40 protein-coding genes and 2 pseudogenes (1 of these 42 cut by a window edge) are annotated in these 57,671 nt (G+C 67.1%); 15 read left to right on the forward strand and 27 right to left on the reverse strand.

Annotated features, from left to right (window positions below; genetic code table 11):
• On the reverse strand, positions 1-14 hold the 5' portion of the coding sequence (locus KY572_RS18580; RefSeq protein ID WP_224244179.1) for an alpha/beta hydrolase. It extends 556 nt beyond the left edge of the window; 14 of the gene's 570 nt are visible here — the first part of the coding sequence; its start codon is at positions 12-14; the stop codon falls past the left edge of the window.
• Positions 15-179: 165 nt separating this feature from the next.
• Positions 180-5,372: a beta strand repeat-containing protein gene (locus KY572_RS18585; RefSeq protein WP_224244180.1), complete on the reverse strand. Its 5,193-nt coding sequence runs from the start codon at positions 5,370-5,372 to the stop codon at positions 180-182.
• Positions 5,373-5,546: 174 nt separating this feature from the next.
• Here KY572_RS18585 and KY572_RS18590 point away from each other — a divergent pair, with 174 nt between their 5' ends.
• Both KY572_RS18590 and KY572_RS18595 read left to right on the forward strand, forming a co-directional pair.
• Positions 5,547-7,046, forward strand: coding sequence for an Ig-like domain-containing protein (locus tag KY572_RS18590; protein ID WP_224244182.1), 1,500 nt, complete (start codon positions 5,547-5,549; stop codon positions 7,044-7,046).
• 128 nt (positions 7,047-7,174) lie between these two features.
• Positions 7,175-7,537, forward strand: coding sequence for a hypothetical protein (locus KY572_RS18595; protein ID WP_224244184.1), 363 nt, complete (start codon positions 7,175-7,177; stop codon positions 7,535-7,537).
• A 15-nt stretch (positions 7,538-7,552) separates the two neighbouring features.
• Here KY572_RS18595 and KY572_RS18600 read toward each other — a convergent pair whose 3' ends face one another.
• From KY572_RS18600 to KY572_RS18610, 3 genes and pseudogenes are all read right to left on the reverse strand, one after another.
• Positions 7,553-7,939 carry a DUF1304 domain-containing protein gene (locus KY572_RS18600; RefSeq protein ID WP_263451776.1) on the reverse strand — a complete coding sequence of 129 codons (387 nt, stop codon included), beginning with the start codon at positions 7,937-7,939 and terminating at the stop codon, positions 7,553-7,555.
• 123 nt (positions 7,940-8,062) lie between these two features.
• A pseudogene (locus KY572_RS18605) lies at positions 8,063-8,427 on the reverse strand (tyrosine-type recombinase/integrase); the annotation flags it as partial.
• Between the two features lie 233 nt (positions 8,428-8,660).
• On the reverse strand, positions 8,661-9,731 hold the full coding sequence (locus KY572_RS18610) for a hypothetical protein (RefSeq protein WP_224244185.1): 1,071 nt from the start codon (positions 9,729-9,731) through the stop codon (positions 8,661-8,663).
• Positions 9,732-10,283: 552 nt separating this feature from the next.
• Here KY572_RS18610 and KY572_RS18615 point away from each other — a divergent pair.
• Together KY572_RS18615 and KY572_RS18620 are read left to right on the forward strand one after the other, a co-directional pair.
• A complete protein-coding gene (locus KY572_RS18615; protein WP_224244187.1) occupies positions 10,284-10,913 on the forward strand; it encodes a hypothetical protein in 630 nt (209 codons plus the stop codon).
• A 2-nt stretch (positions 10,914-10,915) separates the two neighbouring features.
• Entirely contained in the window at positions 10,916-11,389 is a 474-nt protein-coding gene (locus KY572_RS18620; RefSeq protein WP_224244188.1) for an SMI1/KNR4 family protein, read from the forward strand.
• Between the two features lie 289 nt (positions 11,390-11,678).
• Here KY572_RS18620 and KY572_RS18625 read toward each other — a convergent pair whose 3' ends face one another.
• Positions 11,679-11,852, reverse strand: coding sequence for a hypothetical protein (locus KY572_RS18625; protein ID WP_224244190.1), 174 nt, complete (start codon positions 11,850-11,852; stop codon positions 11,679-11,681).
• Between the two features lie 236 nt (positions 11,853-12,088).
• On the opposite strand from KY572_RS18625, the gene KY572_RS18630 reads away from it, so the two are divergent.
• Positions 12,089-12,742: a glutathione S-transferase family protein gene (locus KY572_RS18630; RefSeq protein WP_224244192.1), complete on the forward strand. Its 654-nt coding sequence runs from the start codon at positions 12,089-12,091 to the stop codon at positions 12,740-12,742.
• Positions 12,743-12,754: 12 nt separating this feature from the next.
• Here the strand turns inward: KY572_RS18630 and KY572_RS18635 are convergent, their stop codons facing one another.
• From KY572_RS18635 to KY572_RS18660, 6 genes are all read right to left on the reverse strand, one after another.
• Positions 12,755-12,952 carry a hypothetical protein gene (locus KY572_RS18635; RefSeq protein WP_224244194.1) on the reverse strand — a complete coding sequence of 66 codons (198 nt, stop codon included), beginning with the start codon at positions 12,950-12,952 and terminating at the stop codon, positions 12,755-12,757.
• Positions 12,953-13,120: 168 nt separating this feature from the next.
• Positions 13,121-13,705 (reverse strand): DUF642 domain-containing protein, encoded by a 585-nt coding sequence (locus KY572_RS18640; protein WP_224244196.1) that lies wholly within the window; start codon positions 13,703-13,705, stop codon positions 13,121-13,123.
• Positions 13,706-13,860: 155 nt separating this feature from the next.
• A complete protein-coding gene (locus tag KY572_RS47815; protein ID WP_224244198.1) occupies positions 13,861-15,342 on the reverse strand; it encodes a S41 family peptidase in 1,482 nt (493 codons plus the stop codon).
• Between the two features lie 84 nt (positions 15,343-15,426).
• Complete coding sequence (locus tag KY572_RS18650) at positions 15,427-17,730, reverse strand: AAA family ATPase (RefSeq protein WP_224244199.1); 2,304 nt, start codon at positions 17,728-17,730, stop codon at positions 15,427-15,429.
• Positions 17,731-17,734: 4 nt separating this feature from the next.
• Positions 17,735-21,196, reverse strand: a complete 3,462-nt coding sequence (locus tag KY572_RS18655; protein ID WP_224244201.1) for an AAA family ATPase — start codon at positions 21,194-21,196, stop codon at positions 17,735-17,737.
• Positions 21,193-24,543, reverse strand: a complete 3,351-nt coding sequence (locus KY572_RS18660; RefSeq protein WP_224244203.1) for an AAA family ATPase — start codon at positions 24,541-24,543, stop codon at positions 21,193-21,195. The genes KY572_RS18655 and KY572_RS18660 overlap by 4 nt, the downstream gene beginning before the upstream one ends.
• Positions 24,544-25,123: 580 nt before the next feature.
• Here KY572_RS18660 and KY572_RS18665 point away from each other — a divergent pair.
• The 5 genes and pseudogenes from KY572_RS18665 to sitI6 all read left to right on the forward strand — a co-directional run bounded on the left by KY572_RS18665 (position 25,124) and on the right by sitI6 (position 31,100).
• Positions 25,124-25,501: a hypothetical protein gene (locus KY572_RS18665; protein ID WP_224244363.1), complete on the forward strand. Its 378-nt coding sequence runs from the start codon at positions 25,124-25,126 to the stop codon at positions 25,499-25,501.
• A 456-nt stretch (positions 25,502-25,957) separates the two neighbouring features.
• Complete coding sequence (locus tag KY572_RS18670; protein ID WP_224244205.1) at positions 25,958-28,351, forward strand: hybrid sensor histidine kinase/response regulator; 2,394 nt, start codon at positions 25,958-25,960, stop codon at positions 28,349-28,351.
• A 113-nt stretch (positions 28,352-28,464) separates the two neighbouring features.
• Positions 28,465-29,622: an MFS transporter gene (locus KY572_RS18675; protein ID WP_224244364.1), complete on the forward strand. Its 1,158-nt coding sequence runs from the start codon at positions 28,465-28,467 to the stop codon at positions 29,620-29,622.
• Positions 29,623-29,752: 130 nt separating this feature from the next.
• Positions 29,753-30,353, forward strand: a pseudogene (gene sitA6, locus KY572_RS18680) (SitA6 family polymorphic toxin lipoprotein).
• A 93-nt stretch (positions 30,354-30,446) separates the two neighbouring features.
• The gene (gene sitI6, locus KY572_RS18685) at positions 30,447-31,100 is read left to right on the forward strand and encodes a SitI6 family double-CXXCG motif immunity protein (protein ID WP_317987867.1); all 654 of its coding nucleotides are present in this window, start codon (positions 30,447-30,449) and stop codon (positions 31,098-31,100) included.
• 127 nt (positions 31,101-31,227) lie between these two features.
• On the opposite strand, the gene KY572_RS18690 is transcribed toward sitI6, so the two are convergent.
• The 5 genes from KY572_RS18690 to KY572_RS18710 form a co-directional block, all read right to left on the reverse strand.
• A complete protein-coding gene (locus KY572_RS18690) occupies positions 31,228-32,217 on the reverse strand; it encodes a HupE/UreJ family protein (protein WP_224244206.1) in 990 nt (329 codons plus the stop codon).
• The gene (locus KY572_RS18695; protein ID WP_224244208.1) at positions 32,214-33,164 is read right to left on the reverse strand and encodes a peptidylprolyl isomerase; all 951 of its coding nucleotides are present in this window, start codon (positions 33,162-33,164) and stop codon (positions 32,214-32,216) included. The genes KY572_RS18690 and KY572_RS18695 overlap by 4 nt, the downstream gene beginning before the upstream one ends.
• The gene (locus KY572_RS18700) at positions 33,165-35,459 is read right to left on the reverse strand and encodes a DUF3604 domain-containing protein (protein WP_224244210.1); all 2,295 of its coding nucleotides are present in this window, start codon (positions 35,457-35,459) and stop codon (positions 33,165-33,167) included.
• 249 nt (positions 35,460-35,708) lie between these two features.
• Entirely contained in the window at positions 35,709-36,227 is a 519-nt protein-coding gene (locus KY572_RS18705) for an RDD family protein (protein ID WP_224244211.1), read from the reverse strand.
• Positions 36,228-36,400: 173 nt separating this feature from the next.
• Entirely contained in the window at positions 36,401-37,108 is a 708-nt protein-coding gene (locus KY572_RS18710; protein ID WP_224244213.1) for a hypothetical protein, read from the reverse strand.
• Between the two features lie 104 nt (positions 37,109-37,212).
• On the opposite strand from KY572_RS18710, the gene KY572_RS18715 reads away from it, so the two are divergent.
• The gene (locus tag KY572_RS18715; protein WP_224244215.1) at positions 37,213-37,854 is read left to right on the forward strand and encodes a hypothetical protein; all 642 of its coding nucleotides are present in this window, start codon (positions 37,213-37,215) and stop codon (positions 37,852-37,854) included.
• A 47-nt stretch (positions 37,855-37,901) separates the two neighbouring features.
• Here KY572_RS18715 and KY572_RS18720 read toward each other — a convergent pair whose 3' ends face one another.
• The 6 genes from KY572_RS18720 to KY572_RS18745 all read right to left on the reverse strand — a co-directional run bounded on the left by KY572_RS18720 (position 37,902) and on the right by KY572_RS18745 (position 43,529).
• Complete coding sequence (locus KY572_RS18720; RefSeq protein ID WP_224244216.1) at positions 37,902-38,675, reverse strand: alpha/beta hydrolase family protein; 774 nt, start codon at positions 38,673-38,675, stop codon at positions 37,902-37,904.
• 228 nt (positions 38,676-38,903) lie between these two features.
• Entirely contained in the window at positions 38,904-39,701 is a 798-nt protein-coding gene (locus tag KY572_RS18725) for an IS5 family transposase (RefSeq protein ID WP_224244218.1), read from the reverse strand.
• A 277-nt stretch (positions 39,702-39,978) separates the two neighbouring features.
• Positions 39,979-40,221 (reverse strand): phage antirepressor KilAC domain-containing protein, encoded by a 243-nt coding sequence (locus KY572_RS18730; RefSeq protein WP_224244365.1) that lies wholly within the window; start codon positions 40,219-40,221, stop codon positions 39,979-39,981.
• Positions 40,222-40,268: 47 nt separating this feature from the next.
• On the reverse strand, positions 40,269-40,769 hold the full coding sequence (locus tag KY572_RS18735; RefSeq protein WP_224244219.1) for a hypothetical protein: 501 nt from the start codon (positions 40,767-40,769) through the stop codon (positions 40,269-40,271).
• 10 nt (positions 40,770-40,779) lie between these two features.
• A complete protein-coding gene (locus KY572_RS18740) occupies positions 40,780-41,916 on the reverse strand; it encodes a helix-turn-helix domain-containing protein (RefSeq protein ID WP_224244221.1) in 1,137 nt (378 codons plus the stop codon).
• Positions 41,917-42,242: 326 nt separating this feature from the next.
• Positions 42,243-43,529: a serine/threonine-protein kinase gene (locus tag KY572_RS18745; protein ID WP_224244222.1), complete on the reverse strand. Its 1,287-nt coding sequence runs from the start codon at positions 43,527-43,529 to the stop codon at positions 42,243-42,245.
• 292 nt (positions 43,530-43,821) lie between these two features.
• Here KY572_RS18745 and KY572_RS18750 point away from each other — a divergent pair, with 292 nt between their 5' ends.
• The 3 genes from KY572_RS18750 to KY572_RS18760 all read left to right on the forward strand — a co-directional run bounded on the left by KY572_RS18750 (position 43,822) and on the right by KY572_RS18760 (position 48,603).
• Complete coding sequence (locus KY572_RS18750; protein ID WP_224244223.1) at positions 43,822-46,161, forward strand: peroxidase family protein; 2,340 nt, start codon at positions 43,822-43,824, stop codon at positions 46,159-46,161.
• 81 nt (positions 46,162-46,242) lie between these two features.
• Positions 46,243-47,760, forward strand: coding sequence for a lipoxygenase family protein (locus tag KY572_RS18755; protein WP_224244224.1), 1,518 nt, complete (start codon positions 46,243-46,245; stop codon positions 47,758-47,760).
• Positions 47,761-47,790: 30 nt separating this feature from the next.
• Positions 47,791-48,603, forward strand: a complete 813-nt coding sequence (locus KY572_RS18760) for a fatty acid desaturase (protein WP_224244225.1) — start codon at positions 47,791-47,793, stop codon at positions 48,601-48,603.
• Here KY572_RS18760 and KY572_RS18765 read toward each other — a convergent pair.
• From KY572_RS18765 to KY572_RS18775, 3 genes are all read right to left on the reverse strand, one after another.
• A complete protein-coding gene (locus tag KY572_RS18765; RefSeq protein ID WP_224244226.1) occupies positions 48,600-54,005 on the reverse strand; it encodes a trifunctional serine/threonine-protein kinase/ATP-binding protein/sensor histidine kinase in 5,406 nt (1,801 codons plus the stop codon). The two genes, KY572_RS18760 and KY572_RS18765, sit on opposite strands and share 4 nt — an antisense overlap.
• A gap of 331 nt (positions 54,006-54,336) precedes the next feature.
• Positions 54,337-54,687 carry an NAD(P)-dependent oxidoreductase gene (locus KY572_RS18770; RefSeq protein WP_263451778.1) on the reverse strand — a complete coding sequence of 117 codons (351 nt, stop codon included), beginning with the start codon at positions 54,685-54,687 and terminating at the stop codon, positions 54,337-54,339.
• Positions 54,688-55,019: 332 nt separating this feature from the next.
• A complete protein-coding gene (locus tag KY572_RS18775; protein ID WP_224244229.1) occupies positions 55,020-55,727 on the reverse strand; it encodes an SDR family oxidoreductase in 708 nt (235 codons plus the stop codon).
• A 104-nt stretch (positions 55,728-55,831) separates the two neighbouring features.
• Here KY572_RS18775 and KY572_RS18780 point away from each other — a divergent pair, with 104 nt between their 5' ends.
• On the forward strand, positions 55,832-56,725 hold the full coding sequence (locus KY572_RS18780) for a LysR family transcriptional regulator (RefSeq protein ID WP_224244231.1): 894 nt from the start codon (positions 55,832-55,834) through the stop codon (positions 56,723-56,725).
• A 262-nt stretch (positions 56,726-56,987) separates the two neighbouring features.
• Here KY572_RS18780 and KY572_RS18785 read toward each other — a convergent pair whose 3' ends face one another.
• Positions 56,988-57,281: a hypothetical protein gene (locus tag KY572_RS18785; protein WP_224244233.1), complete on the reverse strand. Its 294-nt coding sequence runs from the start codon at positions 57,279-57,281 to the stop codon at positions 56,988-56,990.
• Positions 57,282-57,671: the final 390 nt, after the last annotated feature.

The following is a 57,671-nucleotide window of genomic DNA, read 5'->3' on the forward strand; positions in this document are numbered from 1 at the left end:
AGGATTTCCTTCAACGGGGGCCTCTGGTAGCGAGCTGCAACCAGTTGCGATGGTGGACCAGCTGGTCCTGTGCTGCAACCAGTTTTTGGCAGACCGGCCCCATGCAGGACGAATCCCGCTCCGGTTACCCCATCAACCTGGAGTGAGGGGCCCGCGCGAGGCGAGGCCCTGTTCGAGGCTCAGGCCCGCTCGCGCCGAGCCCCGAGGCGCCCGAGGAGCGCCAGCAGCAACAGGCTGAAGAGCGAGGCGCCAGGCCCCGAGCCGCTGCAGCCGCACCCGCTGTCCTCCTCAGGGACAGAGGGGCCGTCGTCCACGCACACTCCATTCTCGCAAGACTGGCCGCCACCGCACTCCGGCGTCGCGGCGCAGAAGGTGTCGGCGTGGTTGGGGTCCGTCTCGCCCGAGTCGACCTTGCCGTTGTGGTTGGCGTCCTCCTCGCCGTCCTTGCGCCCGTCCTTGTCCGTGTCCGGCAGGAGCGGAGCCGTGCTCGTCGCCGGATCGGCATCCGCGATGAAGGAGCCGTTGGAGGTGTCGGTGTTGGCGTGGGACGCGAAGACCGCCATCTCCGTGCCGTCGAACAGGCGATCGTCGTCACTGTCCGGGTCGAGAGCGTTCGCCCGGCCGTCATTGTCCGTGTCCTCGGAGGGACTCTGCTCGTTGCCGTCGAGCACGCCGTCGTCGTCCGTGTCCGCATCGCGTGGATTCGTCCCTGTCTGGAACTCGGACAGGTTGGACAACCTGTCGGCATCCGGATCGAGCGCGCCGTCGCCCGGCTGGGTCGGGTCGAGCCCGTGAGCGACCTCCCAGTCGTCGGCCAGGCCATCGCCGTCGGAGTCCGTGGCGACGGTCACGGAGGTGGTGGTGCTCGAGCCGCCCAGGGTGACCTTGACGGTGTGGGTGAAGGTCCCGCTCTTGGTGCCAGCGGTGAAGACACCCGAGGCATCGATGCTGCCTCCCCCATTCACCACCTCCCAGGTGGCGGGGAGCGCGGGGAGCTCGTTGTCGAAGGCGTCGAAGGCCTTGGCGCTGAACGTGACCTTCCCATTCACGGCAACGGTGGGGTTGAGCGGAGAGAGCGCCACGCGCTGGATGCCACCCACGGTCACGGTGACGGACGTGGTGCCGGTCACTCCGTTGGCCGTGGCCACCACGCTGTCCGGATAGGTGCCAGGCACCTGCGTCGCGGTGAAGACGCCGTCCTGGGTGATGCTGCCGGCTCCATTCACCACCGACCAGACGGGAGTGATGGGCACCACGTTGCCGTCCGCGTCCTGGCCCTGGGCGCTGAACTGGCGCACGCTCCGGGGCTCCACGGTGAGAGCGGCGGGAGACACGATGATGCGTGCCAGCGCGCTGGCGGAGATCGTCACGTCGGCCGAGCCGCTCACGCCGCTCAGCGTCGCCGTCACCGCGGACAGGTAGGAGCCCGAGGCGTTGCCGGCCGTGAAGAAGCCCGTCGCATCGATGGTGCCCGCGGTAGCAGGGAGGACCGCCCACGTCGGCGTGCCGGAGACGGTGTTGCCCCACGCGTCGGTCGCGGTGACGGTGAACTGGCGCGTGCCGCGAACCGGCAGCGTCACGGACGCGGGGGTCACCGCCACGTTCTGGACCGGGCCCGGGTTCACCGTGACGGAGGCCGTCGCGGACAGAGAGCCGCTCGTGGCCTTGACCGTCTGCGCGAAGGTTCCGGCCACGGTACTCGCGGTGAACAGGCCGGTGGCGTCGATGGAGCCTCCACCGTTGGCGACGCTCCAGGTGACAGCGGCAGGCACGACGTTGCCGGCCGAGTCCCTGCCCGTGGCCGTGAACTGCTGGGTGCCCTTGATCGCGAGCGTCGCGCTGCCGGGCGTCAGCTCGAGGCTGGCCAGGGCGCCCGGCTGGACGGTGACGCTGGCGAGGCCCGAGACGCCGCCGCTGGAGGCCTTGATGGTGTTGGTGAAGGTGCCCGGCGTGGTGCCCGCGGTGAACAGGCCGCTCGCGTCGATGGCTCCGCCGCCATTGACGACGCTCCACGTGATGGCGGCGGACACGGTGTTGCCGGCCGAGTCCCTGCCCGTGGCGGTGAACTGCTGCTCGCCGCTGATCGGCAGGGTGGCGGTGTTGGGTGTCACCGTGATGCTGGCCAGGGCGCCGGGCTGCACCGTGACGGTGGCGAAGCCGGAGATGCCATTGCTGGTGGCCTTGATGGTGCTGGCATAGGTGCCAGGCGTGGTGCCCGCGGTGAAGAGGCCCGTGGCGTTGATCGTTCCGCCGCCGTTGACGACGCTCCAGGTGACGGAGACGGACACGGTGTTGCCCGCCGAGTCCTTCCCGGTCGCGGTGAGCTGCTGCGTCCCGTGGATGGGCAGGGTGACCGAGGAGGGGGCTACCTCGACGCTGGCCAGGGCGCCGGGCTGAACGGTGACGGTGGCGAAGCCGGAGACGGTGCCACTGGTGGCCTTGATGGTGTTGGTGAACGTGCCAGTCGTGGCGCCCGCGGTGAACAGGCCCGTCGAGCTGATGGAGCCACCGCCATTGGCGACGCTCCAGGTGACGGAGACAGGCACGGTGTTGCCCGCCGAGTCCTTACCCGTCGCCGTGAACTGCTGCGAGCCGTTGACGCCCAGCGTCGTGGTGTCGGGCGTCACCTCGATGCTGGCCAGGGCGCCGGGCTGAACGGTGACGCTGGCGAAGCCCGAGAGCGTGCCACTGGAGGCGCGCACGGTGTTCACGAAGGTCCCCGGCGCCGTCCCCGCGGTGAACAGGCCCGTCGAGTTGATGGAGCCGCCGCCATTGGCGACGCTCCAGGTGACGGAGACAGGCACGGTGTTGCCCGCCGAGTCCTTGCCCGTCGCCGTGAACTGCTGCGTGCCGTTGATGGACAGGGTGGCGTCGCTGGGCGTCACCTCGATGCTGGCCAGGGCACCCGGCTGAACGGTGACGGTGACGAAGGCGGAGATGGCGCCACTGGTGGCCTTGAGGGTGTTGGTGAAGGTGCCCGGAGTGGTGCCCGCGGTGAACAGGCCGCTCGCGTCAATCGCTCCGCCGCCATTGACGACGCTCCAGGTGACGGAGACAGGCACGGTGTTGCCAGCCGAGTCCTTGCCCGTGGCGGTGAACTGCTGCGTGCCGTTGATGGACAGGGTGGCGGGGGAGGGGGTCACCTGGATGCTGGCCAGCGGGCTGGTGACGGTGACGGACGCGGTCCCGGACAGCGTGCCGCTGAAGGCCCGGACGGTGTTGGGGAAGGTGCCCGGAGTGGAGCCCGCGGTGAACAGACCGCTGGCGTTGATGGTGCCACCGCCGGTGGTCACGACCCAGCTGACGGGCGCGGTGGGCAGGGGGTTGTTGCAGGCATCGGTGACGTTGGCGGTGAACTGCTGGGTGCCATTGGTCTGCACGGTGGCGTTGGAGGGCGAGACCGTGACCGCCGAGGCCGCGCCCGGCGTGAGCGTCACATCCGCCGAGGCTGACTTTCCGTCAGAGGTCGCCGTCACCGCGGCCGTGTACGTACCGGGTGTGCAGCTCGCGGTGAACAGGCCGTTCGAGTCGATGGAGCCCGCCGCGCTGGTCGCGGACCAGGTGATCGGGAACGGGAGCGGGTTGTTGGAGGCGTCATATGCCGTGGCGCTGAACTGCCGCGTGCCCTGGACGGCCAGGCTGGCAGGCGACGGAGTCACGACGACGTACGCGACGCGCACCGGAGCGTAGGGGAACGCGCCCAGGTCCGTTCCGTCGGAGGCGATGTTCCGGCACGGCGAGGTCGCCTGGAGATTGAAGTTGGTACTGGAGACGAAGAGGGGGTCGGCGGAGATACTGCCCGTGCCCGCGGTGACACCGCTGTAGTTGGAGGCGGAGTGGTTCCAGACGTCGTTGTGGTGGACGGCGCGCGTGGGATTGGTGGAATTGTAGAAGGAGAGGCCGTACCGGTCGTTGGAGGTGATGATGTTGTCGTAGATGTTGACGGCGCCGCCGAAGCCGTAGACCCGGATGGCACCTTCGCTGTTGTTGGCGAAGGTGTTGTGGATGAGGTTGGTGGGCGCGAGCAGGTCCAGCGCGAAGTTGCCTTGGGTGCGGTTACCGTTGTTGCGCACCAGGCTGTAGAGGACGTTGGTGGAACCGCCCATCGTCATGAGCGCCGTGGTGCAGCCCTGGATGGTGCCGTGGGTGAAGGAGAGGGTCCCACTGGTGACGCTCAGGCACAGGGAGCCGCCATTGAGGGTGGTGTAGTTGAAGCTGGCCGAGCCGTGGATGGCGGTACCCATGCCGCCGGTGGCGGTGATGGTGACCGGGGTGGTGCTGGTGCCCTCGGCGTTCAGCGTGCCGTGGGCGATGAGCTCGACCTTGGCGGGGTCCTCTCCCGAGCGCATGCCGTCGGTGGCGGCGAAGGTGAGGCTGGCCCCCGCGGCGAGGGTGAGGGTGACGCCGGGCCGGACGGTGAGGTCTCCCGCCAGGGTATTGGCGCCGGTGAGGGTCTTGTCGGCGACGAGCGAGCCCTGCAGGGACGTGGCGGGATCTCCGGCATAGGCGAAGGCGCCCATGTCCGTCCCGTCCGAGGCCGCCAGGCGCGCCGGAGAGTACTCGGTGATGCGGAAGTTGGTGCTGGAGACGAAGAGGGGATTGGCGGAGATGCCGCCCGTGCCCTCGGCGACGTTGGTGTAGTCGGAGGCGGAGTGGTTCCAGACGTCGTTGTGGTGGACGACGCGCGTGGGAGTGGTGGGATTGTAGAAGGAGAGGCCGTACTGGCCGTTGGCGGCGATGATGTTGTCGTAGACGTTCGCGCTGCCCCCGAACTGGTAGATCCTGACGCCGCCGTAGTTGTTGCCGGTGATGGTGTTGTGGATGAGGCTGATGGGCGCCCCGATCTCCAGCGCGAAGGTGCTCTGAGCGGTGCTGCCGCTGCCGCGCACCACGTTGTTGGTGAAGGTGGTGGTGCCGCCCGCGGTCCCGAGCGCTACGAAGCAGTTCTGGATGGTGCCGTGGGTGAAGGAGAGGGTGCCGCTGTAGACGCCCAGGCACTCGAGGCCGCCAGTGAGGTGGGTGTAGTCGAAGCTGGCCGAGCCTTCGATGGAGACGCCGTAGGCGTTGGTGGCGGTGATGGAGATGGGCGCGGCGCTGGTTCCTTGTGCCTTCAGCGTGCCGACGACGATGAGCTCGACCTTGGTGGTGTCGTTGCCCGAGCCCCGTCCATCCGTCGAGGCGAAGGTGATCTGGACTCCCGGATCGATCGTCAGCGTCACCCCGGTGGGCACGGTCACGTCGCCCGTCAGGACCCACGGGTTGCCCGCGGGCGTCCACGTCGTGTTGCCCGAGAGGGGCCCACTCACGTTGGTTGCCAGTGCTGCGGTGGGAATGAGCGCGAGGAGGAGAGGGAGGATGCGAGGCTGGATCATGGACGCCCCTGCTGGCGAGGAGGCGGGGCTGATAGCATCAGCAACCTGCGGGATTGAATCCGGGTAAACCACCGTGAGGTCGCTTCTCGCTCGTCTCTAGGGAAAACCCAATCGAGGGTTTGCCTCAATCACAGGAAACCCTGTCATTCCTGTACGGTGCTCCCAGGAGACGACATGAATCGCTTGGGTCCACTGTGCACGCTCGGTGCGCTGGTCAGCCTGGTGCTCGCGGGCTGTGGAATGAATCAGGAGCTGGAGTTCCCCCTGGGCCCCGACGAGGCCACCCCCTCGCTGGAGCAGGCCCAGGCGCCGCTCAACGGCGCCGCCATGGCCATCCATGATGCGTTCTTCCAGGTCCCTGCCTGTCTGACGCCGAGCAGCTCCTGCGATACGGGGACGCTGGTGAATGGCCGAGGCCCGCTGGGCCCCGAGGCGAACGCGCCCAACACGCTCTTCTCCACGTGCGCGGACGGCAGCGCGGGCCTCTATCACGTCAACCCATCGGTGGACCGGGTGCGCATCTACACCGAGAACGGTGCCGGCTTCACGACCTTCAAGTGGGTCATCGTCGAGGCCACCATCTGGGCCTCCGCCAACTACGCCAACGAGTGGTTCGCGGTCCACCTGGCCGCGGACGCCTACGCTCCGCAGTGGACGCACATCGTCTCGATGCACCCCACCCAGGCCGGGGCTCAGGTCCTCTCGAGGCGCTTCCTGCTGCACGAGGGCACGGAGCTGCGGGCCCTCCGAGTCTCCTTGCGCGGCGCCACGGCGGCGGGCACCTGCACCGCCGACAGCTCCGCGGACCGGGATGACATCGTGTTCCGGGCGGCGGACGCGCCGCCTCAGGTGACGCTGGACACGCCGAGTGGGGTGCTGTTCGGCACGAGGGCGCTCGAGGCCACGGCCACGGATGATTTCCAGGTCTACTCGGTCGACTTCTATGCCTCGTCCTCCTCCTCCTCCAGCCCCATCTTCCTGGGCTCCGACGAGACGGCGCCCTACGAGGTCCCCTGGAACACGCAGAATCACAGCGACGGCGTCTACACCCTCACCGCCAGGGCCTTCGACAACAACAGCCAGAAGACGGTCTCCAATGCGGTGACCGTCCTGGTAGACAACACCGTGCCGTCGGTGGTGCTGACCGCTCCGTCGGAGGGGGCCGTGCTGTCCGGCAGCGTGCCCCTCCAGGCGACAGCCCAGGACGCCTACGGCATTCAGAGCGTGCACTTCTACAGGGGCTCGACCCTGCTGGGCACCGCCACCCAGGCGCCCTACCAGCTCACCTGGAACACGGCGGACACGGCCAATGGCAGCTACACCCTCTACGCCAAGGCCTACGATACGTCGGGCCGTATCGGCTACTCCTCCAACGTGACGGTCACGGTCGCGAACAGCCCCCTGCCGACCGGAAGCATCACCTCGCCCGCTCCCCAGGCCGTGCTGAGCGGCACGGTCGCCTTCTCCGTCGATGCCCAGGATCTCCAGGGCATCGATCGGGTGACGTTCTACGTGGGCAGCAAGTACGTCACCTGGGATGGAACGGCACCGTACGGCATCAACTTCAACACGCTCAACTTCGCCAACGGCGACTACGTGCTCACCGCGCGCATCTTCGACACGGACGGCAACATGACCGTGACCGAGGGCGTGACCGTCACCATCCAGAACTGACGCGCGAGGCTGCGAGGGCGCGCTCTGGGCCAACTGGTATGGTTGTAGGACCAGTTGGTTCGAGGTGTCGACCCTCGGCGCCCTCGGGACGAACGGGTACGGCTGTCCTACAGACTGGTAGGACCTGGATGACCCATCATGACACCGAGGGAGGTGAGGACCCGATGGTGGGCCTGTGGGACATCATGACCTTGATGTCTGGCTGCTCCGTGCTCGCTGGGGCCTTGGCCGCCGCCAGGGTGGAGGGAGGCGGCGTTGCCAGGACGGGGATGGCGGTCGTCCTGGGGCTCGTGATGGGCTTCCTGTCCATTGTCGCGGTCAGGATGGCATGTGAGCGGCTCCTTCGGACGCTCCCTCCCGACGACGGTTCTCAGAAAACCCCTCCGGGGCTGCTCCTCACCTTTCTCGCGCTTGCCGTGTGGACCCTGGGGCTGGGGCCGTTTCTCAGCATGCTGGTCGCCAGAGGGCTCATCCGCTTCGCCTTCTCATAGTTTCCCACGCGGAGCTCAGCGCGCCTGGGGCACGGAGCGCCGGTGGAGGACGAGGACGATGAGGGCCACGAGCGCTGGCAGGGCCTGAATCACCAGAATGGAGCGCTGGGCCGTGACGCCTCCATAGATTCCGGCGACGAGGACGCAGCCCAGGAAGAAGGCGCGCACGTTCAGGGCCCAGCGCACGTCGCCGATGAGCAGGCTCCAGATCAGCCCGGCGGCGAAGAAGCCGTTGTAGAGCCCCTGATTGGCGGCCAGCACCGCCGAGCTCTGGGCCACCTCCGGCGTGAGGTGGAACGTCTTCATCCCGTAGGGCGTCTGCCAGAGGAACATCTCCAGGACCAGGAAGAAGAGGTGGAGGACGGCGATGATGCCCGTCAGCACGGCGAGGAGGATTCTCATCGCCCCATCATAGAGCCTGAGCGCGGGCTGTTACTTTCGCGCTTCGCCCTCTTTCGCGGGGCGCGCTGGTGGCGCGAAATGCGGCAATGGGAACGTCGCCGCCTCCATTTTTTCAGTACGTCGTTACGGATGGTTAGCGGCTTCCTCCATCCGTGTTGCACGTATGTCGCATGCGGGCGCAAAGGGCCGGTCGAGCACCCCGACCGCCTCTCTGCGCGTGTCCGGGCTTAGTGGGCGTAGCGCTCGGTCATCTCGATCGTGACGTGGCCCATCAACTCCTGGAGCACCTTGAGCGGGACGCCCCGCATCGCGAGGTGGCTCGCGTAGGTGTGGCGTAGGTCGTGCCACCCGACCCGTCCTTCCTCGCGGCTGATGCCCGCGTGCTTGAGGGCCCGGCGCAGCGGCTGCTCCATCTTGCCCGCAGTGAGCGGCTGGCCGTCCTCCTGGCAGAACACGTAGCGGCCCCGCAGGTGACGGTGTGCCTTGAGGGGTAACCGATCGCCGTGCCCCGTCTGAGAAGAGGAGAGGGAGCGGCCTGCCGAACTGGAGGAGGAGGCAGGGCGGACGCTGCGTCAGCGTCCTACTCGCCCTGCCCCCACTCCGAGTGGAACCGGGCGGCCCATCTGGCGGCTCATGGGCGGTGGACACTTCATCACCACGGGGCAGGGCTAACATTTACGGAACGATTGACGTGACCCGTCGTGTTTGTGGGTAGCTCTGCTCAGCGCGTGCGTTCGGGCAGGCTGCTGTTCTCGGTGAATTCGGCGACAACGGCATAGCCGCTCATCCGCAGAAGAGTAAGCTGAATGCCTGTCTCTTGCTGCGGCCCGCCCCACGCTGCGCTGATGCTGCCTGCTCGCTCAACCAAGTCCCTGAAAGCCGAGGGTTCGTGGGCGCGTGCGTATACGAACTTTCCATAGTCCTTGGTTGGATGGCCGTGCTCCGCTGTTAGCGCAGATGCCACTTCGAGAAACCGTGGCCACGCTTCGTCAAGTGTCGCGTGGCGTGTGGCCACGCTCACAGCGTGGAGTTTTCCTGATGGAGTGAGGCGAAAGCGAAGTAGCGCCGGTGCGTCAAATAGCTCCCCGTGACACCGAGCGACTTGGCCCTCCTCTTCCCAGTCTGCATCTTGAAAGAGAGAAAAGACATGGTGTGGGGCCATGCCCCAGCGTACGCCCTTCACGTCTATGGCTGCGCCCAGTTTGCTCGGCGACAGCCGCTCTCCCCCTTGCGGTAGGGGCGCAGGCGCAGCAGACACAGGCGCCACCCGGGCCCTCTCGCGCTCTCGTCGTGCAGCCTCCTTGGCAGCTGCAACGGCTCGTGTCACGCGCGTCTGGTCCCAATCGTAAATGTCGCGGTATTGGGCAAAGAATCTACGGTAGGCAACGTCAAGGTTAGGTAGAAATACAGGGCGCCACTCCGACGACTCTAATTCGGCACGTTGCTCAGCGAGTCTTTGCGGTGTCCACAGGGAGCCAGCACCGGTAAGCCAAGCAGCCTCGCGCTTCCTCGACTCAGCTTCCTCGTAGATCTCCCACACTGGCCCATCTCGTCGACGCAGATGGTAGACGCGGGTAGAGTGATAGCCTGGTCCTCTCGTCTCATGGACGAAAAGCATCTCTTTGAAGTCCACAAAGACCTTTGAGCTTCCAGGATCAAGGTCCTCTTCGGCGAGGGTGGGAAACCGCAGATCCCGCATTTCGTCCCTGTGGTCGCGTGCCTTCTTCTCCCTGCCTCGCGCCCAGAAGTAGGCGATACCAATGAGCACGAGGAGTGCCGTCGTCACTTCCATGTCCTCTCCGAGTGTCAGCGCACCCTACCCGGAGCAGCACGCTGGCTCAACGGGGCGGCATTCTCCTGTCTCCCAAAGCGAAGAGAGCATCGGCGCGGTGGAACTGCGGTTGTAGCGTGGCCCCGCAGGCGTGGCATTCTCGCCTACCCGGACGCTCGCCGGGAATCTTCCTCACGAGGGGGACGGCGAACTCTTGGTGCGCCGGGATAAACCGGCATGGAGTCGCGAATGAAAGAGTCGTACATCGAAGGGCTATCCCCTCACGATGGCCTCGAGTCATGCGCCGGTACCCGTGAGGGTGCAGGTGAAGCGTTGACAGGGGGAAGGGCAGGTAGGGGATTGAGCCGCGAAATCTGACACGGGCCGCGCGGTGAGCGCTGGGGCCTCGTGGTGAGCGTCCAAGCAAGCCGGACGTGGGCCATCGTCGGACGCGTGCCTCGCGGTGAGCGCTGGGCCTGGAGTTGTGGCGGAACGTCGTGATCTCTTGGGTCGTTCCTGTGTGCTCGGGCTAGGTGCTCTCCTTGCTGGCCGACCAAAGCAGGAGAGATCAACATGCCGACGCGCTGGACACTTGCCGGAGCGGTGCTCCTTCTCGCGAGCGGGTGCGGGACACCCGGAGGGGCCATCCCATCACCCGGCGCCGTGCCCGCACGCAAGTTGGAGGGACCACGGATCAGCGTTGTGGCTGGCAGCTTCAAGCCCACGTTCTATTACGGTCCATGGCAGTGCAGTCAGCGGTGGATGACCTACTGCGAGCGCCAGTGCGCCGCCGAGGGCTATCCCCTGAAGGGCTGCATGTGGCTTGCTGATCTCAAACTGGACTGGGAAGGCACAACCCACAACGCGGGGGGGCGCTACGCGATCACCCACTGCTGCTGTGACTACCCTCCGCTGTCAACAGCGGCGACCAAGGCCGCACGCGACAGGTGGAAGGGCTTTCGAGAGAAGTTCCGCGAAGCCTGGGGCAAGAAGTTCGGCCAGTGGCCAGAGGAAGCGGGCGAGTCTTGGCCTGGGCATCACATCCGCGATCTGAAGCACGGCGGCGATCCAGTCGATCCCGATAACATCCTGCCCGCGCCTACCGACGTTCACGACATCTTCAACCTTGAATATCCGAGGTGCTACGACGGACAGCCCCCGTGGAATACGGTAGGCCCGGATCTGCCCTACTTGGACAAGTGACGATGACGCGCCCCTTACCCCAACTGCTTGAGGAAGTTTCACGCGAACACTTCCCCTATCCGCCCGCTACTGCTGCCGAGATCGCGGCGTTCGAGCAGCGCGCGGGCTGGCAACTGGATCCCGATCTCCGGGCCTTCTATCTGCACTGCAACGGCGCGGAGTTGATCAAGCGGGGGCCGGATTGCCCATATCGGATCCTTCCGTTGTCGAAGATCGTCCGGGCGCGCGTGGCAATCTTCGGGAGGGATGAGGACAAGCACGGCCCCCCATCCGTGTATGCGATCTGTAACGTTCAAGATGGCGACTACGTGGTGATCGACGTGAGCCAACAGGTGGATGGCCGCTATCCCGTTTCCGACGCATGGCACGAGGCATGGCCGGATCCGTCCTACTGCGAGAAGATCGAAGATTCGTTCGCGGCGTTTCTGGATGCGGCCTTGCTCACCCGTCGTCCCTCCTACTGGCTTAAGCGGTGAGCGCTGGGGCTCGCGGTGCTGGGGCCTCATGGCAAGCGCTGGGCTTCGTGGTGAGCGTCCAGGCAAGCTGGGCGCTCACCACATCAACGCGGGCCTCGTGGTGCGCGCTACGGGCCTCCTAAGAGCGTTCTTGGCCCCGATGACTTAGAGGTTTCGCACCGCCCGGCGCGGGTTCGATTTCCGCCGCCTCGCGCTTCAATCGTTGGGACGCGCGTGCTTGCGTCCACCCCAATAGCGCTGATTCGCAGACATGACGCTCCTGGCGTGTGCCTGTCGCTCGACGGATCTGTCACTTCTTGGGAGGGTTGTTTCCTCGGCCACCGCCCGATGGATTCCCCGTGGTGCTCGGGCCGTTGGGGGGCCTGGGGGCACTGCTCCCCGCGCCCTTGCTTCCTCCGCCTCCCCCGCTCTTGCCGCCGCTGCTACCACCTCCCGTGCCACCGCCACTGCTACCTTTGCTCATGGCTGCCTCCTTGAGTTGGTTGCTGCTGAGCCAGCCTGATGGAGCCGCTCCGGATAGGCAATGCACTCGAGTGCTGGCTCCACCACCGAGTGTATGGAGTCAGACGGTGACGCCTCGGTCATTGCCTCCGGAGCCGCGTGAGCGACGGCCTTCAATCGATGGAAAGCCCTCCCTTCGCCGACTTATGGTGCGGCTCGATTGCTGCGCGGGCAGGGCGCCCCCGCCCGGAGAGCACGATGACCATCACCATCACCGCTTTCAAGGAGTCTCCCGACGAGGGACAGGGACAGGCGCGCGACATGCGGGTGCGCTGGGCGCTGGAGGAAGTGGGCCAGCCCTACGACGTTCGTCTCGTCACTTTTCAGGAGATGAAGGAAGCCCCGCATCTCAGACGCCACCCCTTCGGTCAGATCCCGACCTATGAGGAGGGCGACCTCGTCCTCTCCGAATCCGGGGCGATCATCTTCCACCTCGCCCAGCGCCATGCCGGCCTGTTGCCGGACGACGCCAACGCCCGGGCGCGCGCGATCACCTGGATGTTCGCCGCGCTCAGCACGGTGGAGCCGCCGATCGTCGAGCTCGAAGCCGCCACGCTCATCGAGCGCGACAAGCCCTGGTACGCCGACCGCCTCCCGATGCTCAAGGAGCGCATCCGCAATCGGCTGGACGCGCTCTCCGCTCGCCTGGGCGACGCCGAGTGGCTCGACGGGGCCTTCAGCGCCGGCGACCTGCTGATGGTGACGGTGCTGCGCCGGCTGGAGGGCGAAGGGATCCTCGAGGACTATCCGAGCCTCTTCGCCTACGTCGAACGGGGCAAGGCGCGGCCCGCGTACAAGCGGGCCTTCGCCGCCCAGCTGGCCGTCTTCACCGGCGCCGCGACCACCCGGTGAAGGAGTCGGGGTTCAACCGCCGCCAGTCATGGCGAAGCGCAGGGTGAGCGGCTCGCAGCCGCGTTCAGGCGCGGAGTCCGGCGGCGGTGCCCAGGCCCCCAGGGAGTGGTAGAGCACCCCCTCCCTCCGCTCCAGGTACAGGATGATGTTCAGCGGCCAGCCCGTGTTCTGGAAGATGTGTCGATCCGGGTGACGATCGGCGGAGGTCACCACCCCTGCTATTTCGTCGAAGTGCTGGAGCTGGGCGACTGCATCGTGGAGCTCGATTGAGCCGCGCCCCTCATCGGACGCGCTCTCCAGGTCCGACGCTCGAGTCAGGGGCCCGCCCCCCCAGTCCTCGGGGAGCGGGCCGTGGCCCACGCGTGGGCCTGTCAGCGATCAGGGACCCGTCACCGTGACGTCATCGATGGCGATGCCACAACCCCCGCTCGAGGTGCTCTCGAACTTGATGAGCGAGCTGGTGCTCGTGGCGTTGAACACGTAGGTCCTGTAGGTCCACCCTGGGAGGCTGTTCGAAATACTCGCCGAGGAGGGGCCGTAGGTGACCGTGCCGTAGCGCCACTGGCTCCCACAGTTCGGGCCGTTGGCGATGGCGAACCTCAACGTGTACCCAGCCCCCACCACGGTGGGGACCAGCTGCGAGACGTTGCCGGGGCCATACGAGCTATTGAGATCGACGGACTTGGTGCCCTGGGCCGCCGTCTTGTAGCTGCTGTTCATGACCTTGACGCCCCCCGCACCGCCAATGGTCCAGTTCGTCAGCGCGGTGCTGCCGGGGCTGAGGTCTTGGTAGTTATAGGAGCCAGAAGGAGCGGCCTCGAAGCTGTTGTTGGTGACGACCTGCAGGCCCTGCTCCAAGGTCTCCAGCCCGGGTCCCGTGGCCTCGCTCGCGTCCATGGGGCCGCAGCCCGTCAGGGCCATGCCCACGCCCAGTGCTGCCGCCTTGCCAATGATTCGATTCACCTGGTGTGTCCTTTGTTGGGGTTGACGTTCAGTCCGACCGGCTTCACGGAGCTTCATAGAGACCGAGCGGAAGACACCTTGAACCGTCGAAAGGACGGAATGCATTGGGGGGGCTGGCGAGCTCGATCGCTCAGCAAGCGAGGAGGCTCCACGGCTCAGCACGCCTCGCGTGACGGTGCGCTCCAGCGCTTGCCGAGCGCCCGCACGGCGAGCCGATAGGCCGCATCATTCTCCACGCGTCGCTCTCCTACCGAGGGCTGGACGAAGCAATGCGGCATCGCGCCGTGGTGCGGCGGTTGTTCGGGCCAGACGAACTGGAAGGCGAGCAGCGGAATGCCGAGCTCCATCCCCGAGTGAGGCAGCGTCAGCTCCCATTTATAGCCGCTGGTGTTGCCGCCATGCGTGCCGCCCACTTCCTCGCCGACGAACAGCCCGCGATCCGTCGCGCGCAGCATCGAGGCGAGCTCGGCCCCGCCCGAGAAGGTTGCGCCGCCCGCGAGCACCACGAGCCGACCCTTGAACACCGGGCGCGCGCGCTCCCAGTGCGTCATCAGTCCCTCGGGCGGCGCATTGATGCGGTACAGGTCTCCCCCTGCTCCGGCGCGCACCGTCGCGAGCTCGTCAGCATCATAGATCTCATGCTCGAACACCTTGCCTGACAGGCTGGTGACGCGGAGCGCGTTCGAGCGCGAGCGGACCGACGCGTATTTCCGCAGCGGCTCCTCGACCAGGTACGAGAACAGGATGCTCTCATTCGGCTCGGACCCGCCGCCGTTGTCGCGCAGGTCGAGGATCAGGTTCCGGGTGCCGCGCGCATCGAGCGCGTCGAAGATCGACTGGATCGTCGCGCGGAAATCGGCGCCCGCCGCGCGGTAGCGCCGGTTGCTGAAGGTCGGCACGTACAGATAGGCGGTGTCGCCATCAATCCAGTGCAGCGTGGCAACCGGCGACGGGTCGTCGGGCGGAGGCGGACGCGCGGCGACCGGCACTGGCGAGAGCCGGCGACGAACGACCTTTCCGTCGGGCAGGAGAAGGCGGACATCGAATCCAGCCTCATTGCCCCGCATCCACCAGCGGACCACCGCATAGCCGCGCCCTTCGCGGTCCCGCATCACGCCCGTCCGGTTGGCGCCGTCATGGGCGCTCACGCGGACCATCTCGGCCAGCATCACCTCGTGTGTTTCGCCGTTGACCGAGAGCAGGCGCGCGCCCGCCGGGACATCCGCGGCATCGCCATGGCCCGTGGTGACGAACGCGCCGTCATCGCGCCACAACAGATCGAGCGGGAAGAGCTGTGCCGTCTCGCGATAGCGACAGTTCATCCCGTCGCTGCGCGCGACCGACAAATGGCCCTCGCCAATCCCCGCCAGCAGTGGGCGCAGTGCCCGGAACAACGCTTCCTCGGATCGCACCTGAGGCAGGAGCGCGCGTGCCTCGGCCTTGCGTCGCGCCCAGTCCCGCCGGCTCTGCCGCCAATAGAGGGCCGGCATCGCGGTCTCGACGGCGGAGATGGCGAGCTCCAGCTCCTCGCGTGCCTGGGCAGGCGTCAACTGGCCGGTCGGGCATGCGAAGGCGAAGGAACTGGAGAACAGGGCCACTGCGACAAGCGAATGCAACATGGCGCCGGTGATATGCACCTGTGCCTCACAGGTAGGTGGATGAGTCAGGCGGTAGGTGCCCCATCAGACCGCCGATCCGTTGTTGCCATTCCAATACGCATGTCAGCTAGCGCCGAGCACCGTTGCGAGTGTTCGCAGCTCCGGGCGCAGCTGCTGCTCCGCCGCGCTGCCGGCGACGACCACGGGCAGCATGGCGCCCTCGAGCGAGGCCTCCGCCGCCAGCCTCACCGCGATGGGCGCCATCACCTTCGCCTCGATGAGGCGCTTGAGCGGGCGGGCTCCCAGCTTCGGATCGTACCCGTTGCTCGCCAGCCAGGCCCGCGCCTCCGGATCCACCACCAGCCTCAGCCGGCGCCGCAAGAGCCCCGCTCGCGAGGCCGCCTTGTCCAGCTCCAGGTCCACGATGCGCAGCACGTCCTGCTCCGATAGGCGGCGGAACGGAATCACGTGGTCGATTCGGTTGAAGAGCTCCGGCCGGAACGCTTGCCGCACCGCGCGCAGGAAGTCTCCTCCGGCTCGCTCGGCGCCGTAGCCCACGGGCTCGGACTGCTCCACGCCGAGGTTGCTCGTCATGCAGATGACCGTCATCCGGAAGTCCACCAGCCGCCCCAGGCTGTCGGTGAGCCGGCCCTCTCCCAGGATGCCCAGCAGCAGATCGAAGATCTCCGGGTGCGCCTTCTCCAGCTCGTCGAAGAGGACGAGCGACATCGGCTGCTGCCGCACGCGCTCGGCGAGGCTGGTGACGCCGGGGCCCACCTCCATCAGCCGCTGCGCCGAGCCCGGCAGCATGTACTCGGACATGTCCAGCCGGATCATCCGGTCCTCGTGGCCGAAGAGCGTGCGCGCCAGCTGCTTGGACAGCTCTGTCTTGCCCACGCCCGTGGGGCCCACGAAGAGCAGCGTGCCCACCGGCTTGTCCGGATCGTTGAGCCCCGCCTTGAACCGCGAGAGCACCCCCGCCGCCTGCGCGCATGCCTTCTCCTGCCCGATGACTCCCTGCGAGAGCTGACCGGCCAGCGTCCCTTGCTCGGCGGGGATCTCGTCGCTGATGAGCTGCAAGGGCAGCCCCGTGTAACGCGCGTAGGCCTCCGAGGCGTCGCGCGGGTAGAGCGTCGTCGCCTTGCCGCGCTCCGCCTGCTGGTCCAGCCAGTCCAGGAAGCGGAAGGCCTTGCCTGGGAACTGGGTGTCGCGCTGGAACATCTCCAGGTGCCCCACGAGCTGCCGCAGCCCCATGGGGTGGATGCTCACTCGGCTTCTCCGCGTCTCCTGATAGCGCCGCATCAGCTCCGGCATCTGCGAGGCCGCCGGCTCCTCGACGCGGACGATTCGGAAGGGGCGCAGCGCCTCCGGGAAGCGCCGCTGGCAGCGCTCGAACTCCGCCTCCGTGCACTCGGCGATGAGGGAGATCTCCTCGCTGGCCGCCGCTGGGATGAGCAGATCTCCAATCGATGAGCCATCCGGCTGCGGCGCCAGCAGCGAGGTGAGCCGATCCACGTAGAGGTAGTGGTTCTCGAACGAGAGCGCGTCGATGATCTTCAAGCAGCGCTCCTGCCACATGCCCAGGTACACCATGCCGGCCACGATGCGCTCGGCGCTGGTGCGCCAGATCTTCGGGAAGTCGCGACTCTTCTCCTCCCGCCGCCGCTCCGCGAGCCAGCGCGCCAGCTTCAGCACCGTGCTCGTCTTGCCCACCCCCGGGCCTCCCACCAGCAGGATGGACCGGGGCGGCTGCCGCAGCGCGTAGATGCGCCAGTCATCGAGCTGATCCCCGTCGTAGACGAGCGACGGTGCCCGGGGGCCCAGCGCTCGCGAGGTCAGCTCCTCGCCGATCTGCGTGAGCACCGCCGGAGGGGGCTCCTCGTCCGTCCCGCTGCGGAGCGCCTGCTCCAGCCCGCCCGGGTCCCAGCTCTGCACGTACTCCTCGCCCTCGTGGCGGAAGTCATAGAGGCCCTTCGGTTGCTCTCCCAGCAGCGCGGTGGCGAGCGCGTGCTGCAGCACCTCCCGCGCGATGGACAGCTCCTCCAGCACGAAGGACCAGCCGAAGCGCGGCACCAGCACCCGGTACGCTCCGCTCTCCAGCTTGCCGTACACGTACGTCAGCTTGAGCGGGATGAGCGCCTTGCCGATGACCGGCCGCTTCTGGTGCACCGTCTGCGGGTGGACCTCCACCGTGAGCGTCCGGGCCTGCAGGGCCTCCTCCCACAGGAACCGGCCGAGCGCCGCCGAGTCCTCGAGCATCATGTGCCGCACCCGCGTCTCCAGCTGGGCGTACACCTCCGCCTCGCTGGTGCCGTAGGCGGCCGGGGCGGGCGCGTCGAAGAAGCTGCTCCAGGCCGGCAGCAGCCGCCCCGTGAGGCGGCCGTCGTGGTGCGTGGTGAAGTAGACGCGAAGGCTCTTGTCGGTCATGGCTTCAGCGGCTCCCGTCCTTCGGGTTCTGGGTCATCCGCACCCGCCAGAGCGCCGGCAGGGCCTCGCCGGGAGTGAACACGCGGTGGGTGCCGCTGTGGGTGAGCAGGTAGTCCTCCAGCTCCAGGTTCGACACCGTGTTGGGTCGGGTGGGGGGCTCGAACCGGTAGGAGCGCACCACCGGGACGGCCGCCTCGGGGTTCTCCGGCAGTGGGCTGCGCCCCTCCTGGCGCGCCTTGTGGAACGCCTGGAGCTTCGCGTCGTGCTGGGTGATGAGCTCCAGCGGCGCGGATGCCGCGGCGTCGTGCACGCGCGCCTTGACCACCTCCGGCAGGCGTCCCGAGGACTGCCAGACGTGCAGCCCGGCCTCGCCCTCGAAGAAGGGCCGCACCCCGGGGCCCACCAGCTTGAGCGCGATGTGCACCGGCTCCATCGCCGACTGCGCCCACTGCTCCAGCTCCCGAGGCCCGCCCGACATGAGCGCGCCCCCCGGAAAGCGGACGGCGAAGGACTCCACCTCGCCGCGCGCGCTGGAGTAGGCCTCGAAGAGCCATGAGGCCAGCCACGAGCCGGTGTCTGTCTGCTGCCTCCACTGGCCGAGCGGGAGCAGCTCCAGCGTGATGGAGTGCTGATCCGAGTGGGACAGAGCCCTCAGGATGCGCCGCAGGAAGTAGACCTCCGCCAGCGCGTCCAGCAGCTGCTCGCGCGAGACGACCCGCACCGGCTCGAAGGCCCGCCGATCGAAGAGGCGGATGCGCCCCATGATGCCCTTCTCCGCATCCGAGGGGTGGTCCTCGATGCCGAAGCGCTCCACCTCGATCATCTCCCGCGCCTCCTCCTCGGGCGCTCGCGCGAGCGCCTCCAGCCGCCCCTCGAACTCCTCCAGGTGCAGCCGCATCGCGTCCAGCGTGTAGAGCGACTCGGCGTGGTCCCTCTCGCCGGCCTGCAGCCTCGCGAGGTGGAAGCGGACCTGCTCGGACAGCGCGCCCAGGTTCTCGCTCCTCCGGATGCGCTGCACCTCCTCGCGCACCTCCAGCACCTTCTCGCGCAGCTTCGCCACCGGGAGCGACAGCAGGGGCTCGAGCGCGAAGCCCTCCGTCACCGGCTCGCGCGGCACCAGCGCGTCCGCCTGCACCTCGAAGCGTCCGTCCAGGGTGTAGAGCTGGAACAGCCGCATCAGCGACTGCGGCCCGCGGATGATGGCCTCCGAGAGCACCTGGCCGACCTTCTCCTCCAGGTAGCGCTTGAGCGGCCGCGCGCCCAGCGTGGCGTCGAAGGACTCCTCCACGATGCGCCGCTTCACCGCGTCATCCGCCGAGACGAAGATGTTGCGCGACGTCAGCCCGCGCCGCGCCAGCAGCCGCGCCAGCTCCTTCTCCACCACCTTCTCCCCGGACTCCCGAGACAGCGGCGAGAAGTGGACGATCTGATCGATGCGGTTGAAGAGCTCCGGCGGGAAGAACTCGCGCACCGCCCGGTCCGAGTCGAGCGCCACCGACTTCGCGTCCTGCTGGCCGATGCCCACCGCCGCCTTCTGCCGGGCGCCCAGGTTGCTGGTCATCACGATGACCGTGTGCGTGAAGTCCGCCGTCTCTCCCGAGGCGTCGGTGAGCCGGCCCTCGTCGAACGTCTGCAAGAGCGGGTTCAGCAGGGCGGGGTGCGCCTTCTCGATTTCGTCCAGCAGCACGAGCGAGAAGGGCTGCTCGCGGATGAGCCGCGTCAGGCGCCCCTCCGGCTGCCACGCGTCCCCGGTGAGCCGCGCGACGGCGTCCGGCGTCTGGAACTCGGCCATGTCGAGCCGCACCATGCGCGACGCGTCCCCGTACAGGTAGCTGGCCAGGGCGCGCGCCAGCTCCGTCTTGCCGGTGCCCGTGGGGCCGGTGAACAGGAAGACGCCATAGGGGCGCCGGGGATCCGTGAGCCCGGAGTGGATGCGCACGATGAGATCGCGCGCCACCCCCACCGCCTCCGGCTGGCCCATCACCTTGCGCGTGAGGGAGGCCTGGACTTCGTCCGGATCCAGCCGCTTGTTCGGGTGGAGCAGGAAGTCTGGCAGGCCCGTGCGGCGCGAGAGGTGCTCGAAGAGCATGCCGGAGTCCACCTCCCGATCGCTGCCGCCGAAGTCCACCGCCAGCTCGCGCAGCAGGTCCAGCGCCTTGCCTGGCAGCGCCGCCCCGGCGAAGAGCGAGCTGGCCTGCTCCAGCAGCGTCGGGAAGAGCGTGGGCTCCCAGCTCACGGAGTGGCGCTGCTCCAGCTCCCGGGACTCGTGCAGCATCATCCGCAGCGTCTCGTCCGCGCTGGTGGGGCGCACGTGGAGCTGGGTGAAGAGCGCCGCGAAGGAGGGCGCGTCCGCCTCCAGCCGCTGGAGCTGATCCGGCGTCACCGCGCCCACGAGGGTAATCTCTCCTCGCGCCAGCGGCCCCTGGAAGAAGAGGGCGAGGTTGGCGTCGCTGTCCCTCGAGCGGCCGATGCGGCCGAAGGCGTGCAGGTCCTCGATGAAGAGGATGCGCCGTCCTCCGCGCGCGTCCTCCAGGAGCTTCAGGCAGCGCTGCTCCCAGTCGCCGACGTAGCTCATGCCGGCGATGATGCGCTTGCCCGCGAGCGTCCAGCTCTCCGTCACCTTGTCCAGGTTGCGGTGGCTGCGGAAGTCCTCGGCCTCGAGCTGGTCGGCCACGAAGTGCTTGAAGAGCGTCCGCTTGCCCGCGCCCGGCGGGCCCACCAGCAGCACCGGCGTGCGGCGCTCGCCTCCGAGCAGCAGCTGGAGCTGCTCGCGGTACGGGCTGCGCGGCATCCCGATGTCGAGCGTCTCCTCCGCCGCCTGGAGGGTGAGGTTCGTCCCCAGGTTGTTCAGCACCTGGAGCCCGCCGGACTTGTTCTTCTTCTTGCCGAAGCGATCCTTCAGCTCGAGGTCCTCCCACGGGCCCTTCTGCTTGCCGAGCTGGTCGAGCAGCGACTTCGGCCGCGCCACGAAGGAGACGGCGTGCAGCTTGTCCTTGCGGCCGGAGCGCAGCTGCTCGAGCTCGTTCGAGCCCAGCTTCGCCCAGGCGCGCGTGAAGAAGGCCTTGGCCTGGTCCTCGAGGCCGAGCTCCGGATCGACCGGGAACCACTCGTCCTGGCGCGCCGGGTGGTAGGCGATGGTCAATGGCTCGGTGCGCGTGCGCATGCGCGGCTCGAGGATGAGCGGGAAGAGGCCGGCCAGCTTGCGCGTCTCGGTGTCGGCGTGGACGCGCTTGAAGTCCAGCTCGAGCCGCACACGCTCCAGGCGGATGCCGCGCGGCATCTGGAAGTACGTCAGCTCGCGCACCGGCAGCTCGCCGATGACGGTCCGCAGCTCATCCACGAGCTTGCGCTGCAGCTTGACGGAGTTGCGCCCCGAGCGCGTGCGCGTGTGCGGCCCGAGCGCCAGCGTGGTCCACTCGAGCCCCGAGGGCCCCTTGTTCTCGTAGACGGCGATGGCGAGGTTCATCGCTTCGCCTCCCGGACCTTGTCCAGCTCGAAGGAGAAGACGCTCGAGTGGTCGAGCCCTCCGGAGCGCTCGGCCTGATCGATGTGCTCCAGCAGGATGAGCTCGAGATCCTGGAAGTAGCCTCGCGTGCCGAGGCGCAGCCGCCGCGCGCCGCTGCACAGCTCGAGCTTTCCGTCGGGGAGGTGGTCGCGGACGGCGGGCATGAGCCGGAGCTCCTTGAGGGGTGGCGGCGTCGGGGGGAGGGCGGGCGCCTGCGAGAGCTCCTTCTCGGACAGGCTGCTGCGCATGGCCACGGGCCTGACGGTGAGCAGGGCCGGCTCCTCGCTTCCTCCCGCAGGCGGCAGGCGGTGCAGCCCCGCCTCGAGCGCGAGGAACACCCCGGCGTTCGGTCCGCGCACCGACAGCAGCAGCTCGCCGAAGGTCCGCGTGGGGCTGGCCACCGCCTGCTGGAGGGGCTCGAGCGGGAGGGGATCGCCCCACTTGCGCTTGCGCTCACTGGTCTTCAGCGTCACGGACGGGCGTCCGTCCATCACCCACCCTCGTCGGGGCGCGTCCTCGAGCAGCGGCAGGAGCCAGTGCCGGAAGGCGCGGCCGTCGCCGTTCTCCTGGACCACCAGGGTGATGTCGTCGCGCCGGGGCACCAGCGCGAGCAGCACCGCGGGCAGCTGTCTGCGAAGGGCCTCGAGCTGCTGGTTGGCGTCCTCCACGAAGGGCTCGACGTCCTGTTGCTCGAACAGCGCCAGCAGCGCCAGCTCCTCGGCGGCCACGAGCGCCGCGCGCAGCTGCTGCACGCTCCGCCACAGCCCGTCCAGCCGGTGATGCTCTCCGCGCAGCTGGCCCAGGGTGACGGCGCCGGGGCCTCGCTCGTCCCGGTCGCCCTGGGAGAGCTGGGCCACCAGGAAGCCGATCTGCTCCTCGAGCTGCACCACCGCGTCGAGCCGGAAGATGGCGTCGATGGCCCCCCGCTCCGCCCGGAGCTCGCGCACCAGGTAGAGCTGGTTGCGCGTCGCCCGGGGGCTGCCCTTCTGGAGCGCCACGGACAGCGCGCCGTCGCGCAGGGTGACGTCCACGCGTCCTCCCTGGAGCTCCGGTCCCGCCGCCGAGAGGGCTCGGGCCACGGGGACGACGAGCTGCTGGTCCAGGTGCCGGCGCATGGCCCGGGCGCCGTAGGCCTCCTGGTAGCCGGAGGCGGCCAGGGCAGCGGTGGCCTCGGGCGGCAGGTCAAGGGTGATGCCGCGCTGGATGAGCCCGCGCCGCTGCCGCAGCTTCTCCACGCCGAGCCTGGCCACCTCCGCCACCTGCTCGGAGGTGAGCGCGTGGAAGGGGATGATCTGATCGATGCGGTTGACCAGCTCGGGGCGGAAGTGCCGGTGCACCTCGCGCAGGTAGTGCGTGGTGTCGTCCGCCGCCGCCGCGCCGATGCCGATGGGGCTGCGCCGGTGGGCCGCTCCCAGGTTGCTGGTCAGGATGATGAGGGCGTTGTGGAACCAGGCCGTCTGCCCTCGGGCATCCGTGAGCCTCCCTTCGCCGCAGACCTGGAGGAGCAGATCGAACACGGCCGGGTGGGCCTTCTCGATCTCGTCGAGCAGGAGCACGCAGAAGGGCTGCTGGCGGACGCGCCGCGTGAGCAGGCCCTCGCCCTGGGCGTTGCCGCGGATGAGGCGGTCGGCGGCCCAGGCGTCCATGTACTCGCTCATGTCGAAGCGGAACAGCCGGTCCGGCGAGCCGAAGAGGAACATGGCCAGCAGCCGCGCGAGCTCCGTCTTCCCCACGCCCGTGGGGCCCACGAAGAGGAAGGTCGCCAGCGGCTTGCCCTGGGGCTGCAGGCCCGCCTTGACCATGCACAGCGTCTCCACCACCCGGCGCACGGCGAGCTCCTGGCCGATGAGCTGTCGGCGGAAGTACGCCTCCACGTCTCCGGCGAGCAGGGCCCGGTCTTCTCGCAGGAGGAACTCGGGGACTCCCGTCTTCAGGCTGAAGAGGGAGTAGACGCGCTCGCGGGTGAGCACGGGCGTCTTTCCGTCGCCGGTGCGCTCCTGCTGGACTCCGGCGCGCATCTCTTCATGGAGCCGGAGCGCCTTGCCGGGCAGGGCGCGGCTGGGCAGGTAGCGCTCGGCCAGCTCCACCAGCGGCTCCACGGCGTTGTCGGCCAGCGTCGGCCGGGTGGGCTCCGCCTGCCGCTGCCAGGTGACGCGGGCTCGGAGGGCCTCGCAGGTGGCCTTGGCTCCGAGCGGCTCCAGGCGCACGCGGCTCAGGGTGGCGAAGAGGCCCGGGTGCCGGCTCTCGAGCAGGTCGAGCGACTCGGGGACGAGCTCGCCCAGGAAGCGGACCTTTCCCTCCTCGAGGAAGGGCTTCATGGCGCCGGGCAGATCGATGGACTCGGTGGAGTGCTGGGCGAGCAGCTCGCCGAGGTTCTCGAAGTAGAGCACGGCGTCCAGGTCCTGCGCGGCGCGCATCACTCTCAGGACGCGCTCCTGCCACTGGCCGAAGCCGGACATGCCGGCGATGAGCCGCGAGCCGCTCGTGGCGTACACGCGGCGCTCGCGGCCCGCCTTGCGCTCCGCGCGCAGCCAGGCGTAGAGCAGCTCCGTCTTGCCGGAGAGCTCCGGGCCGACGACGAGCACGCCCTGTCGCTTCTCGCCGCCGAGCAGGTTGGACAGGAGCGCCAGCTCGGTGTCCCGGCCGGTGAGGGGCGGGCCGCGCCTGGACTCGGGCCGCTCGTGCATCTCGGTGGAGACGGAGAGGAGGACCTCGTGGGCCTGCTCTCGCACGAGCTTCTCCTGCAGCTTCTTCCGGGCCTGGCGGGCCTTCTCGCTGAACGCATCCGGGCGGCGGAGCCTGAGCTGCACGGTCTCCAGTGACAGGGCCTTCGGCGGCAGCAGCCGGAGGTACTCGTGGGAGGTGGGCTGGCGGGCGGCGAGCAGGCGCTCCACGTCGGCGCGGACGAGCTCGAGGACGTCCTGGTTGCGGCCCACGTAGACGGTGTGGTCGAGCGCGGGGACGAAGGCCCAGGTCTCCTGGGGGAGCGGCACGACGACGGTGGCCAGCTCGAGCGTCTGGGGCTTGAAGAGGCGCTTGGGGAGGTCCGCGCGCGGCGCGAGCACCTCGAGCATCTCGATGCGGACCTCGTCCGGCAGGGCGAAGTGGGAGAGGACCTCGGGCTCGGCGCGGGAGAGGTAGTCCTCGAGGAAGAGGCGCTGCTCGGAGAGGCAGGCTTCCTGGGTGGGGGCGTGGCTCGTCAGCGCGGGCGCGGCGACGGGAAACGCCTGGTGGTTTCCGTTCCAGAGCTGCTGACAGAGGAGCGGGGTGGCGAAGTCGAGGGTCCCGGTGGCGTCGGAGGAGGCCATGTGGCTGCCATCCTATGCCGGACTCCTCCGGCCGTCCTGTCGGTGAAGGCCACGACGACGACTCGCGCCGTCACCTCCGCGCCCGTCGAGTTCAGGTAGCTCACCGGGGTGAAGCCTGTGCTCGCCGGCACGAACTTCTTGCTGCTGTTGCAGACCAGGTTCCCACCTCCGAGACGCCTCAGCGTGGTGCCCTCGCGAGCAAACCAGTCCACGTAGCCCCGATCGCTGCTGAGCAGGCAGTCGCCGTAGGTGGTATCCGCGGTGACCCGGACGTTGTTTGCCACACGCCACGCGTCACCGAAGAAGCCGTAGTCCTGGAAGTTGAGCTGGCTCAGCGTCGCTCCGGGCGAGTAGAGCATCGGCACGTTGTAATGCCATCACGTAGCTCCCCACCGCCTCGGCCACCGCGTTGCGCCGCGCCGCGTTGGTCCGGAGATCCCAGATCGAGCACTCGATGCTGGTGCTCGGCGATGGCGCCTTCTGGACGTGGGGCAGCACCACGGACGGCCAGCTGGGGGTCGAGCTCCAACCCGCTGGAACGGGTGGACGGCGACGGCCCGGTGCGCTTCACTTGCGGGGGATGACTCCCGACGAAGCCGAGAAGGTGCTGGCGGACACGGACGTGGTGCCCTGCTTCGAGGCCCCGCTGGCCGATGCCCGCGCGCTGGTGGAAGCGTGCCTGTCCGCGAACGTGCCCGCCCAGGTGCACCGCGAGGCGTGCAGCAAGCCGAACTGCTCCCCGAAGTTCCAGGTGCTCGTCCGCCGGGAGGACGCTCCCCAGGTGGCGGGGCTCCTCCAGCGGCGGTGGTTGGACAGCGTCCGGCGCGAGGGGCTGGTCGACGTGCCGGAGACCCCGCTCGCGGTGCCCGAGGAGGGCGAGCCTCCGTGTCCGGCCTGCGGCACCGCCGCGCCCCTGGTCTCCGGCGCGTGCAGTGACTGCGGCCTGCAGCTGGAGTAGGGCGCCCTTCCCAGCAGGCGCCCCGCTTCGCTCAGCGGGTGGCTACTCGAAGCTCAGGGGCGAGCCTTCCTCCGCGATGCCCTCCTCCCGCCAGACGTGCCCGAATCCCTCGGGTTCGAACTCAGCTGGTCTGCTTGTCATACCAGTTCGGTACCGGTCCGCTCAGAGGCCTCCTCCATGGCCAGGCAGCTCAGTGCTCCTCGTTCAAGAGGGCGGTACGCTCTCCGCGAGCGTCAGGAAGACGGAGGCCTTACCTGCCGCGGCTTCGTGTCCCAGCTGGACTTCACGGGCGAGGGGATCAGCATCGCGCCTGGCGGGCAGCCCAGGGGACACCCGCCCGTTACCCTCCCGTGTTCCGATGATTGACCGACGGTCCGCCGAAATAGGCATGGCCTTCCGGGGCTTTTCCGGACAAGGGGTGAGCGCGGTTGCCCCTGTCACCTTGGGAATGGATGGATGAACCCGCCGTCTCCGGTCCCGCATGTCCCACGCGCCGAGGAAGCCGAGCGACAGCACCTGCTCGGACTCTTCCTCCAGGCGCCTGGATTCCTGTGCTTTCTGCGCGGCAGGGAGTTCGTCGTCGAGCTCGCCAATGCCGCCTGGTTCCAGTGGGCGGGCCACCGCGACATCCTGGGCAAGCCGGTGCGCCAGGCCCTGCCCGAGCTGGAGGCCCAGGGGTGGTTCGAGCTGCTCGAGCGTGTCTTCTCCACCCGGGAGCCTGTCGTCCGCCGGGGCATGAGGGTGCTCCTGCGGCGCACGCCCGAAGCCGCGCCGAGCGAGGCCTTCGCCGATGTCATCCACCAGCCCATCGTCGACGCCGCCGGAGCGTGCACGGGAATCCTCATCCAGGGCACCGACGTCACCCAGCGGCAGCAGGAGCAGCACGAGCAGCAGGAGGCGGCGGAGCGCTATCGCGCGCTCTTCTCATCCATCGATGACGGCTTCTGCCTCATGCAGCTCCTCTTCGACGAAGCGGGCCGCCCCATCGACTACCGCTTCCTGGAGGCGAACGCCGCGTTCGAGGAGCACACGGGGCTGAAGGGCGTCGTGGGCAGGTCGGCCCGCGAGCTCGTTCCCGACCTGGACGCGTCCTGGTTCCAGCTCTACGGCAAGGTGGCCCTCACCGGAGAAACCGTGCGCTTCGAGAACCATGCTCCCGCGATGGGCCGCTGGTTCGAGGTGTACGCCAGCCGCGTGGGCAGGCCCGAGCTGCGCCAGGTGGCGCTCGTGTTCAAGAACATCACCGAGCGCAAGGCGGCGGAGGCGAAGCTGCAGGAGAGCGAGGCCCGCTTTCGCAACATGGCGGACCACGCGCCCGTCATGCTCTGGGTGACGGACACCCGGGCCCAGTGCATCTACCTCAATCAGCAGTGGCTGTCCTTCACGGGGCAGACGGCCGAGACGGGCCTGGGCCTGGGGTGGCTCGAGGCCGTCCATCCGGACGACGCCCGGAGAGCGGGGGCCATCTTCCTGGCCGCCAACGAGAAGCAGGAGTCGTTCCGGCTCGAGTACCGCCTGCGCCGCAAGGACGGCGAGTACCGGTGGGCCATCGACGCGGCGAGCCCTCGCTTCGGGCCCGACGGGGAGTTCCTGGGCTACATCGGCAGCGTCATCGACATCACCGAGCGCAAGCAGGCCGAGGAGGAGCGCGAGCTGCTGCTGCGGCGCGAGCAGACCGCGCGCGCGCAGGCGGAGGAGGCCAACCGCCTCAAGGATGAGTTCCTCGCCACCGTCTCCCATGAGCTGCGCACGCCCCTGACGGCCATGCTCGGCTGGGTGCAGATGTTGCGCTCGGGGATGCTGACGGAGGACAAGCGCGACAGGGCGCTGGCGACGGTCGAGCGCAACGCCCGCTCCCAGGCCCAGCTCATCGAGGACCTGCTCGACGTCAGCCGCATCCTCGCGGGCAAGCTCAAGCTGGAGGTGGAGTTCGTGGACGTGGGGAGCGTGGTGGAGGCGGCGATGGAGACGGTGCGCCCCGCGGCCGAGGCCAAGGGCATCCGCCTGCAGGTCGCGCTCGACTCCACGTGCAGCATCATGGGGGATGCCGCGCGGCTGCAGCAGGTGGTGTGGAACCTGCTGTCCAACGCGGTGAAGTTCACTCCCAAGGGCGGCCGGGTGCAGGTGCTGGTGGAGCGGCGCGACTCTTCGGTGGAAGTCACCGTGGCGGACACGGGCCGAGGCATCCCCCAGGACTTCCTGCCGCACGTCTTCGAGCGCTTCCGCCAGGCGGAAGGGGGCACGACGCGCCAGGCGGGCGGGCTGGGCCTGGGCCTGTCCATCGTCAGGCACCTGGTGGAGGCGCAGGGCGGCACGGTCAGCGCCGCCAGCGACGGGGAGGGCCAGGGCGCCACCTTCGTCGTGCGCCTGCCGCTGTCGGTGGCGCGGCGGCGGGAGCCCCTCGTGCCTCCCACCTTGCGAGCGGAGGTGGAGAAGGCCGGCCTGCTCTGTCCGCCGGAGCTCGAGGGGCTGCGGGTGCTCGTCGTGGACGACGAGGCGGACACGCGCGAGCTGCTGCGCACCATGATCTCGGGCTGCAAGGCCCGGGTGCGCACGGCCGCGTCCGTGGCGGAGGGGCTGCGGGCCCTCCAGGAGGAGATGCCGGACGTGCTCGTCTCGGACATCGGCATGCCGGAGGAGGACGGGTACTCCTTCATCCGCAAGGTCCGAGCGCTCGCCCCGGCCGGCGCGGGCCAACTGCCCGCCGTGGCCCTGACGGCCTATGCTCGGGTGGAGGACAGGACGCGCGCGTTGCTGGCCGGCTTCCAGAGCCACGTGCCCAAGCCCGTGGAGCCCCTCGAGCTGCTGGCGGTGCTGGCCTCGCTCGCCGGGAGGGTGGGGGGCACGTGAGCCCAGGGTTTCGATGGCGGCCTCGAGAACGGGCTGTTAGGAAGGCGCTCATGCTCCCGCAGACCTCTCCGCCCTGAATCTCCCGCCGCCGGTGGACGGCTGCCTTGCTGGCGGTGGCGTTCACCGACGAGCTCGTCACCGGTGTGGTGCCCGCCGGTGCGCCGGAGCTCCTGAGCACCTTCGAGCTGACGCCTGCGCGGGCCGCGGGCTGGACGCTGGTGGCCTTCCAGGTGCTCGGCGCGGTGCTGGAGCCCCCGCTGCTGGCGCTGGCGCATGGCCGTCGCGAGCGGCGGATGCGGTCGGCGGGGCTCTGGCTCATGGCGCTCACCATGCTGGCGGCGGCGCTGGCGCCCTCGTACTGGCTGCTCCTGGTGGCGCTGATGCTCTATGGGCTGGCCAGCGGGCTGGGAGTGAACCTGGCACAGGCGGCGCTCGTCTCCGGGAACCCGGGACGGAGCGAGGTGGTGCTCGCGCGGTGGTCGCTGCTGGGGCTCATCGGCGATCTGCTCGCCCCTGCCGCGTTGGCCGTCTCGGTGGCGCTGGGCCTGGGCTGGCGGGGCGCGCTGCTGGCGGTGGGGGCGCTGGCGACGGTTCAGGCCCTGGCGGCGCTGCGAGCACCGGGAGCGGGAGGGGACACGAGCCAGGCGCCAGACGTCACCGTGCGCGAGTCCCTGCGAGCCATCGTCCGGAGCCGACCGCTCCTGGCCTGGTCGTTGGTGACGGTGCTGTGCGGGCTGATGGACGAGGTGCTCGTCGCGTTCGGAGCGCTCTCCCTGAGCGAGCGCCTGGGCACGGATGCCACCGGTCGGGCCGCCATCCTCTCGGCCTGGGTGCTGGGGGGACTGCTCGGCTCGGTGCTGCTCGAGCGCCTGGCATCGCGCTTCCGGCCCTCCACGCTGCTGGCCGTCTCGGGGCTGGGCTGCGCCGCCGCGTACTCGGCGTGGCTGGCCGCGAGCACCTGGCTCACCAGCGCGGTGACGCTCGGAGTGGCGGGGGTGTTCGCGGCGGCCCACTACCCGCTGCTGCGGGCCCGAGCCTTCGCGGCCATGCCGGAGCGGCCGAACGTGGTGCTGGCGGCGGGCTCGCTGTTCAGCGCGCTGGAGCTCACGTTGCCCCTCCTCGTCGGAGCGGTGGCGGACGGCCCCGGCCTCTTCGCGGCGATGCTCGTCCTGCTCGCCCAGCCCCTGGGAGTGGTGCTGGCGGCGGCCGCTGCCCACCGGGGCGAGCGTGCCCGCGCGGGGGCGCCGCCACCTCCTTCCGCTGAAGGGTGAGGGCTCGTGGGTGTCGAAAGGCGACAGCGTGCTCCATGCCCTGGCACAGCTTGGTTGGGGCGCAGGGCTCGTCGGGATCCGCGCCGCTCCCTCGGCTAATGTGTCGGTACGCCTCCCCGAGACCACAAGCTTGTCATGGCCCCCTCCACCCTTCGTTTCCTCCCTCCCGTCGAGCGGTTGCGCACAGCCCGGCTCGTGCTGCTTCGCACCCTGGTGGCAACGAGCCTCGCGGTCGTGCTCGCGTGTGATGAAGGGGAGTGCGGTGTCTTCGACTGCGAGGACATCGAGCCGGAGGCGGTGGCGCGAGCGTCTCTGCGCGATAACGTGGAGCCGGCAAGCGGCTTCCGTCCGCTCTTTCGCGCCCCTGGCCCTCACCGCAACTGGAGACGCGCGGGTCTACGGGAGGATGCCCGGCCCCGGATGACGGTCCACTGTTTCCGCAGGAGGCTCGACTCGCGGAATGGTTCAGAGCGAATGGCATCAACATCCATGAGTGGACGATGCTCATCCCCGAGCAGGTCCACCTCCGCATTCACAAGGGGGCCCGGGGCGGTCTGTGGAACAATGCGTGGCGGCAGTACTACGAGGCCAATTCCGCCCGTCCCATCTCGCGCGAGGAACTGCTGAGCAAGGCCTTTGAGCTGGCCCTCCGCTACGACATCGCCGGCCCCATCCACTCCTCCTACTACTCCCCTGTTCCTCCTCCCGGTCCACAGCTTCTCGGGCCCTGACCAGCAGGACAGGAGACATCACCGCATGAAGTTCTATCGACCTCGGCCAGATCCTTCGCCGCGCTATACCGGGGAGCTGAACGCCAGGCACCCGTGGGGGCTGCCAGGTGTGGAGCCATGGCCAACGTGTCGGACTGGTGGGGGCGTGGGGGGCTCGAATACCCATGCGTGGACCTCTCGGGATTACCGCGCCACGAGCTGAAGAAGTTGTCGGACTCATGGCCCATACCGCGCGAAGAACTGTCTCGGCTGCGTCAGCTCGTGAGCCCGCTTGCACCCCGAGACGCTGTCCTCGAGCCAGGGGCGAGGTTCGGCCCGCTGACGGGCTCCGGCTCGGGCTCCTTTGGCCAGCTCTTCATGCAGGACCCGTGGTCGCTCTATGCACGGCGCGAAGCCTTCGAGCGACTCCAGGGAGCGGGCCTACGTGGGCTCCTGGGCTGTCCGCTTCAGGTACGCTTCCGAGGCAAGCACCCACCCGAGCTGCTGGAGCTGCAGCTGGAACTGCGAGGCCGGTTCCATCCCGACTGCCTCCCGGTAGACCGCAAGCCCCCGTGCCCCACCTGTGGGAACGACTTCTTGAAGCTTCCTGAACACCCAGTCCTTGCGATCGAGTCGCTACCCACGGCGCTGGACGTGTTTCGGCTTGCTGCATGGTCGACGCTCATCATCGTCACCGAGCGCTGGGTGGATGCTGCACGGGCGCTGGATTTGGACGGATTGATCTTCGAGGAACTGGATATCCGCTGAGGCTCGCCCGTTCAGCCCGTCCCCGGCTCGAAGGTAGCACCGCGGCCTCGGCGAGCGCCTGAGCTTTGGCGCCTGCGAGGCAGGAGCCGCTCCCGGTAGCGCGCGCCTGCGCCGACAAGCCACTCCGCTACAGTCCGGCGACCCTCTCGAAGAACCAGAAGGCCGCGAGGATGCCGATGGCGTAGGCCGGAGCGGCCGTGGCTCCCTTCGGCCAGGTGATCGGGAGCCTCCGGAGCGCCGCGGTGAGGAGCAGGACGGCAGAGATGAAGACGAGCTGTCCCAGCTCGATGCCCGCATTGAAGGAGAACAGGGAGAGCGGGATCTCCGCCGGAGGGAGGCCGACCTCGCTCAGGGCGCCGGCGAAGCCGAGCCCGTGGAGGAGGCCGAAGCCGCTCGCGACGAGCCAGGGCGCCCGCTGGGTGAAGGTCCTCTGGCCTTCCCGCCGCCGGGTGAGCTCCACGGCGAGCACGTAGATGCTCAGGGCGATCGCGGCCTCCATGGGCGCCTGCGGCACCGTCACCAGCCCGAGCGACGCGAGCCCGAGGGTGACGCTGTGCCCCAGGGTGAAGGCGGTGACCGTCCAGAGCAGCCTGGAGCCCCACCCAACGAGGAGCACGAGGCCGAGCACGAAGAGCAGGTGATCCCACCCGGTCAGGATGTGCTCGACTCCCAGCGTCGCATAGTCGCGGAGGACGCCCAGGCGACCGCTGCCGGCGCGCACCTCGAAGCTGGGAGCCTTGGCGGTCAGCACCTGGCGCAGCTGGCGGCCATCGCGCAGGGTGATGCGCAGGAGCACGTCGGCCTGGCTCGAGGCGATGCCCTCCACGCCCACCGTCTTGCCAGCCAGGCCCTCTGGGCAGCGGAGCCGCCAGGTCGCCCGCATGCCGGTGCCCTCCTTCCGCACCGCCGGAGCGCCGACACCCGTACACGCGATGGGCAGCACGGGCCGCAGCTGGCTGCCCTGCACGCGGACGATGGGCTGCTTCCAGCTCACCTCGATGTCGCTGGCCGAGACCTCCTCCAGCGACAGGAGCGCGGGCGCGAACTGGTGGGCCGCCACCGGGGCTGGCGAGCCCAGCACGACGGCCAGCAGGAGCCACGCCGCGTGGCGCTTCATGAGCCGCGCTCCGGCAGGACGATGTCGTACTCCGCGCGCAGCTCCCGCAGGCGCAGCATGAGCCACTCGTCCGCCAGCTTCTCCAGCAACCGTCGCTGGACGGTGTCCCGCACCTCGGCGAGCGGCGGCAGGGCGGCCTCCAGGCGCTCGTGCACGAAGACGAGGTGGTGGCCGTAGCGCGAGGGGATGGGCTCGGACCACTGTCCCGGGGGCAGCTTCATCACCGCGGTGGCAAAGTCCCGGCCGAACTCGCCCTCCAGGCTCTGCTCGGTGGTGAGCGGCAGGCTCGGCGGCACGAGGGACTCGTCGGCGAGAGCGAGGGCGTCCCTGTGGCTCAGCGCCTCCTGGCGGATGCGTGACAGCAGCGCGCGCGCCCGCGCCTCGGTGTCCGGCCACTTGAAGCCGTTGATCGCCACGTGCGAGAGGCGGACCTGCGCCGGGCGGGTATACTCCTCGGCGTTGGCCGCGAAGAATTGCTCGACCAGCTCCTGCCGCGGCTCCTGCAGGAGCACCACCGAACGGATGAGCCGGCGTGCGCTGTCGGTAAGGATGCGCCGCACCACGAGATCACCCTCATGGAGCCCGAGCGCCAGGGCCGCCTTGGCCCCCTCCTCCGGCGAGCCGTGGGGGTTGGCCTCGACGAAGTCGGCGATCTGCGCCAGCCGCGCCTGCGCGGCCGAGTTCTCCTGCATTCCGAGCGCGAGCGCGTACTGGAAGAGCACCTCGTCATCAATCTGAACGTCAAGGATCTGCTGCCACTCCTCCCGGGTGGGGGGACGGACGTTCTGATCCACGAAGTCTCGGTACATCTGCTGGACGCGGTGCGCGGCGATCTCGATGCGCGGCTTCTTGTGGAGCGGGCCCAGGCCCGGGAGCCTGGTGGCGCCGAAGAGCAGCGCCCCGAGCGCCAGCATGTGCAGCGCGGGGGATCTCAACCAGCGTGACATCTACTTCTTGGGCTCGTACCAGATGGGTGAGGTCCAGGCGCGCTCCTGGATCACCGGCTGGACGAAGGTGTCGGTGAGCTGATTCGAGCAGCACATGGCGCCGTGATCCGCCTTGAGCCGCTGCTCCGGCGTGCCCGTCTTCAGCGCGTCGAGGGACTTCTGGCATCGCGAGGTGTCGAGCGGATCCACGCCGATCCACTTCCGGCACCACAGGGTGCTGTAGCGGCAGACGGGCTCCTCGAGCACGCGGACGTAGTAGAAGGCGTGCTCGTTCGGGTTGAACGTAGGGTCCCTCCACACGCCGCACAGGCGAGAGGCGCCTCGGTCCGGCTTCGGCTTGCATGTGACGGGATCGATCAGCGATTGCTGATTGAGGGCGCTCTCGTCTTGACCCGCCACTGTGAAGACTCTCTCGTGTTCACGGCCGTCAGCGGTGACCCAGCCCTTGATGATCTGGATCTGCTGGAGGTTTGTCTTGAGGACGTCGTCGGCCCAGGCGGCGGTGATGAAGGTGGGGCCCTGTTTGCCGGAGGGGGGCCGCCGCAGGTCACCGCCCATGGGCACGCCGCCGCTGTAGCCGAGCTGGACGAAGTCCCGCTCGCAGGCGTCGGTGGGGAAGTCCCAGCCGCCGAAGAAGCGCACGACGATGCGCGTGCCGCTGGTGCCGTAGGTCTCTTTCCGCTTGAGCGCCTCGAAGATCGAGTCCCGCGAGTTCTCCTCCGCCCACACCACCGAGTGGCCACCGCTGCTCTCCTGGATCGATGAGGCGCTCGACATCGGCCAGACGTCCTTGATGCCTGAGTGCCCGGGCCACTGCTCGTTCTCCGGGGTCCAGCCCATCACGCCGGTGTGCGAGTCGGTGGCGGCCACCACGCCCATCTTGAAAGGGTTGACGCCCCCGAACGTCCCCTTGGCCGCGTACTGGATGCCGTCCTTCCAGATGTTGCGCACGTACGAGCGCGAGCCCCAGGTGCTGGGCGCGCTGGGGCCGCCGCCCTCTGCCCCCGTCGCGCCCGCGACAGAGTTGAGCAACTTGCTGTCCAGGAGCTCGAAGGCGCACTGCTCATCGATGGTGTCGGTGCCTGCGAGGAAGCGCGGGTCGTAGCGGCACTCGCTGCTGCCCTTGTCCTGGTAGATCTCGACGAGCGGCTCCATCTGCTGGTGGCGCTTGGCGTCGTCGGAGTTGTACGGGTCGAGGAACAGAGGAGGGAACAGCGCGCTCCCGCCGCCGAGGTTGGTGTTGTGCGGGATGGTGATGAAGTCGCAGCGCGTGCCCGAACCGCTGGTGAGGCTCTGGCCCTTCAGGCAGTCCTCCTCGAGCTTGTTCCAGAATGGCTGCGGCAGCGGGTGGTGAGACGGAGTGCCCGCCGGCACCGGCCAGGCGCGCTTGGCGTCCTTCACCACGCCGCCAATGGCGCTGACGGGCGTCTGGAGGGGGTCGGGGTTGGGCTCCACCGCCATGTCAATGGCGGTCACCGGCCGGGTGACCACTCGGTCGTTGCGGAAGATGACGTTGCGATGCCAGTTGTTTCCGAGCGGGCTGGAGGTGTTCTCGTAGGCGATGAAGGTGGTGAACTTGCAGCGGTCGTATTCCTCGTTGGCGGCGCGCTGTATCTCCCCCCAGACGCTCAGCTCGGCCTCGTCGCACCGCTTGGAGTCGTATTCGCACAGTGGCACCCGCGTGTTCCTGCTGACCGCGCCGAGGCTGGCGTAGGTGAGCTGGGTGAAGGCTGAGCCCGAGAGCGTGACCCCCTCCTTGGGGTTGATGGAATCCTTCGGCTCGTAGAACCAATGGTTGATCATCCGGCACTCGAGCGAGAACTCCTCGGGGATCTCCTGTCCTTTCTTGTCGAGGAAGCCCTTGCAGAGCCCCATCAGACCGAAGTGCTCGGCGTGGTCGGTGACCGCGCCCCAGTCGATGGCGCGATCGATCATCGGCGTTCGGCTCGGCCCGCCGGCGAGCGGCTTGCCACCCTGCCGCCCCGAGGGCTCGGGCAACACGATGGGCGCCAGCCGCTTCGCGAAGCGGTAGGCCCCGCGGGGGCTGTTGCCGGATGCATAGTCGATGAAGCGGATGCTCGCGTCGAAGGACAGGCCCGTGTGCAGGTGCGTCGCTCCGAAGAGCGCCCGCCGTTGCGGCGTGTAGTCGCTGCAGCGCGGCTGGTCCTGCGCCTCGGTGACCTCGAAGGCCGGCTTGGACGGGGGCGGCCCGGCGTGGGCAGCGGTGGACTCGAGCGCCAGGCCGGCGCAGGCGAGCCACTGGACCGTCACGACGAGGCAGAGAGAGCGAGGCATGACATTCTTTGGGGGAGAAGGGGGGAACGGCGGTGACAGGTCGGGCTCGAGCCTAGCACGTGTCGCGCCCCGGTCCGTCACGCAGGGAGGCCGGCGGCGGCAGTGCGTGCGATGCGGTGAGGGGCACGCCAGAAGTCTCTTGACACATCCCAGCAGAGAGGAGGCGATGAGCTTGCGGAGTCTCACCTGGGCTCATGCGTTTTTCTGCAACGCTCGGGGCTCTCGCCCTGGGGCGGAGTGGAGACGAGCCTAGCGGGTGAACACCCGCGAGGAGGCATGGCGCGACCACACGACGCGCGTGTTCGCCAGGCCATCACCGATTCTCTTCCCCTGCGATATCTGGAACGCCGCGATGATCGTCGTGAACGGCACGAAGAAGATGAAGTGCCGGCCCAGTGAGCGCACCCAGTCGATGGCCTGGCCATCGCCCTCCGAGACGACGTGGAGCCCGAAGAGCGCCTTGCCCGGGGAGCGGCCGCGGAAACCGTCGCGAAATGGGAAGGCGGCCCAGCCAACCACCATGAACGCAGCCTGACCCGCCGTTGGGTCGACGGGAGTCAGCGCCGCCAGGCACAGCACTCCCAGGCCAATGAAGAGCGCTCGGTCGGCAATCCACGCGCCGGCACGCCGGTTGGTGAAGCTGGCACTGCAGCGGCGACAGACCTTATGGCCGTACAGGAGCTCTGCCTTGCGACGCGGAGCGGACTGGTCGCAAAGGGGGCAGATGAACTGATACTCGTCACGCGACTTCTGGCCCCATGGCCACATGCGAACACGCCTCCTCGCCTCCGCGAGTCCTGGTTCCTTCGAGCCTTCGAGGGTAGCACTTCGGGTGGCGAGCACACATCCGTGGACGCACCGAAGGGCGGCCCTCGCTCATACAGATGGAGGGCCGCCCCGGGTGTCACTCACCGGGGCTCAGGCCCCGGGTGCTGCTTCACCTACTGCCGCGAGGACTTCATCGCCTTGAGCGCCTCGAGGAGGCCGTCGGCCTGCTCCAGCGGGATGCCGGTGAAGTCCAGCACCGCCGAGCCCTTGTCGTTGCGCAGGCCCACCTTGACGCGCGTGCCGTTGCCCTTGGGGAAGCGGGCCAGCACCGCCGAGCGGTACTGCTCGGCCCTGGCCTCGGCCTCCGGCGGCAGGGGCTTGCTGGAGGTCGGCTTGCGCCTGATGCGGATCGCCGCGCGCATCTGGCTCACGCTGCACGAGCCGAAGGGCAGGGTGCTCACCACGCCCTTGTCATCCGGCACCTCGATGAGGGTGTCGCCCGGCTGCTGGTGGTTCACCTGGATGCTGGCGACCTCCTTGTACGTCAGCAGCAGGTAGAGGCAGGTGACGCCGAAGCGGCGAGCCACCGGCTCGGTGAAGGCGTCGGCCACCGCGCCGTACAGCGTCAGGGCCGTCTGGGACAGGTCCGCCAGGTTCTTGCTGAAGAAGTCCCGGGCGTCCTTGAAGCCGGCCTGCTCCGCGAGCTTCTTCTCGACGATGTGGTTGTAGATCTGCCCCATGCGGTAGTGGTTGGTGCTCTCCTGGGCCATCAGCCCGAGCAGCTCGTCCTTCAACTGCTGGAGCGTGGCGTCATCCGGGATGCCGGTGGTGCTGTTGTCGGTGGTGGTCGCGGACTCCTTGAACTTGAACAGCTTGAACATGATGAGGATCTCCCCCCTGCTGAGACGCACCAGTGCGTTCAGGCCGCTGACGGGCGGCGGGACGGGCGCGGCCTGCTGGAGTCGCGTTCGGCATATAAAGGGGAATGCTGTTCTTCGACCTGGAGGCCTACGTGCCTCCCTCCGAGCGTGAGCCAGGCCGCAGCTCCCTGGTAGTCAATCCGACCCGGCCTGGGCACGTGTTGCTGGGAGGGTGTTTCTTCAGCAAGGGCTTTTCGGATCCCATCCCCGAGGCCCCTGTCCTCCAAGGGCTCTGGCTCTGGGAGCATGCCTCCGAGGCAGAGCTCCTCCGGGCCATCTTGGCGCGCTTCGAGGAGGCATGGCGGAGCCAGGAGCGGATCAAGATCCTCGGCAAGCCTACGACGGATCTGGTCGTCTGCGGCGCCGGCATCGCCAAGTTCGACCTGCCGGCGCTCTTCTGCCGCGCTCATCTCCACGGCCTCGCCGACCCGGCCGAACTGTACGAGGTGTTCCTCAAAACCCGGCCGATTGATCTCGCCAATGAGGCCAGCTTCCTGTTTCCCGAGGAGCCCGTGCTGTACCCAAAGACGACACGGGAGATGGCGGGGAGGCTGGGGCTGCGCGAACGCAAGGGCTCCAGCAAGGGGGTCTGGGAACTCTACGAGCAGCAGGACCATGCCGCTATCGAGCAGCGGACGGCTGCTGAGCTGCTGACGGTGCTCGATATCTACAGGCACCTCCAGCAGCGCATCTCCCGCAGGCGCTGAGAGCCTTGGTTGGGAGTGGCCGTTCGCCGCCTTCCCAATGCTGGCAGTTACTCTCCCTCCTCATGGCCCCTGGAGATGGAGAGCGGATAGAGGGCTCGGTGATGGATGTTGCGATAATGGGCAGCGAGGTAGAACTCGCCCGCAATCAACACCCACGCCCAGCTGGGTGGGTCGGATTGTGATTGCAGCCAGGCAGATGCCTCATCCAGGCTTCCGAATGACGTAGCCGCTCTGGGCGGATGCTCCTTCTGGAGTTCGGCAAGGTAGTACTCGAGGGCGCGGCTTCGTGGCAGGCGGAAGCCCGGTACCTGGTCGTCATGGACAACCTCGTGATACGTATTGGCAATCAAGATGCTGGCGGAGTCAGGGGGCAGGGGGCGTTGCTCGAGCCACGCCTGCGCCTCCTCCTGGGTAGCAAATGCAGCCATGACATAAGGAGGCCCGCCAGCCTCGACATGCGCAAGGTATTCTTCGAACGCGCCGTATTGTCCCGCCGAGGAGATGAAGTGAAGCGCGTCAAGAATGACCTGGATCCGCGCTTTCTCCGCGGAAGATTCTGGCTCGTCGCGGAGCTGCGTGAAGAACTCCACCGCCTTGCGCAGGCGCTCCCTGAGGCTCTCGGTCCCCTCGGGTTGAGGCGGAGCAGCAGCCCCTGGCCTTTGGCGGAAGTCCTCGAAGCGATACCTCTGGCCAGTGGCGTCAATGAAGAGGAGCGCGTCGCGTGCCAGTCCAAGGAGCCGTCGCCGCTCAGGTGACGAGTCCTTGCTCCACTCCCTTCCGATGATGGGCTGAGGTTCCGAAAGAAGCGTGGGGTTCGTCATGGTTTGGCTATCATGGGTGGGAGCTGAGGGGAGGCATCGGACGACGCCAGCAAGACAGCTGGCGCGAGGATCAAAACCGCACCTCCAGTTCCCGCGGCGATGACGAAAAACGTCACTCCAGCAATGACGATGACTGTAACAATCAGTGCTTCCTTGGACTAAGAACCTATTTCGGTAGGCGCAGAAAGCGAAGGAGCACCGTGTTGTCGAACCGTCGAGCCTCGGGGCCTACGAGGCTGGCAGTGCGTAGAACCAGGTGATGAGGCCGAGGGCCAAGTGAAGCATGGCCAGGAAGGTGTCTTCGCGTTTCTCCCAGCGGATGAGGATTCTGCGGAAACGGTTCATCCACGAATGAGCGCGTTCCACCACCCAGCGGCGCGCTTTCTTGCGGTGGCTCTTCTTGGGGACCTTGGCCGGGGGACGACGCGGGCGAATGTGCAGGCGCAGGCGGAACTTGTCACCCCAGCGCCGCACCTCGTTGCAGTCGTAGGCGGCGTCCACGCACAGGTGCTGGACGGCCCCCTTTTCAGGCTTGGGACGAGGGACCGGCACCGAATCGAACGTGGCTTGCAGCAGTTTGTGGTCGTTGACGTTGGCGCCCGCGACGACCACCCCTACGGGGACTCCGCGCCTATCGGTCAGTACACTCCTCTTGGTGCCCTTCTTGCCGCGGTCGGTCGGGTTGGGGCCGGTCTTCTGCCCACCCAGCGGGGCCTTGGTCATCGCTCCGTCCAGGCTCATCCACTGCCAGTCGATGCCCACCAGAGCGTCGTACGCCAGCAGTCCCAGGCGCCAAAACGCGTGGAAGACTCCTGCTGCCAACCATTCACGGAACCGTCGATAGGCTGAGGACGGGTGGCAGATGCCTGTGGCCTTCAGCGCTTGCCACTGCATCCCCGTGCGCAGAACCAGCAGGATGGCCTCCATCGCCGAACGATCCGGCACTCGTGGGTTATGACACCCCAGAGGATGTTCGGGCCGAGGGGGGAGCAGGGGCTCGATCTTCTCCCACAACTCCTCCGGCATCCTTCAGCCGTCGTCTCTCTTCGCTACTCCCATTCTTCACTTCCTCCTCCTGACTCTAACTCATCAGGTAGGTTCTTTCATTCCCTACCTACTGAGATAGGCTCTAAGCCTAGGCAGGTCGCGCTGTAACCAGCTAACGTCTGGAGCACACACCGGAGCGTTCCTCCTCTCCGTCTCGGCTTGTCCCATTCTCAGCTCCGCTGGAGGGGCACACTGGGGCACATGCGGCCCGACAGGGGCAATTGCTTGTACGCGAGGACCTGAATTCCCTTGCCTCCTAAGGCTCACGAGAACCTCGTGGGAGGCTGACAGGAGCGTGTGCCCTGGCGAGGTTGAGTACCGGGCGGAAGGCGGAGGCGAAGTAGGCCGCAGCCGCGTACTCGGTGTTCGCGCACAGCTGCCGGTCCTTCTCCCGGTGCAGCACCTGCCATGCGAGCAACTGCGCTATGAACTGCCGCTCCGGCACCTTCAGCACCTTGACCGTGTTGCGCAGGCTCACCGCGCCGCCCGCGTCAATCAGATTCTCGAAGGCCCATGGTCCGGATTATCTGAGCCAGGAGGTAAGACTTATGCGTCGTGCGGAGGCGTCGGCGAGTCGTTGTCGGGAGGCACATACTTCCGTTCGGCGACGTCGTCGGTGAAGTCCAAAGGAAGTTGAATCGGCTCCTCCTCAGGATGGGTCGCGTTGTAGTGATCACAGTCAAGCGTCAGTTGGAGCAAATCCCCGACGACCTGCTCGCGCCGCTGCTTGAAGGCCTTCTCCATGAACGCCCGGGGCTCCTCGTCGATGTCGCCCCAGATCGTATACTGCTTGCCGTCCTTCGCGACAGTCACGGCGTGGTTGGCGCGATACGTCCGTCCCGTCCTTGGGTCACGGCGGTGTTCCTCGCGGAATGCCTTCGAGTACTCCTCGGCCAGCTTCGCCATCGGGTCGACAGGAACAGGCTTCGGCTCCAGCCCCTTCTTCACAGCCCATTCAGCAACCTCCTGGGCAGTGGGCGTCCGCCCAGGATGTGCCGCCTTGTACTCCCGCAGAATCCGCTGCCGCATTTCAGCCTTCGTCGTCATGTGCATCTCCTTAGTGCCCTACAGGTGCGACATCCCCCCAGCCATCGACCACTGCACCCGGCGCAACGGCATACCGAATTTTCACCAAGTGCTTCGTGAACAGGTCCCAACGCTTGAGTCGGTAACGGAGCTGGCCTGCAACCAGTCCCGGATGAAGGCGCAATCTGGCAGCGAAACCAAGGATGTCTCTTTCTGCAAACACAGGCTGCTTACGCGCGATAAACGAATCGAGTTCCTTTTTGGGCACACAGAACGCCGTGGCTGCTTCATTCGCCAGTCGTTCTTCTTCAGGTACATCCTGGCCCGCAGTTTCGATGTCCGTGTCGATGATGGGTTCGACACGGCCATGTTGGCGGAGCACATGCTCCAACTCGTGGCGGAGGACGAACCAGAAATTGTCAACCCGGTCGAACCGCAGCGACATGCCAATCACTGGCGCCGTCTCACCCAGCCACAGACACGCGCCATCGATCTTCGCCTTCGGTAGAGACTCCACGAGGACAAAGCGGATGCCAGCCTCTGAAAGGATCCGGGGAACATGCCGTGCCTCCTCTGGAGCGGCGAGGAGTCCAGACAGGGCTTTGATGGCTTCCCGGCAGGAGTCGGGCGAGTAGCGCGGCACCACTATCTCCCGGGCTAGGTGCTTCACGCGGAGGAGCCAGGCCTGTTGAGCGAGCGTTGTGGGCCCCGCCACATCCGTTTTCTTCGCCGCGTGTGGTTGGACGGTGGAGAAGATCTCCTCTGGTTTATGTACGCCGAAGAACTTGGTGAGCGCAGACTCCACCCGCTCCACCTGCTTCACGTCTTCTGCGTCGATCCACCGGCGCTTGATCATCTCCCCAACAGGAAGAGAGCCGAAGAGGTTGGCGCGGAACTCAAGGAGCGGGTCCAGTTGTACTAGACCGCGCGCCAAGTACAGTTCATGGGCCTTCTGAAGATCCATGAACTTTTCGGCAGGGATGCTGAAGACCTGCCCTAGAAGGACCGCCATCTCGGCGCTCAGGGCCCGCTTGCCCGCGACGATTTGATTGATGGCGGGTTCGGTCGTGTTCAGCACTACGGCGAGGACTTTCTGGGTCCACCCCCGCTGTTCGAGCAGGTGGCGGATCAATTGTCCAGGCGTCTTGAAGTTGGAGACATCGACCATCGCCAAACTCCAATCTCATGGATCGGACGGCAGCGCAATTGCGAAATTACGATTTTTGTTAATCTCCCCATATGTGGTGGGTGGATGGTTCTGGGCCCCAACAGGTGGGGCTTGAGCCGTGCGTTCCTAGCGCCGGAGGCACAGGAGAGCGCGGTGCAACAACTCGACCGGGCCCGTGCCCAACGCCCCGCCGCACCGGCTAGAAATGCCGGAGGGGCACATGAGGACACGAGGCCAAAGAAAAGCCCATCACCCCGGTGAGATTGCTGGGCTTCTGAATGCGGAGGCGGCGGGAATCGAACTCGTCGCCGGACGACAATCAGGCTTCAGGGAGGGCGCGTGGGGTGGGACGTGGAGGGTCGGTCCCGAGACAGGGCAGGGACGTAGCACCTTCCCTGGAACAGCGTACCGATGGGGCCGAGCGCCTCGCACTGCTCACGATCCATCTCCGATGGAACCCAGCACGCCCCATTGAGGGCGACCTGGCGCTTGTGAGGGCAGCGGCCCTTCGCATTGGGTCGTATCTGCCCCGGTTGCGGCTCGGGAGGGGAGTCCTGAGCGAGCGGCGCCTGCACCGAAGGCTCCTGAGTCTGTGCCGTCGAGGCGGTGGAAGCGGACTCACCGAGCCCTGCCGTGCCTGCGTCCTGCGTGCCCTCCGTCGCAGGCATCACCTGGACGACGAAGGTCTTCTGCACGGGCTGCACCGAAGCCACCCAGCTCGCCCACGCGACCAGCGTCAGGCTCGCCGCCATCGCGAGCCATGACCCTCCCAGACGGGCAGGTTCTCGGGCAGGTGCTGGTGGGCGCGAGGCGTGCTCGAGGGCCGCAGCGAACTCGCCTGCGGTACCGCGCTGCTCGGGCCGCACCGCGAGCAGGCGCAGAATGCAGGCGCGCACGGTGGGGTCCACTCCACGAAGCGAGGCAGGCGTGCGCACGGAGTGCACCTGCCAGGTGCCGTGTTCGTCCTGGGTGGGCTCTACCCACTCCGGGTACTCCCCGGTGAGCAGCCTGCAGGCCGTCATGCCCAGCGCGTAGAGGTCATCGGCGGGCTGGTGGGCGTAGCGAGCCGAGCCGTCGCGCCGACGGTGGAGGACGAACAGGCCCGCCTCCGGGGAGCGGTAGAGCGGGGTGCCCAGGCATGCGGCGGGAGGAGTGAGGAGCTCGGCGCCCGGGAAGGTGCCCAGGCCGAAATCGGTGAGCAGGGCGCGGCCATCGCAGCGGCGCACCAGCACGTTCTCGCCCTTCAAGTCCCGGTGCACGGCGCCCAGGGCGTGGACAGCCGCGAGGGCCCGTGCCAGCTGGGCCAGCACGCGGAAGCACTCCCGAGAGGGGAGGTCCGGATGAGAGCCCCAGTGGTACAGCGGCACGCCGTCCACCCACTCCATGGCGAGCCAGGGATAGCGAGTGCCATCCGGGGCCTGCCACGTGCCGGAGCCCCGCAGGCGAGGAACGCTGGGGTGACGCAGGCGGGATAGCAGCTGCGCCTCGCGAGCAAACCGAGGGTCTTCCGGATGCAGCGCCAGCTTCAGGGCAACGGGCGCAGCGCGCGCGGCTCGCTGGGGAACGGCGCGGTAGACGGCGCCATGGACACCTTGGGCGGCCCAGGCCACCACGCGCCAGGGCCCTACCTCGGTGCCAGGCGGCAGGTGGGCTGAGCCCCGTGCCGGGTTCCCGCTGTCTGCATGCCACTCCACGATGAGCAAGGGGATACGCCGAGGCCGGCACCCCTGTCGAGGGGCCGGGGGCCGGGCGTTGCTCGGGGCCCTGGGGCAGATGCGCGGGGCGAACCTCTCGGGTGAAGAACATTGTGAGCGCGTTCACTCCTTCGCAGTGACGCGGCTCACAGCCGTGCCATGCGTGAGTCCCTAGTCTGCTGCCATTCACAAAGCAGCCCAGGGGTTCACCATGATCAACCTTGCGTACAAGAAGAGGGAGTACGAGGCCGAAGTCCATGAGAGCGATGAACTCGATCCCGCCATCGCGCTCCTCGAGCGCGGCAACTACCTCGACGCGGTGGTGCTCCTGAAGGCAAGGCTGGCAGATCGTCCTACTGCCAGTGACCATGGCTTGCTGGGGACCACCTACCTGCTGATGGAGCTGTACGAGGACGCGAAGCAGCAACTCGAGCTGGCACTGGAGAAGGACCCGGACAGCAAGGACTGGACCGGCAAATTGCAGAAGGCCATGGAAGGCTCCCTGACCGGAGTCAACGTCCAGGTACCCGAAATGCTGCCCTTCCATCGGGAGGAATTGCTGGCTCCCCCCGAGGACCCCAACCTTCCCTCGCCGCCACCTCCACGCCCCGCCACTCCCGCCGGCTGGCTGTACTCTGTTGTTGGCAAGCTGGTGGGCAAGATCGTCGACACCGTGAAGCAGCGGCAGCTGAAGAACTTCGACGATGCGTCCATGTTTGATGGGGTGTGGACCAACTGGTACCGCAAGCGGTACTTCGAGGCGATCCTGACGCTGGCCTACATGCGCGAGCGCCTCGACCACCACAACCTCTACGACACCTACCCCGAAGGTGAGCTGACCGCCTTCCAGGCGAAGAACCAGACTCCTCCTCAGGGAGTCACCCACTTCCGCACCGCGGATGGTTCCTGGAACAACCTGGACAATCCCAAGGAGGGAGCGGCTGGGGTGCGATTCCCGCGCAACGTGGCCCAGTCCTCCACCTGGCCTCGCGCCGATCTGCTCACGCCCAATCCCGCGGAGATCAGCCAGGTGCTGCTGGCACGGCGAGACGAGGGAATGCTCAAGGTGCCTTTCCTCAACCTGCTGGCTGGCGCCTGGATCCAGTTCATGGTCCACGACTGGGTGAGCCACCGGATGGGTTCCATCTTCGGCATCCACGAGATCCCCCTGCCGGAGGATCATCCCGCGCGAAAGAAGTACCACCAGACGAAGATGTTCGTAGGGAAGACCGCCCCGGATCCCACCCGCGCGCGCAGCGAGGCAGGAGTGCCTCCCACGTACATCAACGAGGTGACGTCCTGGTGGGACGGCTCACAGATCTACGGCAGCGACCAGAAGACCGCGCAGCGTCTGCGCACGCTGCGCGATGGCAAGCTGCGGCTGACGGAGCAGGGCCTGCTGCCCGTGGGGCGCGATGGCATCGAAGAGACAGGCTACAACCGGAACTGGTGGCTGGGGCTCGGCATGCTGCACACCCTGTTCACCCGGGAGCACAACGCCATCTGCGACATGCTCAAGGCCCGCTACCCAGCGTGGGACGACAACCGCCTGTACAACGTGGCCCGCCTCATCAACGCCGCGGTGATGGCGAAGATCCATACCGTCGAGTGGACGCCCGCCATCCTGCCCAACTCGGTGCTCTACGATGGGATGAACGCCAACTGGTACGGCATGGCCGAGACGTTGCTCAGGTCCCGCAAGGACCGGCGGACGCTGCCCCCGCTGAAGATTGCCAGCCCGGAGGTTGGCGGCATCGTCGGCAATGCCACCGAGAAGTTCGGCGTGCCCTACGGCTTGAGCGAGGAGTTCACCGAGGTCTACCGGCTGCATGAACTGCTGCCCGACACGCTGGAGCTCCGCCGGATCGGCTCCTCCGTGCCGGTGGAGCACGTGCCGCTGGCGATGGTGCGCCAGTCCGGAGTGCACAAGCTCACCGCGCGTGTGCGGATGGAAGACCTCTTCTTCTCGTTCGGCAACATGCATCCGGGCCAGCTCGTGCTCAACAACTACCCGAACACGTTGCGCGAGCTGAGCCTCCCTGGGAACCCGATGTATGACCTGGCCGCGGTCGACATCCTCCGTGCGCGTGAGCGGGGGGTTCCGCCCTACAATGAGTTCCGTCGCCAGCTTGGGCTCCAGCCGATCCGCACCTTCGAGGATCTGACCAGCGATCAAGCCACGCTGGCCGCGCTCAAGCGCATCTATCGGAGCGTGGAGGAGATTGATCTGCTGGTGGGCAACCGGGCCGAGGCCGTCCGCCCGGATCACTTCGGCTTCGGAGAGACGCTCTTCCATGTCTTCATCCTCAATGCCAGCCGCCGCCTGCAAGCGGACCGGTTCTTCACCGAGAATTACAACGCGGAGACGTACACCCCCGAGGGGTTGCGGTGGGTCGATGAGAGCGACATGAAGGCGGTGCTGCTACGTCAATTCCCTGCGCTGGGCGAGACGGGGCTGGCCAATGTGATCAACGCTTTCGAGCCCTGGGATACGGAAGGGGCGGATATCGGCAACCCGGCCCGCCACCCGCTGCACACGCTCGACCGCTGAACATTGCCGTACGCGCGGGGGGGGCGAGGAACTCGTCCCTCCGCGTCTTCCTTCCAACTCTCATTGAATTCAGGAGAAGTCATGGGCCTCATGTGGCAGCTTCGAAGGCGGTTCTGGGATGGACTGGCAGTCCTCAAATATCGCTACAACAAGCCGGCGGAGATCCCCATCCCCCAGGGCGATGGACAGCAACTGAAGGCCGTGAGCTTTGAGAGCGCATTCCCCGGGATCCCGATACCCAACATCCTTGTCGCTGACTCTGTCCCCAAGGACGAGGCCTCGCGCCTGAAGTACCTGTTCTACCAGGCGCAGGTGGCGCTGTACTCGCTGTTCCCCCCGATGCAGGAAGGGCTGCCGCCGGTTGATCCGGATCCGCAGCGGGCACTCGACGACGCCTATACCCCCGCGCATCGGAAGTGCTTTCCTGCCCCCATCCTGCCCAATGACTACCGGGGTGACATCGACCTGGGGCACCTCGCGATCGCGAGCCCATATGCCTGCTATCTCGAGCGGGCCCCCGAAGGGGGCTTCCAGTGGGACCTGCGCAAGCTCGATCGCTACGAACTCCACGATGGGCTGCGCCGGTTGGGTGTGCGCGTCCTGTTCACGTTGGACTCGCGGAACCGGCGGCTGCGTCCTACCCGGATCGACTCCGAGCTCGGCACGAGCCGGCCGGGTGACGCGCACTGGCAGCTCTCGCAGAAGCTCGCGCTGTGCGCGGCCACGACGCACCTGTCCTTGGTGCGCCATTTCAACTGGGTTCACCTGGCCGTGGGCGGCCCGCTCGCCATCGCTACCCGTAACAACCTCGGCGCGCGGCATCCCGTGATGCGGCTGCTCTGGCCACACATCTACGGCACGCAGTACAGCAATCAGATCGTCACCCTGGGGCAGATGGCCAGGGGAGGGGACTTCGAGACCATCTTCAGCTTCACCCATGCGGGCATGTGCAAGCTGTTCAGCGACACCTACGCGGAGTACGACGCGGTGGTCCTCTCCCCTGGGCTGGAGGCGGAACAAAAGGGTGTCAGGGATGCAGGCTTCGATACGCCGGCGCTGGACAGCCGCATGGCGTACTTCGAACTGATGCGGCAGCATGCTCTGCGCTATCTTCGCATCTACTATGCCTCGGATGAGCAGCTCCGTGAGGACACGAGCCTTCGGGCCTGGATCACCGAGCTCGGGACGCTGATCCCTGGTGGCATCCACAAGCTGCTTGGAGACGCGCTCACCCTCGAGAGCGCCGCGCGGCTGATCGGGGCTTTCCTCTATCTTGAGACCGTCGAGCACGAGATCGTCGGGAGCGGTGTCTGGAACTATCAACTGTGGACCCAGGTCCAGCCCGTGCGGATGTATAAAAATGGGCACCGAGAGCCACTCGACGTCTACCAGCGGCTGATCAATGCTAACTTCAACCTGAACGTGCATCGCAGGCAGCTGCTGGCCGACTTCTCCTATCTGGCATTGGACACAGCGGGCGCCGCCGCCTTCCAGGCCTTTCGCAAGGAGCTCGAGGAGCTACAGGTCCGGATGTCCGAGGAGCCCGCCGGCCGCTGGATGATCTACCCTGAGATGCTCAAAGCAAACATCAACGCCTGAGGCCGGGCCCAGGCCCCTGGAGCTCCGAGGATGGGACGTGCAACGAACCTGTTCGCCGCGCCGAGGATTGCATGGCCCACCCTGGCGGTCTTCGCGAGCTCTTGCGCGCTGTGGCTGCTCGCCCTCTGGGGGGCAGCGAGCAGCCGTGCACCGGCCATGCTGACCGTGCCCATGGCGGCGTTGGCGGCGTATACCGCCTTCACGCCGCTGCACGAGGCGGTACACCGCTCGATTGCACGTTCGCCCCGCCTGAATGAAGCGGTCGGCTGGATCTCGGCGCTCCTGCTGCTCGCGCCCTTGCCGATTGCGAGACACTTCCACCTCCAGCACCACAGGTTCACGAATGATCCCGAGCGTGATCCCGACGCCTGGAGTGGCCTGGGGCCTGCGTGGCTGCTGCCGCTGCGGTGGGCCACCCAGGACCTTCACTACTACCGGCTGTTCCTGCTATCGCTCCGGACGCTGGAGCCCCGGACACTGATTGAGAGCCTCGCTGCCTCCGGACTGGTGCTGGGGTTGCTCACGGTCGGCTGGTTGCATGGCCATGGCGGGCTCGTGCTGCTCCAGGTCATCCTGCCAGCCCGGCTCGCCATCCTGATCCTGGCCTTCAGCTTCGATTATCTGCCCCACTTTCCATACAGCGCCACGGCAGCGCAGGATCGATACCGCACGACGCGTGTCTTCGACAGCGCACTGCTGAACATTCTCCTGCTTGGGCAGGCCTATCACCTCATCCACCACCTCTACCCGGCGGTTCCCTTCTACCGGTATCGCGCGCTGTGGAAGCACCAGCGGGCAAGGCTCCTGGCACGTGGTGTCCACATCAGGTCCGCCGCCCGTTAGGCCACCAGATGGCCAGGGGGAGCCGCAGGGAGGGAGACGATGAACTCGGCGAAGAGCCCTTCCTCGGATTCCAGACGGAGCTCCCCCCCAAGAGAGATGACGACGATGTCGTGGCAGATGGACAGCCCCAGGCCGGTACCTTCCCCCGGTGGCTTGGTCGTGAAGAAAGGCGTGAAGAGCTTGTCATGAACGCCCTTTGGCACGCCGTCGCCGTTGTCGCGGACGCGGATCTCCAAGGCATCGCCTGTCCAGCGCGTGGACACCTTGACCTGGGGCTCGGCTGAAGCCCCGAGCCGCTGGGCTTTCACGTGGGCGGCATAGCAGGCGTTGTCCACAAGGTTGAGGATGACACGGCGGATATCCTCTGGCGCCAGCAGCAGCGGAGGAGCAGCCGGGTCAAAGGAGGCCTCGATAGGGACGTGGACTGGAGGGCTCTTGGCGCGCAAGCTGTGGTGGACGAAGCGGATGATCTCCTCCACCAATGGGTTGATGTGGGTGAGCTGCGGCTCCCCGCGCTGATTGCGCGCGTGCTGCAGCATCCCATGGATGATGTTGCTGGCACGCAGCCCGTGCTCGCGTACCCTCGAGGAGTTATCCAGCAGTTCCTCCAGGGCGGCTTCGAGCCTCTTCCACTGCGCCAGGGATGGCACCTGCGAACCGCTGAGCTCCTCGCGTAGCTCCTGCATCAGCTCAATCGAGCTTTCGGAGAAGTTGTTCACGAAGTTCAGCGGGTTCCTCAGCTCGTGGGCGATACCTGCCGTGAGCGCTCCTAGAGACGCGAGCTTCTCCTGGGTGACGATCCGCAACTGCATGGACTTGAGGGTCTCGAGGGTACTCTGCAACTGGGTGTTCTTCTGACGAAGCTCATCGGTACGCTCGTGAACCCTCTGCTCGAGGGTATGGCTGTACTCTTCGAGCTTGCGGTAGAGCCCGGCATTCTCAATGGAGATGGCGGCCTGAGCCGAGAGCATGCTGAGCACTTCCAGCCTGCTTGCGTTGAAGGCGCTGGGGGTGAGGTTGTTCTCCAGGTAGAAGAGGCCAACGATCTGGCGGCGATGAAGGATGGGGGCGCAGAGCACGGAGCGGATGTTGAGACGCTTGATGTAGGGGTCTACGTGAAAGACCTCATGGGAGGAGGCGTCATCGAGGAGCACGTGGGTGCCAGTCCTCAGCACCTGCTGGGCGACAGCCAGGCAGAGTGCGCCGCTCTGGGCCAGAGGCTGGAAGGGAACCAGCGGGCCGCTGTGGCTGCCCACCTCGCCCAGGGCTTCGACGAAGAAGTCCTCGCCACGCTTGAGCACCAGCACCCCCCGCTGCGCTCCAGCGCTCTCCATGACGATCTGGATGAGATTGGCGACGAGCTGGGGAAAGAGCAGCTCGCTGGAGATGGCCTGCGAGGCCTTCATCAGCGAGCTCACGTCGAGCGTCTCTCCGAGGGCTTCCGAACTGGAGGGGGAGGATGCCGCTTGTTCCTGGCCGGAGAGCCGCTGGAAGGGGAGGGCACGCTGGGCCCGGGTGCTCCAGCGCTTGAGCGAGCTGCTCCACGTACGGAGAAAGGAGGCCTGCTCCATCGCCAACAGGTGGACCTTGCTGGAGGCTCCCCACCGTTCGTAAGCGTCCAGCGCATCGAGCAGGTATACGAGAGCCTTGGAGTGATGGCCCTGGTCCGCGTGGAACCGGAAGGCCAGCTCGTTGGCAAGCGCTTCCATGTTGAGGAACTCGCTGGTGCGGGCCGCGGCGATGGCCCGGCCGTACTCCCCGGCGATGGCTTCGGGGTCCTGTCTCTTCACGCGTGCGAGCTCCGCGCTGGCCAGCAGGTGGCTGGGCGCGAAGTTCTCCGGGACGCGGCGAGCGCATTTCTCGAGGTAGGCGAGGTGCTGTTCCATGAGCTCGAGCAGCTCCTTCTTCTTCGCCTCGGTGGCACCCGGGAACGCCGCGGCCGCGCTCAAGACATGCAAGAGGGCATGCAAGGTCAGGTTGAAGAGGCCGGCGTAGAAGGGCAGAAGTGGGATGGCCTTCGTGGTCTCCGTCAGTGCATGCTCTGCTTGGCCGAGGAAGTAGTATTGGGCGGCATTGCTCAAATGCAGCGTCACCTGGGCCAGTTGCGATGGGCTCTTCTCATCACACTCTGGCACCTGCTCATTGGAGCCGATCAGCGCTTGCAGCGCCCGGTGCAGGTACACGCTCACGGCGAGGGATACCATGTCCTTGGTCCTCTCGATGGACTCCATGAGCTTGCGGTTCTCCTCCAGAATTTCCGGCAGGGCATCTCCCATGCAGAAGCGCCGCCACAGCAGGACCAGCATGCAATCCCTTGCGTGAACCCAGTCCCCAAGTTCCAGCGAGTTGCGATGCGCCTCCGTGAGGTCCGCATTCGCGGCCCGCACGCTGTGGGTCCAGTGGTCAATGAAGCCTGCACGCACGTAACGGATGCGTGAGAGCATCATGGGATCCTGAAGGTGCGAGGCCAGTCCGGTGGCGAGCTGGCCAAACTCCCAGCCAGTGTCTGGCTCATCAAGAACAGCTACCAGGAAAATCCCGTAGGTGACGTAGCCAAAGGGAGAGAGCCGGCTGTTGCCGTGTTCCAGCGAGAGCTTGACACTGCGAAGCACGACCAGGGCGAAGAGCACCTGATTGCAGCGGTAGGCCGCGGTCTGCATGTCGGCGAGCAGGCTGACGGCCATCTCTACGCGCGGGTCGCTCGTCCGGGGAATGTCCAGCAGGCCGGCCAACCTGCGGCCGCCGAGCTGGCTCATCACCGCTTGCAGTTCCGCGGCAATCATCGATTGATCAGGGGACACGGGGAGCTCAATCCCCAGGAGACGCAGCCCTTCAAGGCCAAGTTCCAGTGCTCGATCGTACTGGCCAGACAGGGCAGTGAGGAGGGCCTGCAGGGAATGAATGCCCGCACGCTGCACCGGGGTCCGGGCCTGAGCAAGCAGTGCGGAGAAGATGGACCGGGCCACCTCGAACTCGCCGGCCAGATAGCTGGCCTCGGCCAGCTCCATCTGGAGCGCGAAGGCCAGCTCGTGCTCGCGCTCCCGCGCATCCGGTGGGAGCAGCAAGCTGCCCGTCCGAAAGAGCTCGCAAGCGGTGCGGTACGCGCCCGCGGTCTTTGCGCGGCGGCCCGCCTTGAGATGAAGGCCCGCCAGTTCGAGGCGCAGCGGAGGGGAATCGATCAGGTGGGGAGCATGGCCGAGATGCGGAAGAATCGAGAACACCCGCTCCTCCAGTGTCCCCCGGCCGCGAGCATCCTCGAGCAGGCGCAACCCTATTCGCACATGGCGCTCGGCGCGTTCTGCTCGAGGGATGAGCGAATATGCGGCCTGGCGAACCTTGTCATGCAAGAAGCGTAGAGGCACCTCCAGGTCGGCGGGAGGGCTTACTCCCTGGGGATCCAGCAGCAGATAGTCCCTGCTGAGGGGCAGCACCAACCCGCGCTCGATGGCGCTCCAGAGCGCGCGCGCTGTTTCCGTACTCGAGGTGCCCTGCGCCACGGCCAGCTCCCGGAAACCGAAGGTGGCTTCCAGACAGGCAGCGGCCTGCAGGAGAGCCCCCGTTTCCGCAGGCAGTTGCTGGATCTCCGCAGCCATCAGATCGGCCACGTCATCCGGGATCTCGCTGGCTTCGAGCTGCGTCAGGTCCCATCCCCACTGGCCGCTGTGAGCGTGGAAGTGCAGCATTCCTTTTTCATGAAGAAAGCGGAGGAATGCCTTGACGGCGAAGGGGTTGCCGCTCGTCCTGGAATGAATGAACCGGCCGAGCTCCAGCGCACGCTGGGGGTCTGCCGCGGTGGCCTCTCGTACCATTCGTGAGACCTCCTCGGGGCCTAGCGGCATGAGGTGGAGCTGGGTCAGAGGGGCGTTGGCGGCGCGCAGTTCCTCCAGCATGAGTGTCAAGGGGTGCGTTTGGGAAACCTCCGCATCGCGGTAGGCCCCCACCAGCAGAAGGGATGAGTTCCCTGAATTGTGAACGAGCGTTTGCACCCATGAGAGAGTGCTGCTGTCGGCCCACTGCAGATCGTCCAGGAAGAGGATGAGTGGGCGTCCAGGAGCAGCAAACGCCTGAAGTGCCCGTGTGAGTGTCAAGGCAAGTCGATTCTTGGACTGATCAGGCGGGAGCGGAATGGGGGGCGGCTGTTCGCCCAGCAACGGGCGCATCTCCGGAACCGCTTCAGCCAACACAGGGACGTTGCCTCCCAGCAATTCCACGAGGCGTTGCCGGGCCTCCGCGCTCTCTCCCTGGCCCTCCATGAGGGGCTGGCGCGCCAGATGGCTCAGCGCCTGATGGAGCGCGTCGAAGGGGATCCCGCGGTGGAGTTGGTCGCATTTGCCCTCGGCGAACCGACCCTTGCTGGCTGCGGCCGCCCGGTGGAGCTCATTCACAAGCGAGGACTTGCCAATGCCCGCGGAGCCGGTGATCAGCAGCAGTTGGTAACAGCCTGCAGCGGCACGCGAGTGCGTCTCCATGAGCAGGGCCACATCCGATGCGCGCCCGTAGAGTCCCTGGGGGAGGCGGAAGGCATGGGAGCGATCCGCGGCACCGAGCGGAAAGGGCGTGATCTGGCTCCGCTCTCGGAGTTGGCGCCGGCACTCCTCCAGGTCGGCGATGAGCCCCTGGGTGCTCTGGTATCGGGCATCCGGATCCTTGGAGAGCAATTTGAGCACGATGGCCGCCAGAGGCTCTGGCAGTTCTGGCGCGAAGTCTCGTGGGGAAGGTGCTAGCTGGGCGAGATGTGCGTGGAGCAACTCCAGAGGGGTGCTCGCGGGGAAGGCACGGCGGCCCGTGAGCATTTCGAAGAAGGTGGCGCCCAGGGCATAGAAGTCCGCACGGGAGTCCACACTCCGGTTCATGCGCCCCGTCTGCTCTGGCGCCATATAGGCCAACGTCCCCACCAGCCTGGAGGGGCTCTCGGGAGTGGCAGTCTCCGTGGCGATCGCCGCCGAGAGGGAGAAGTCAGCGATTTTCACCACGCGGATGTCAGGATTGACGATGAGATTCTGCGGCTTGATATCCTTGTGAATGACGCCTTGGCGGTGGATGTGGCCCAGTGCTTCGCTGATACACAAGGCGAACTCGAGAAAGGTGTTCACATCCAGTGGACCGCGCTCATCCAGCAGCTGGCGCATGGAGGAGCCACCAAAGTCCTCCAGGACAAGCGCTATCCTCCCGCCAGGGAACTCCTCCAGGCCCAGGGCACGGACGATGCCATCACCTTCGACGCGGCGGGTGATAGTGTATTCGCGGCGCAATTCGAGGGTACGGCGCCGATCGAGGCCATGATCCGGGGGGAACTTGAGGATGACAGGGCAATTGTCCTCGCGACGAGTGGCCCGGACGAGCGTGGAGCGTGCGCTTTCGTGGAGTGTCTGGTGGAGAGTGTAACCCGGCCAGTGTGCCATAAAGTTCTTAGCGGATCTGAGCCTGCGGACCGCATCGAGGAAGAAGGAATGGACCGTCGCTGAGTCTAGTCGAAGTAGGGCCCGCTTTTCTTGGGATGAAGGGCCTTCGCCTGTCTTCAAGATTTCCTGTGCCTGGAGGGGAGGGCCTGGGTGACACTCACCGGATGACTCGCGGGCTCGAACTTGAGCTTCGGCGCCCCGGCGAACATGGCGCGCATCGACTGCACGGCCCGCGCGTCCGATGAGCTGATTCCGTGCTTGATGACAGACATGCTGATCTCCATTCCTGCTAGTTCTGCCGCGCTGGCGGCGCGCTCTCGCGGAGTTGCTTTCACCACGTGATCAACGGGGAGCGATGCACCCAGGTGTCGTCGCGCACCTGGTCCAAGGCAAACCTCGCGACATCTGCTCTCGAGATGGTTCCGCCATGGAAGCTGGAGAGATCCGTGAGCGCGCGGATCGTGTCGCGGCTGGGCTTGTTGTTCAGGACGGAGGGGCGAACGAGGACCCAGTCGAGCCCGCTGTCTCTGACGAGGGCCTCCTGCCGATTCTTGTCGGCGTACACCTTGCGCAAGAGAAGCGGGAAGATCAGGTTGTCGAAAAGAAAGCCGCCGTGCCCCACACGGTCACCGGCGCCAATCCCTGTGATGCAGACCAGACGTGAGACTTGCTCGGTCTTCATCGCGCTCACGAGCGCCCGCGTCGCCGTCGAGAGAAGCGTCACCTCGCGGAACGGGCTGGCCGGCGTGCCACTGCCTGGCTGACGATCAGGCGGCCGGTGCCGCCAGTCGCTCCAAGGACCAGTATCTTCGGTGGGGATGTCTGGATGGTGTCGGTTGCGGAATCTCGCATGGTAGCTACCTCGGAGAGAGGGACGCTTCCTCGGAGGCAGTCCCGTCGTTCATGTCCCTGGTGATGCTCAGAGCCGGCCCTCAGCGAGCAGTTCGCGGGTCCGCTTCAGCGTCGACAGCAAGGCGCTCTTGTAGCCCTTGGGTTTGTGTATGGCCTGTGCCCTCAGGCCGAGGTCGCGAGCTTCGAGGCGAAGTCGCGATAGGAGCGCAGGGGACGGCCCAGGAGCACGGTCAGGCGCTCGACGTCGCCGGCCTCCGCGCCGGTCAGTGTATCGGGACCGACGACGTTGATCCGCTCGAGCGGGAGCGGCTCAGGGGCCTGCTCGCGGCGGATGAGCTCGATGGCTGCGATCTCGCCGAGGTCGCTTGCGTCGATCATGGCGAGGCCCTTGCTGCCGATGGGCATCGGGTAGACGCCGTATCCGAGCACGACGTCCTTGATCGTGAGCTCGTTGTCCATGAAGTAGGCCGGGCGCAGGATGGTGGCGTTGAAGCCCATCTGCTCGATCATCCGCTCGACGCCGAACTTGCCCGCGAAGTGCGGCACGTTCACGTAGCGGTCGCTGTGGAGCACCGACAGGTAGACGATCCGCTCGATGCCCGCCTGGCGGGCCAGGTTGAGCGCGATCAGCGCCTGCGTGAACTCATCGGGCACGACTGCGTTGAGCAGGAACAGGGTGGAGACACCCGCGAACGCGCCGCGGAGCGAGTCGACGTCGAGCAGGTCGCCCTGCACGACGGTGACGCCCGTCGGGAAGTGGGCCTTCGCGGTATCGCGGACGAGCGCGCGCACATCGGCGCCACGCTTCACGAGTTGATCGACAACCTGGCGGCCGACGGTGCCGGTTGCGGCAGTAACGAGGACGGTCATGGGGTTCACTCCGGGTTCGAGTCAGGAGACGCCCTGTAAGTTGCCGTTCCTCTGTTGGGACGAAAGATGCTGTCCATTGACGGACCGTCTCACAGGTGGAACGAATGGACCTGCAGGCCCTCGCTGACTTCAACCTCGTCGCCCGGCACGGAGGGTTCGCACGCGCCGCACGCGCCGCGGGTCGCCCGAAGGCGACCCTGTCCCGCCGGGTCGCGGAGCTGGAGGCCAGCCTCAACCTGCGCCTGTTCGAGCGCGGGGCGCGCACCCTGAAGCTCACCGAGGAAGGGCGGGCGCTCTTCGAGCGAACGGGCTCATTGCTCACCGAGCTCGACGAGGCCGCGGCAGCGATCGCCTCGGGTGGGGAGAAGCCGCGAGGCAGGTTGCGGATCAGCGCGCCTCTGCTCTTTTCGCAGACCGCGATGGGGAAGCTCGCGGCCGGCTTCGCGCTGAAACATCCGGAGGTCCGGCTTGAGATCACGGCGGAAGATCGGGCCGTGGACATCGTCGAGGAAGGTTATGACCTGGTGATCCGGGTCAATCCGAATCCGGATGAAGGCCTCGTCGGACGAATCTTTCTGCGTGACCGGCTGATGGTCGTCGCGAGCCCGGGCCTCGCTCGCCCGGCGGGCAATGTCGCTGTTCCGGCCGTAGTGCGGGGGGCGGGCGACCGGACTGCCGCCTGGGATGTGATGGTGCCAACTGGAAGAGCACGCATCGCGATAGAGCCAGTCCTTCGCCTGTCATCGCTCGTCATGGTCCGCGATGCTGTCCGAGCCGGCGTCGGCGCTGGACGGCTCCCCGTGTCACTCGTCAGTCACGATCTGGCTGCTGGCACGCTGGTGCACTGGGGGGATGCGCTCGGGCCAGACATCGCCCTGTGGACGCTCTATCCGTCGCGGCGGCTGCTGAGCGCTCGTGTATCCGCCTTCCTCGACTACTTGAAGGAAGCTTTCCCTCTGGGAACGCCTGACGAGCTGGCTGCCTATATCGGAGCGTGACGGAGAGAGACGGCCGCGCCGGGGCAACCAGAAATCGGGTCTTATCCGCCCGGTTGCGGCTCGGGCAGGGGGGAATTCGCCAGAGACACCCGATTGGGAGTGGATCGGGGCGGGGAGGCGGCGACCGTGAACCGAACTGGTATGACAGGCATACCAGTTGGCTTGAGTCTCGCCATCATGGCGGAGCCGCCGCGCAACCCCCCAGGAGGTGCTTGAATCGGAGACGGGGGGCAAGCTCGGCGGGCAGTGGGGTGACCCGCGGCTACGACCAGAAGGCGTGGAAGCTGAAATCGCAATCCATGCGGGAGGACTGATCGGTGTAACCGGTTTCGAGGCGGATCCTCGATTTTGATGACGACTCATCCTCGCTGACGAGGAGCACTTGGGCGGTGATGTAGGGTCCCGATGGGGAGGCGACCACGACAGGGATGGACGAGAACGTGCCCTGGAGATCGATGAAGTAGATGCCGCTGCCTCCCTTCGTCACCGAGAAGTTTCCTGAACCGGCGTACACCGTGCCGGGTCCTCCCAGGATGAGTCCGTAAGCCTGCTGCATTGAGGTGTCTTCCCTTGAGGTATGTGAGCCACGTCATGAGGCTCGAGGCGAGGAATCCTTCCTGCCTGGCCTGGCACGGTGCAGGCGGCATGCCGAGGCTGTAGGAAGGCACGATGCCTCAGAAGCTGCCTTGGGTTCGTAGCGGCACCGCGGCTGACATGCCAGCCTCAACGGGTAACAGCGATCCCCGCTGACGTGTCGGCCCTGTCAGTGACATGTCAGCATGCGGAGACCGACAGCTCCTGTCGACCATGGTCGAGGCCATGGGCCGCACCCACCAGATGAACCCCGAGTGGCAGGCGCAGCAGAACTGGAAGCACCCGCAGGCCATGGCGCAGATCCAGGAGGCTGGCCGGCAGATGACCCCAGCAACGGGCCTATCGAGCTCCG

The organism is Hyalangium gracile (assembly GCF_020103725.1).
GTDB classification, from domain to species: Bacteria; Myxococcota; Myxococcia; order Myxococcales; family Myxococcaceae; genus Hyalangium; species Hyalangium gracile.

Bases quoted from the DNA above. Each gene is read 5' to 3' on its own strand.
- KY572_RS18585 (WP_224244180.1), bottom strand. From the start codon at position 5,372: ATGATCCAGCCTCGCATCCTCCCTCTCCTCCTCGCGCTCATTCCCACC.
- KY572_RS18590 (WP_224244182.1), top strand. From the start codon at position 5,547: ATGAATCGCTTGGGTCCACTGTGCACGCTCGGTGCGCTGGTCAGCCTG.
- KY572_RS18595 (WP_224244184.1), top strand. From the start codon at position 7,175: ATGACCCATCATGACACCGAGGGAGGTGAGGACCCGATGGTGGGCCTG.
- KY572_RS18600 (WP_263451776.1), bottom strand. From the start codon at position 7,939: ATGAGAATCCTCCTCGCCGTGCTGACGGGCATCATCGCCGTCCTCCAC.
- KY572_RS18610 (WP_224244185.1), bottom strand. From the start codon at position 9,731: ATGGAAGTGACGACGGCACTCCTCGTGCTCATTGGTATCGCCTACTTC.
- KY572_RS18615 (WP_224244187.1), top strand. From the start codon at position 10,284: ATGCCGACGCGCTGGACACTTGCCGGAGCGGTGCTCCTTCTCGCGAGC.
- KY572_RS18620 (WP_224244188.1), top strand. From the start codon at position 10,916: ATGACGCGCCCCTTACCCCAACTGCTTGAGGAAGTTTCACGCGAACAC.
- KY572_RS18625 (WP_224244190.1), bottom strand. From the start codon at position 11,852: ATGAGCAAAGGTAGCAGTGGCGGTGGCACGGGAGGTGGTAGCAGCGGC.
- KY572_RS18630 (WP_224244192.1), top strand. From the start codon at position 12,089: ATGACCATCACCATCACCGCTTTCAAGGAGTCTCCCGACGAGGGACAG.
- KY572_RS18650 (WP_224244199.1), bottom strand. From the start codon at position 17,730: ATGACCGACAAGAGCCTTCGCGTCTACTTCACCACGCACCACGACGGC.
- KY572_RS18655 (WP_224244201.1), bottom strand. From the start codon at position 21,196: ATGAACCTCGCCATCGCCGTCTACGAGAACAAGGGGCCCTCGGGGCTC.
- KY572_RS18660 (WP_224244203.1), bottom strand. From the start codon at position 24,543: ATGGCCTCCTCCGACGCCACCGGGACCCTCGACTTCGCCACCCCGCTC.
- KY572_RS18665 (WP_224244363.1), top strand. From the start codon at position 25,124: ATGACTCCCGACGAAGCCGAGAAGGTGCTGGCGGACACGGACGTGGTG.
- KY572_RS18670 (WP_224244205.1), top strand. From the start codon at position 25,958: ATGAACCCGCCGTCTCCGGTCCCGCATGTCCCACGCGCCGAGGAAGCC.
- KY572_RS18690 (WP_224244206.1), bottom strand. From the start codon at position 32,217: ATGAAGCGCCACGCGGCGTGGCTCCTGCTGGCCGTCGTGCTGGGCTCG.
- KY572_RS18695 (WP_224244208.1), bottom strand. From the start codon at position 33,164: ATGTCACGCTGGTTGAGATCCCCCGCGCTGCACATGCTGGCGCTCGGG.
- KY572_RS18700 (WP_224244210.1), bottom strand. From the start codon at position 35,459: ATGCCTCGCTCTCTCTGCCTCGTCGTGACGGTCCAGTGGCTCGCCTGC.
- KY572_RS18705 (WP_224244211.1), bottom strand. From the start codon at position 36,227: ATGTGGCCATGGGGCCAGAAGTCGCGTGACGAGTATCAGTTCATCTGC.
- KY572_RS18710 (WP_224244213.1), bottom strand. From the start codon at position 37,108: ATGTTCAAGCTGTTCAAGTTCAAGGAGTCCGCGACCACCACCGACAAC.
- KY572_RS18715 (WP_224244215.1), top strand. From the start codon at position 37,213: ATGCTGTTCTTCGACCTGGAGGCCTACGTGCCTCCCTCCGAGCGTGAG.
- KY572_RS18720 (WP_224244216.1), bottom strand. From the start codon at position 38,675: ATGACGAACCCCACGCTTCTTTCGGAACCTCAGCCCATCATCGGAAGG.
- KY572_RS18725 (WP_224244218.1), bottom strand. From the start codon at position 39,701: ATGCCGGAGGAGTTGTGGGAGAAGATCGAGCCCCTGCTCCCCCCTCGG.
- KY572_RS18735 (WP_224244219.1), bottom strand. From the start codon at position 40,769: ATGACGACGAAGGCTGAAATGCGGCAGCGGATTCTGCGGGAGTACAAG.
- KY572_RS18740 (WP_224244221.1), bottom strand. From the start codon at position 41,916: ATGGTCGATGTCTCCAACTTCAAGACGCCTGGACAATTGATCCGCCAC.
- KY572_RS18750 (WP_224244223.1), top strand. From the start codon at position 43,822: ATGATCAACCTTGCGTACAAGAAGAGGGAGTACGAGGCCGAAGTCCAT.
- KY572_RS18755 (WP_224244224.1), top strand. From the start codon at position 46,243: ATGGGCCTCATGTGGCAGCTTCGAAGGCGGTTCTGGGATGGACTGGCA.
- KY572_RS18760 (WP_224244225.1), top strand. From the start codon at position 47,791: ATGGGACGTGCAACGAACCTGTTCGCCGCGCCGAGGATTGCATGGCCC.
- KY572_RS18765 (WP_224244226.1), bottom strand. From the start codon at position 54,005: ATGGCACACTGGCCGGGTTACACTCTCCACCAGACACTCCACGAAAGC.
- KY572_RS18770 (WP_263451778.1), bottom strand. From the start codon at position 54,687: ATGAAGACCGAGCAAGTCTCACGTCTGGTCTGCATCACAGGGATTGGC.
- KY572_RS18775 (WP_224244229.1), bottom strand. From the start codon at position 55,727: ATGACCGTCCTCGTTACTGCCGCAACCGGCACCGTCGGCCGCCAGGTT.
- KY572_RS18780 (WP_224244231.1), top strand. From the start codon at position 55,832: ATGGACCTGCAGGCCCTCGCTGACTTCAACCTCGTCGCCCGGCACGGA.
- KY572_RS18785 (WP_224244233.1), bottom strand. From the start codon at position 57,281: ATGCAGCAGGCTTACGGACTCATCCTGGGAGGACCCGGCACGGTGTAC.